The 52,870-nt window shown below is 67.3% G+C and carries 60 protein-coding genes and 1 pseudogene (2 of these 61 running past the window's edge); 29 read left to right on the top strand and 32 right to left on the bottom strand.

The window, feature by feature from the left end; genetic code table 11:
• The 3 genes in view from AC1DF3_RS03855 to AC1DF3_RS03845 are tightly spaced (at most 42 nt apart) and all read left to right on the top strand, a layout consistent with a single transcriptional unit that may run on beyond the window.
• On the top strand, positions 1–683 hold the final stretch of the coding sequence (locus AC1DF3_RS03855) for an alkaline phosphatase D family protein (protein ID WP_478138871.1). It extends 1,084 nt beyond the left edge of the window; 683 of the gene's 1,767 nt are visible here — the last part of the coding sequence; its start codon lies off the left edge, out of view; it ends in the stop codon at positions 681–683.
• 15 nt (positions 684–698) lie between these two features.
• Complete coding sequence (locus AC1DF3_RS03850) at positions 699–1,220, top strand: hypothetical protein (RefSeq protein WP_478138870.1); 522 nt, start codon at positions 699–701, stop codon at positions 1,218–1,220.
• Between the two features lie 42 nt (positions 1,221–1,262).
• On the top strand, positions 1,263–1,616 hold the full coding sequence (locus AC1DF3_RS03845) for a hypothetical protein (RefSeq protein WP_478138869.1): 354 nt from the start codon (positions 1,263–1,265) through the stop codon (positions 1,614–1,616).
• A 23-nt stretch (positions 1,617–1,639) separates the two neighbouring features.
• Here the strand turns inward: AC1DF3_RS03845 and AC1DF3_RS03840 are convergent, their stop codons facing one another.
• Both AC1DF3_RS03840 and AC1DF3_RS03835 read right to left on the bottom strand, forming a co-directional pair.
• The gene (locus tag AC1DF3_RS03840; protein ID WP_478138868.1) at positions 1,640–2,812 is read right to left on the bottom strand and encodes a hypothetical protein; all 1,173 of its coding nucleotides are present in this window, start codon (positions 2,810–2,812) and stop codon (positions 1,640–1,642) included.
• 265 nt (positions 2,813–3,077) lie between these two features.
• On the bottom strand, positions 3,078–3,596 hold the full coding sequence (locus AC1DF3_RS03835; RefSeq protein WP_478138867.1) for a MarR family winged helix-turn-helix transcriptional regulator: 519 nt from the start codon (positions 3,594–3,596) through the stop codon (positions 3,078–3,080).
• Between the two features lie 70 nt (positions 3,597–3,666).
• On the opposite strand from AC1DF3_RS03835, the pseudogene AC1DF3_RS03830 reads away from it, so the two are divergent.
• Positions 3,667–4,577 (top strand): annotated as a pseudogene (locus tag AC1DF3_RS03830) (EamA family transporter).
• On the opposite strand, the gene AC1DF3_RS03825 reads toward AC1DF3_RS03830, so the two are convergent.
• The 4 genes from AC1DF3_RS03825 to AC1DF3_RS03810 form a co-directional block, all read right to left on the bottom strand.
• Entirely contained in the window at positions 4,574–5,935 is a 1,362-nt protein-coding gene (locus AC1DF3_RS03825) for a ComEC/Rec2 family competence protein (protein ID WP_478138866.1), read from the bottom strand. The pseudogene AC1DF3_RS03830 and the gene AC1DF3_RS03825 sit on opposite strands and share 4 nt — an antisense overlap.
• Position 5,936: 1 nt before the next feature.
• A complete protein-coding gene (locus tag AC1DF3_RS03820) occupies positions 5,937–7,838 on the bottom strand; it encodes a hypothetical protein (RefSeq protein WP_478138865.1) in 1,902 nt (633 codons plus the stop codon).
• A gap of 77 nt (positions 7,839–7,915) precedes the next feature.
• Complete coding sequence (locus tag AC1DF3_RS03815; RefSeq protein ID WP_286535081.1) at positions 7,916–8,485, bottom strand: cold shock domain-containing protein; 570 nt, start codon at positions 8,483–8,485, stop codon at positions 7,916–7,918.
• Between the two features lie 91 nt (positions 8,486–8,576).
• A complete protein-coding gene (locus tag AC1DF3_RS03810; RefSeq protein ID WP_478138864.1) occupies positions 8,577–9,482 on the bottom strand; it encodes a LysR family transcriptional regulator in 906 nt (301 codons plus the stop codon).
• Between the two features lie 181 nt (positions 9,483–9,663).
• Between AC1DF3_RS03810 and AC1DF3_RS03805 the strand changes: the two genes are divergently transcribed.
• Both AC1DF3_RS03805 and AC1DF3_RS03800 read left to right on the top strand, forming a co-directional pair.
• Positions 9,664–10,134 carry an Ohr family peroxiredoxin gene (locus AC1DF3_RS03805; protein WP_286535084.1) on the top strand — a complete coding sequence of 157 codons (471 nt, stop codon included), beginning with the start codon at positions 9,664–9,666 and terminating at the stop codon, positions 10,132–10,134.
• 79 nt (positions 10,135–10,213) lie between these two features.
• The gene (locus AC1DF3_RS03800; protein ID WP_478138863.1) at positions 10,214–10,963 is read left to right on the top strand and encodes an SDR family NAD(P)-dependent oxidoreductase; all 750 of its coding nucleotides are present in this window, start codon (positions 10,214–10,216) and stop codon (positions 10,961–10,963) included.
• An 88-nt stretch (positions 10,964–11,051) separates the two neighbouring features.
• Here AC1DF3_RS03800 and AC1DF3_RS03795 read toward each other — a convergent pair whose 3' ends face one another.
• Entirely contained in the window at positions 11,052–11,213 is a 162-nt protein-coding gene (locus tag AC1DF3_RS03795) for a hypothetical protein (RefSeq protein WP_286535086.1), read from the bottom strand.
• Between the two features lie 2 nt (positions 11,214–11,215).
• Positions 11,216–11,428 (bottom strand): hypothetical protein, encoded by a 213-nt coding sequence (locus tag AC1DF3_RS03790; protein WP_286535087.1) that lies wholly within the window; start codon positions 11,426–11,428, stop codon positions 11,216–11,218.
• Between the two features lie 378 nt (positions 11,429–11,806).
• Between AC1DF3_RS03790 and AC1DF3_RS03785 the strand changes: the two genes are divergently transcribed.
• Positions 11,807–12,232 (top strand): hypothetical protein, encoded by a 426-nt coding sequence (locus AC1DF3_RS03785; protein ID WP_286535088.1) that lies wholly within the window; start codon positions 11,807–11,809, stop codon positions 12,230–12,232.
• Between the two features lie 71 nt (positions 12,233–12,303).
• On the opposite strand, the gene AC1DF3_RS03780 is transcribed toward AC1DF3_RS03785, so the two are convergent.
• A complete protein-coding gene (locus tag AC1DF3_RS03780; protein ID WP_478138862.1) occupies positions 12,304–12,942 on the bottom strand; it encodes a DMT family transporter in 639 nt (212 codons plus the stop codon).
• A gap of 44 nt (positions 12,943–12,986) precedes the next feature.
• Here AC1DF3_RS03780 and AC1DF3_RS03775 point away from each other — a divergent pair, with 44 nt between their 5' ends.
• The gene (locus tag AC1DF3_RS03775) at positions 12,987–13,235 is read left to right on the top strand and encodes a hypothetical protein (protein WP_478138861.1); all 249 of its coding nucleotides are present in this window, start codon (positions 12,987–12,989) and stop codon (positions 13,233–13,235) included.
• A 246-nt stretch (positions 13,236–13,481) separates the two neighbouring features.
• On the opposite strand, the gene AC1DF3_RS03770 is transcribed toward AC1DF3_RS03775, so the two are convergent.
• The 7 genes from AC1DF3_RS03770 to AC1DF3_RS03740 all read right to left on the bottom strand — a co-directional run bounded on the left by AC1DF3_RS03770 (position 13,482) and on the right by AC1DF3_RS03740 (position 19,658).
• A complete protein-coding gene (locus AC1DF3_RS03770; protein WP_478138860.1) occupies positions 13,482–13,967 on the bottom strand; it encodes a hypothetical protein in 486 nt (161 codons plus the stop codon).
• Positions 13,968–14,010: 43 nt separating this feature from the next.
• A complete protein-coding gene (locus tag AC1DF3_RS03765; RefSeq protein WP_478138859.1) occupies positions 14,011–14,367 on the bottom strand; it encodes a hypothetical protein in 357 nt (118 codons plus the stop codon).
• A 343-nt stretch (positions 14,368–14,710) separates the two neighbouring features.
• Positions 14,711–15,754 (bottom strand): serine hydrolase domain-containing protein, encoded by a 1,044-nt coding sequence (locus AC1DF3_RS03760; RefSeq protein WP_478138858.1) that lies wholly within the window; start codon positions 15,752–15,754, stop codon positions 14,711–14,713.
• A gap of 97 nt (positions 15,755–15,851) precedes the next feature.
• Positions 15,852–16,142 carry a type II toxin-antitoxin system TacA family antitoxin gene (locus AC1DF3_RS03755; protein ID WP_286535093.1) on the bottom strand — a complete coding sequence of 97 codons (291 nt, stop codon included), beginning with the start codon at positions 16,140–16,142 and terminating at the stop codon, positions 15,852–15,854.
• A gap of 105 nt (positions 16,143–16,247) precedes the next feature.
• Positions 16,248–18,518 (bottom strand): xanthine dehydrogenase family protein molybdopterin-binding subunit, encoded by a 2,271-nt coding sequence (locus tag AC1DF3_RS03750; protein WP_478138857.1) that lies wholly within the window; start codon positions 18,516–18,518, stop codon positions 16,248–16,250.
• A 17-nt stretch (positions 18,519–18,535) separates the two neighbouring features.
• Positions 18,536–19,009: a (2Fe-2S)-binding protein gene (locus AC1DF3_RS03745; protein WP_286535094.1), complete on the bottom strand. Its 474-nt coding sequence runs from the start codon at positions 19,007–19,009 to the stop codon at positions 18,536–18,538.
• 76 nt (positions 19,010–19,085) lie between these two features.
• Positions 19,086–19,658 (bottom strand): TetR/AcrR family transcriptional regulator, encoded by a 573-nt coding sequence (locus AC1DF3_RS03740; protein WP_286535095.1) that lies wholly within the window; start codon positions 19,656–19,658, stop codon positions 19,086–19,088.
• A gap of 131 nt (positions 19,659–19,789) precedes the next feature.
• On the opposite strand from AC1DF3_RS03740, the gene AC1DF3_RS03735 reads away from it, so the two are divergent.
• Both AC1DF3_RS03735 and AC1DF3_RS03730 read left to right on the top strand, forming a co-directional pair.
• On the top strand, positions 19,790–20,194 hold the full coding sequence (locus AC1DF3_RS03735) for an SRPBCC family protein (RefSeq protein WP_478138856.1): 405 nt from the start codon (positions 19,790–19,792) through the stop codon (positions 20,192–20,194).
• Positions 20,191–20,763 carry a GNAT family N-acetyltransferase gene (locus AC1DF3_RS03730; protein ID WP_478138855.1) on the top strand — a complete coding sequence of 191 codons (573 nt, stop codon included), beginning with the start codon at positions 20,191–20,193 and terminating at the stop codon, positions 20,761–20,763. The genes AC1DF3_RS03735 and AC1DF3_RS03730 overlap by 4 nt, the downstream gene beginning before the upstream one ends.
• Before the next feature lie 20 nt (positions 20,764–20,783).
• Here AC1DF3_RS03730 and AC1DF3_RS03725 read toward each other — a convergent pair whose 3' ends face one another.
• Complete coding sequence (locus tag AC1DF3_RS03725; protein WP_478138854.1) at positions 20,784–21,230, bottom strand: SRPBCC family protein; 447 nt, start codon at positions 21,228–21,230, stop codon at positions 20,784–20,786.
• 126 nt (positions 21,231–21,356) lie between these two features.
• On the bottom strand, positions 21,357–21,608 hold the full coding sequence (locus AC1DF3_RS03720; protein ID WP_478138853.1) for a type II toxin-antitoxin system Phd/YefM family antitoxin: 252 nt from the start codon (positions 21,606–21,608) through the stop codon (positions 21,357–21,359).
• A 153-nt stretch (positions 21,609–21,761) separates the two neighbouring features.
• Between AC1DF3_RS03720 and AC1DF3_RS03715 the strand changes: the two genes are divergently transcribed.
• Both AC1DF3_RS03715 and AC1DF3_RS03710 read left to right on the top strand, forming a co-directional pair.
• Positions 21,762–22,526 (top strand): SDR family oxidoreductase, encoded by a 765-nt coding sequence (locus AC1DF3_RS03715; protein ID WP_286521755.1) that lies wholly within the window; start codon positions 21,762–21,764, stop codon positions 22,524–22,526.
• Positions 22,527–22,604: 78 nt separating this feature from the next.
• Positions 22,605–23,510, top strand: a complete 906-nt coding sequence (locus AC1DF3_RS03710; RefSeq protein WP_478138852.1) for a LysR family transcriptional regulator — start codon at positions 22,605–22,607, stop codon at positions 23,508–23,510.
• Between the two features lie 18 nt (positions 23,511–23,528).
• On the opposite strand, the gene radA is transcribed toward AC1DF3_RS03710, so the two are convergent.
• On the bottom strand, positions 23,529–24,920 hold the full coding sequence (radA, locus tag AC1DF3_RS03705) for a DNA repair protein RadA (RefSeq protein ID WP_478138851.1): 1,392 nt from the start codon (positions 24,918–24,920) through the stop codon (positions 23,529–23,531).
• Between the two features lie 73 nt (positions 24,921–24,993).
• Between radA and AC1DF3_RS03700 the strand changes: the two genes are divergently transcribed.
• Positions 24,994–25,389, top strand: a complete 396-nt coding sequence (locus AC1DF3_RS03700) for an MAPEG family protein (RefSeq protein WP_478138850.1) — start codon at positions 24,994–24,996, stop codon at positions 25,387–25,389.
• 22 nt (positions 25,390–25,411) lie between these two features.
• Here AC1DF3_RS03700 and AC1DF3_RS03695 read toward each other — a convergent pair whose 3' ends face one another.
• Positions 25,412–26,650: an MFS transporter gene (locus tag AC1DF3_RS03695; RefSeq protein ID WP_286535104.1), complete on the bottom strand. Its 1,239-nt coding sequence runs from the start codon at positions 26,648–26,650 to the stop codon at positions 25,412–25,414.
• Between the two features lie 184 nt (positions 26,651–26,834).
• On the opposite strand from AC1DF3_RS03695, the gene AC1DF3_RS03690 reads away from it, so the two are divergent.
• Positions 26,835–27,647, top strand: coding sequence for a class I SAM-dependent methyltransferase (locus AC1DF3_RS03690; protein ID WP_478138849.1), 813 nt, complete (start codon positions 26,835–26,837; stop codon positions 27,645–27,647).
• A gap of 7 nt (positions 27,648–27,654) precedes the next feature.
• Here the strand turns inward: AC1DF3_RS03690 and AC1DF3_RS03685 are convergent, their stop codons facing one another.
• Positions 27,655–27,903, bottom strand: a complete 249-nt coding sequence (locus tag AC1DF3_RS03685) for a hypothetical protein (RefSeq protein ID WP_286535106.1) — start codon at positions 27,901–27,903, stop codon at positions 27,655–27,657.
• Between the two features lie 200 nt (positions 27,904–28,103).
• On the opposite strand from AC1DF3_RS03685, the gene hpaR reads away from it, so the two are divergent.
• The 12 genes from hpaR (at position 28,104) to AC1DF3_RS03625 (ending at position 38,487) form a co-directional block, all read left to right on the top strand.
• Positions 28,104–28,538, top strand: a complete 435-nt coding sequence (gene hpaR / locus AC1DF3_RS03680; RefSeq protein WP_478138922.1) for a homoprotocatechuate degradation operon regulator HpaR — start codon at positions 28,104–28,106, stop codon at positions 28,536–28,538.
• Between the two features lie 79 nt (positions 28,539–28,617).
• Positions 28,618–29,241, top strand: coding sequence for a fumarylacetoacetate hydrolase family protein (locus AC1DF3_RS03675; protein WP_478138848.1), 624 nt, complete (start codon positions 28,618–28,620; stop codon positions 29,239–29,241).
• Positions 29,238–29,990 (top strand): fumarylacetoacetate hydrolase family protein, encoded by a 753-nt coding sequence (locus tag AC1DF3_RS03670; protein ID WP_286521744.1) that lies wholly within the window; start codon positions 29,238–29,240, stop codon positions 29,988–29,990. Before AC1DF3_RS03675 ends, AC1DF3_RS03670 begins: the two co-directional genes overlap by 4 nt.
• Positions 29,991–30,013: 23 nt before the next feature.
• Positions 30,014–30,991 (top strand): Bug family tripartite tricarboxylate transporter substrate binding protein, encoded by a 978-nt coding sequence (locus tag AC1DF3_RS03665; protein ID WP_478138847.1) that lies wholly within the window; start codon positions 30,014–30,016, stop codon positions 30,989–30,991.
• 17 nt (positions 30,992–31,008) lie between these two features.
• Entirely contained in the window at positions 31,009–32,466 is a 1,458-nt protein-coding gene (hpaE, locus tag AC1DF3_RS03660) for a 5-carboxymethyl-2-hydroxymuconate semialdehyde dehydrogenase (RefSeq protein WP_478138846.1), read from the top strand.
• 2 nt (positions 32,467–32,468) lie between these two features.
• Positions 32,469–33,392: a 3,4-dihydroxyphenylacetate 2,3-dioxygenase gene (gene hpaD, locus AC1DF3_RS03655; RefSeq protein WP_478138845.1), complete on the top strand. Its 924-nt coding sequence runs from the start codon at positions 32,469–32,471 to the stop codon at positions 33,390–33,392.
• 7 nt (positions 33,393–33,399) lie between these two features.
• Positions 33,400–33,807: a 5-carboxymethyl-2-hydroxymuconate isomerase gene (locus tag AC1DF3_RS03650; RefSeq protein WP_478138844.1), complete on the top strand. Its 408-nt coding sequence runs from the start codon at positions 33,400–33,402 to the stop codon at positions 33,805–33,807.
• Between the two features lie 3 nt (positions 33,808–33,810).
• Positions 33,811–34,614: a 2-oxo-hept-4-ene-1,7-dioate hydratase gene (gene hpaH / locus AC1DF3_RS03645; protein WP_286521739.1), complete on the top strand. Its 804-nt coding sequence runs from the start codon at positions 33,811–33,813 to the stop codon at positions 34,612–34,614.
• A 13-nt stretch (positions 34,615–34,627) separates the two neighbouring features.
• The gene (locus tag AC1DF3_RS03640) at positions 34,628–35,437 is read left to right on the top strand and encodes an aldolase/citrate lyase family protein (protein ID WP_478138843.1); all 810 of its coding nucleotides are present in this window, start codon (positions 34,628–34,630) and stop codon (positions 35,435–35,437) included.
• Between the two features lie 117 nt (positions 35,438–35,554).
• Positions 35,555–36,553: a Bug family tripartite tricarboxylate transporter substrate binding protein gene (locus AC1DF3_RS03635; RefSeq protein WP_286535114.1), complete on the top strand. Its 999-nt coding sequence runs from the start codon at positions 35,555–35,557 to the stop codon at positions 36,551–36,553.
• 19 nt (positions 36,554–36,572) lie between these two features.
• Positions 36,573–37,364 carry a class II aldolase/adducin family protein gene (locus tag AC1DF3_RS03630; RefSeq protein WP_478138842.1) on the top strand — a complete coding sequence of 264 codons (792 nt, stop codon included), beginning with the start codon at positions 36,573–36,575 and terminating at the stop codon, positions 37,362–37,364.
• 145 nt (positions 37,365–37,509) lie between these two features.
• Positions 37,510–38,487 (top strand): 2-dehydropantoate 2-reductase, encoded by a 978-nt coding sequence (locus AC1DF3_RS03625; protein WP_478138841.1) that lies wholly within the window; start codon positions 37,510–37,512, stop codon positions 38,485–38,487.
• Between the two features lie 54 nt (positions 38,488–38,541).
• Here AC1DF3_RS03625 and alr read toward each other — a convergent pair whose 3' ends face one another.
• Positions 38,542–39,630 (bottom strand): alanine racemase, encoded by a 1,089-nt coding sequence (alr, locus tag AC1DF3_RS03620; RefSeq protein WP_286535117.1) that lies wholly within the window; start codon positions 39,628–39,630, stop codon positions 38,542–38,544.
• A gap of 173 nt (positions 39,631–39,803) precedes the next feature.
• On the opposite strand from alr, the gene lplT reads away from it, so the two are divergent.
• Genes lplT through AC1DF3_RS03605 form a run of 3 tightly spaced genes read left to right on the top strand, consistent with a single transcriptional unit; the run spans position 39,804 to position 42,512 of the window.
• A complete protein-coding gene (lplT, locus tag AC1DF3_RS03615; protein ID WP_478138840.1) occupies positions 39,804–41,108 on the top strand; it encodes a lysophospholipid transporter LplT in 1,305 nt (434 codons plus the stop codon).
• A 16-nt stretch (positions 41,109–41,124) separates the two neighbouring features.
• On the top strand, positions 41,125–42,027 hold the full coding sequence (locus AC1DF3_RS03610) for a DMT family transporter (protein WP_478138839.1): 903 nt from the start codon (positions 41,125–41,127) through the stop codon (positions 42,025–42,027).
• Complete coding sequence (locus AC1DF3_RS03605; protein WP_286535120.1) at positions 42,024–42,512, top strand: glutathione peroxidase; 489 nt, start codon at positions 42,024–42,026, stop codon at positions 42,510–42,512. Before AC1DF3_RS03610 ends, AC1DF3_RS03605 begins: the two co-directional genes overlap by 4 nt.
• Here the strand turns inward: AC1DF3_RS03605 and AC1DF3_RS03600 are convergent, their stop codons facing one another.
• The 10 genes from AC1DF3_RS03600 to AC1DF3_RS03555 form a co-directional block, all read right to left on the bottom strand.
• The gene (locus AC1DF3_RS03600) at positions 42,513–42,932 is read right to left on the bottom strand and encodes a peptidase associated/transthyretin-like domain-containing protein (RefSeq protein WP_286535121.1); all 420 of its coding nucleotides are present in this window, start codon (positions 42,930–42,932) and stop codon (positions 42,513–42,515) included.
• An 86-nt stretch (positions 42,933–43,018) separates the two neighbouring features.
• Positions 43,019–44,245 carry a glycolate oxidase subunit GlcF gene (gene glcF / locus AC1DF3_RS03595; RefSeq protein ID WP_478138838.1) on the bottom strand — a complete coding sequence of 409 codons (1,227 nt, stop codon included), beginning with the start codon at positions 44,243–44,245 and terminating at the stop codon, positions 43,019–43,021.
• An 8-nt stretch (positions 44,246–44,253) separates the two neighbouring features.
• The gene (glcE, locus tag AC1DF3_RS03590; RefSeq protein ID WP_286535124.1) at positions 44,254–45,420 is read right to left on the bottom strand and encodes a glycolate oxidase subunit GlcE; all 1,167 of its coding nucleotides are present in this window, start codon (positions 45,418–45,420) and stop codon (positions 44,254–44,256) included.
• Positions 45,421–45,486: 66 nt separating this feature from the next.
• Positions 45,487–46,992, bottom strand: a complete 1,506-nt coding sequence (locus AC1DF3_RS03585; RefSeq protein WP_286535125.1) for an FAD-linked oxidase C-terminal domain-containing protein — start codon at positions 46,990–46,992, stop codon at positions 45,487–45,489.
• Positions 46,993–47,002: 10 nt separating this feature from the next.
• Entirely contained in the window at positions 47,003–48,664 is a 1,662-nt protein-coding gene (locus AC1DF3_RS03580; RefSeq protein ID WP_478138837.1) for an L-lactate permease, read from the bottom strand.
• Between the two features lie 107 nt (positions 48,665–48,771).
• The gene (locus AC1DF3_RS03575) at positions 48,772–49,653 is read right to left on the bottom strand and encodes a LysR substrate-binding domain-containing protein (RefSeq protein WP_286535127.1); all 882 of its coding nucleotides are present in this window, start codon (positions 49,651–49,653) and stop codon (positions 48,772–48,774) included.
• Position 49,654: 1 nt separating this feature from the next.
• On the bottom strand, positions 49,655–50,578 hold the full coding sequence (locus AC1DF3_RS03570; protein ID WP_478138836.1) for an SMP-30/gluconolactonase/LRE family protein: 924 nt from the start codon (positions 50,576–50,578) through the stop codon (positions 49,655–49,657).
• Between the two features lie 147 nt (positions 50,579–50,725).
• The gene (gene amt, locus AC1DF3_RS03565; protein ID WP_286535130.1) at positions 50,726–52,261 is read right to left on the bottom strand and encodes an ammonium transporter; all 1,536 of its coding nucleotides are present in this window, start codon (positions 52,259–52,261) and stop codon (positions 50,726–50,728) included.
• A 28-nt stretch (positions 52,262–52,289) separates the two neighbouring features.
• Positions 52,290–52,628: a P-II family nitrogen regulator gene (gene glnK / locus AC1DF3_RS03560; RefSeq protein WP_162565354.1), complete on the bottom strand. Its 339-nt coding sequence runs from the start codon at positions 52,626–52,628 to the stop codon at positions 52,290–52,292.
• A gap of 56 nt (positions 52,629–52,684) precedes the next feature.
• Positions 52,685–52,870, bottom strand: partial view of a TorF family putative porin gene (locus AC1DF3_RS03555; RefSeq protein ID WP_286535353.1) — the end only. Its footprint extends 678 nt past the window's final position; the window shows 186 of its 864 coding nt (coding positions 679–864); its start codon lies beyond the right edge, outside the window — the gene reads right to left on this strand; it ends in the stop codon at positions 52,685–52,687.

Genomic DNA, 52,870 nt, shown 5'->3' with positions numbered 1-52,870 from the left:
CTTCCGCCCCGACGCGCCAGCTGCTCGGCCCCGACCAGTCCGCCTGGTTGTCGACGCGAATGGCCGCTTCCGGCGCGACCTGGCAGGTGCTGGGCTCGCAGGTCCTGATGGCCCGCATGGAGATCCCGCTGAGCATCGCCAGCGCCTTCAACGCGCAGACCCTCGGCGCCTTCCTGCTGGCGCAGTCGACCCCCGAGCCGCTGCGCAGCGACGAGCAACGCGCACTGCTGGCGCAGCGGCGTGTTCCCTACAACCTGGATGCATGGGACGGCTACCCGGCCGCGCGCGAGAGCGTGCTGGCCGCCGCGCGCTCTATGGGCAAGAACCTCGTCTCGCTCGCCGGCGACACCCACAACGCGTGGGCGAGCAACCTGACCGACGCCAACGGCCAGCGCGTGGGCGTGGAGTTCGCGACCGCCTCCATCTCGTCGCCGGGCTTCGAGCGCGTGCTGCCCGTCATCAGCAGCACGGTGCTGTCCGATGCCTTCCCGAAGATGGTGAAGGACCTGCGCTATGCCGAGACGAGCAAGCGCGGCTATGTCATCATCACGCTGACGCCCGCCGAGGTCCGCGCCGATTTCATGGAAATCAGCACCGTGCTGAGTCACGACTACAGCACTCGGACCGCGATGAGCCTTCATGCCCTGCCGGGCGCCAGCGGCCTTGATGTGCTGCCGGCGTAGCAGGAAAGGAGGTCCATGATCGAACGCATTTTCTGGATTGCCCTGTGGCTGGCCTGCGGAATGTTGGCCGCTTACGAGATCGGACTGCGCAACACAGCGGTCGAGAGCGACCCTGCCTTGGCGGTGTTCTATGCGGCGGTGGGTGCGTTGGGGCTCTGGATGATGGTCCGGCGCGCGGTTCGTGCAAGGCGGCCGTCGCGTCTGGTTCTCCCATTGGCGCTGAGCCTCGCCGGTCCGGCCGGCATCGCCTGGCTCACCCATCAGAGGAAGCCTCCCCCGGAATGGATCGGCACCCTCTTCGGCGCCTCCACATTTCTTGCTTTATCCGGCTGCGTCATCGTGGTCGGGATGATCATTGCGTGGCGGCGGCGCGAGTCGGATCGCGATCGACACCACAGGGCGTTGCGGCAGTCGGTACGACAGCAGTTGGAAGAGCGGCCGTCTTCGGGGCCGATGCAGGAGATCGCCGACGAGCTTGAGCATCCGCCCGCAGTGGATGACGCGGACCTGCTGCCTGCGCGAACAGTGAAGCGCTGAGATGGGTGGCCCAGCCGTGCTCGGCCGCAGCGGGTAACCTCCATGGCGATGAGCCAGCCAGAACCTCGCCCCGCCTCCGTCTGGAACCGCTTCTGGTCTCCGAAGAGCTTCCTCGAGCGGTTTCCGCCCGAGGCCTCCGACGAAGAGGCAGAAGCCATCGCGCAACGCAACGATCTCTGGCTCAAGACCTACATGGACATGTACATCCTCCGCTGGGGTGCGCTATGGGCGGCCTCGGTGGTGGTGGCGCTGCTCCTGCTGGAAGCAGGGGGCCTGCTGTTCGCACTGGCCCTGGCGGTGAACCTCGCGGCGTTGGTGGGGCTGACGGCGATGATCGCGACCTATCGGCGGGCGGCGCGGGCTGTGATTGGGCGGGGTGGGAAGGACGGCAGCTAGCGCCAACAATGGCAGGTCGGCGATCAACCGAGACGGCGAAGTAGCGCGGCCGCATCGTCGCGCGCCGCCCGGTCTTCGACCGGATCAAGAACTTCGAGGCGAACGCCCTCCATGCCGTCAACATACAGGGGCCCGCCTCGGTCATCGTCGTAGAGTTGACCGCCGTAGAGGCCGTCATCGTGGTAGGCCCTCAGATCGCCCTTGGTCAGATCGGTGCCCAACATCTGTGCAAGGTAGACCCATTTCCAGGATGACCGCAGATCGTGATCGTTGAACTGCTCGATCAGCGTGCGCATCGCCCAGTTGTCGCCTGATTCGGCAGCACGCGTCAGCCAATACTCGATATTCGGCTGGTCGAAGCGATAGGCAAGATCGACCAGCCGGCTGGGGTCGCCGTCTGCTTCAGCCGCCCGGTAGAAATAGACTGGGTCCCCTCGCTCCTCAGCCAGATCCATCAGTGCGTCGGTGTTGCCGAGTGCGGCGGCGCGCTCCAGATGCTGCTGGGCCACCCGAGTTGGGCTCTGCGGCGACTCCTTTGTGTGCAAGGCGGCTGCGTAGGCGTCAGCCCATTCTTTCTCGACGCCTTGAAGCGCCGTGCCCTCTTGCTGAACACGGTACCAATGGGCACTTCCCTCCTCCACTTCGCTGTCGTCGAAGTCTTCGCGGTCCGAGTTCGCCAGCAGGGCCAACGCGTAGTGGGCCCGGTGATCGCCCGAGGCGGCGGCGCGCGACAGACTCTCTCGCAGAACGGCCGAATACGCCTCGGCATCCCAAAGCGCCGGATCGAAATCTGCGCGATCGTCCTCGTCGTCGAAATCCTCACCCTCGTGATTCGCGTGGAAATCGTCGACGAAGCCGTGGCCCTCTCGAGCCGACGCCACCACGTCGTCGATTTTGCGCACGCGGATTCCTCTTTCTTCGACCGCACGCCTGATCGTGGCTGCCGCATCAAACGCCACTTCTCGCGTGTGCCCGAGTTCCAGTGCTCGCGCGGCGGCATCACCGAACCTTCGTTTGTCTGCGCGAGCGCGATAGTCGGGGTCTTCGTCGAAGACATGGTCGGCGCACGACGCGGCGTACGAGTTGAACCCGAGCGTCGCGGCAAGGAGTTCGTAGATGTGCCCGAGCTTGAAGGAATAGCCCGACGTGTCCTGGATGGCACGTTGCGCGGTATGAACAAGATTCTTGATGGTCATGGCAATCCTTTCGGGGTGGCGACACCGCGACGAAGCGAACGCACACGTTTAAAGCCTCGAAGCGGCAGCGCCAAAAGGATTTGCTGATGACTGAAGAAAGGGGAGAGCCTTGTTCTACTCGTGTGCAAGTACGGTGGGCACCGCCATAAAGTTTAGCGATTCGGCCGATGGTCGGCACGTCTGCGTTGCAGTTTTGCAACCGATGCGCGGAATGACAACGCCCGCCACGGCCTGCCGCGTCCCCATCACCTCCAGTGCTCGCAAGTCAACCGCAGTCGTTCGGCTCCTCCAGAACACGCAGGAGCTTGATGAGAGAAAGGTCTAGCGCCGCACGATCGGCCTTCTTCAACGGCGCGAGGATTCGGCGTTCGTTCTCGACGTGCGCCTCGACGGCCCGGTCGATCAGCGCCATGCCTTGGGGCGTCAGCTGAACCAGGATGCTGCGCGCATCGTCTGCGTTGGGCATGCGGCTGATGAGGCCGCTGCCTTCGAGCCGTTGTAGTCGATGCGTCATCGTGCCGGACGTGACCATCAGAGACGAGAACAAGGCCGTCGGTGCCAGGCAGTAAGGCGCCCCGGCGCGCCGCAAGGTCGCCAGCACGTCGAACTCCCACAAGGTAATGCCGAACTCGGCAAAGGTCTCTTCCAATCGCCGCCGCAACAGCTCTGTGCATCGCTTCATGCGTCCGATGGTCGCCATCGCTGCGACATCGAGGTCGGGACGTTCAGCACGCCATTGGGAAATGATGAGATCGATGGCGTCCGTGGGGCTTTCGGCATCCATGAGGGGTCGTACAGTTATCTTGACATCAAGATTCTATGTTAGGCTTTTATCTTGATATCAAGACAAATCCATGAGCATTTCTTCGCGCCACAACACCATCGCAGACATATGCATCACGGCCCTGGCTCCGGCGATCTGGGGGTCCACGTACATCGTGACCACGGAGCTGCTACCGCCTGACCGCCCCTTCACAGCGGCCCTCATACGAGCCCTGCCAGCAGGTGTGCTGCTCCTGCTGTTCAGCCGCCATTTGCCCCAGCGATCCCACCTGCCGCGCCTGGTGGTGCTTTCGCTGCTGAACATCGGACTGTTTCAGGCCTTGCTGTTTACGGCTGCCTATCGCCTGCCAGGGGGTGTGGCGGCCGTGGTGGGCGCTGTCCAGCCTTTGGTCGTGATGGGCCTGGCGTGGCTGCTCGATCAGAGGCGTCCCGGACTCCTCGCGGCCTGGTCCGGTGTGATGGGCGTGGCGGGCACGGCGGCGCTGCTGCTTTCCCCGCAGGCTTCCTGGGATCCGGTGGGCGTCGCTGCCGCATTGGGCGGTGCCGTGAGCATGGCGTGCGGCACGTTCCTGGCACGTCACTGGCAAACGGACTTGCCCGTGCTCGCGTTCACTGGCTGGCAGCTGCTGATAGGTGGCCTGTTGCTCGTCCCGTTTGCTTGGCTGGTGGACTTGCCTCTGCCCCGACTCGATCGCACGCAATTGTTCGCGTATGCCTACCTCTCACTCGCCGGTGCCCTGCTCGCCTACGTTCTATGGTTCCGCGGACTCTCGCGGTTGCCTTCGGTCGCCGTCTCATCGCTCAGCCTGCTGAGTCCGCTGGTTGCGGTGGTCATTGGATGGGTGTTGCTCGGGCAGTCCATGAGAGGCTTGCGCTGATCGGCGCGGTGATGGTGCTTGTCAGCATCGCGACCGTGCAATGGGCGAGCAGCTCGCGTTCCTCGCCCAAAAGATCAGCATCTCGCATTCGGATGCTCGGCTAGAAGGGGATCGTCGCTTCGATGACCCCCGGTGCGACTTTGAACGTGCTGCCCGTAGTCCTATCCGGGTCATCGCTGCGTGCGATGCTCGCGTTCTTGTCGAGCAAACCAGTGAGGAGTTGCTGTTTGGGAATGTTCGGCCATATCGCTCGCGTCAGAGTGGAGGCCATCGCGCAGCAGCCGTTGGGCATCAGATCTCGCACGAACGTCCTTGGCGTCGCATTGTGGCTGCCATGATGGCCGATCTTGTAGAAGCTCACGCGTTGGAGCAGTTCACGCCACTGAGGGTCCTCGAGGACCGCCATCCAAGTCCCCCACTGGGCATCACCGGGAAAAAGCAAAAGCGTGCCTGCCACCTCCAGAATCAGCATCAGGCTGGTTCCGTTGACGGCCTTGTCGAGCGCCACCGCAACTGCCAAGTCCGAGAGGTTGCCCGCCCCCTGGATGGCCGCCGCATCTTGCTGGGTAAACGTCCACATGCCATGGCTTTGGTCCATCCTGAACTCTGACGCGAATGGAGCCGGCGCTACGCCACTCGGGCTGGCTGCAACGCCTCGCAATCGGAGGTAGCTCTCCCCTTTGGGAGGGTCCATGTCGCTGATAACGTCGGGATCCCGCGACGGACCCAAGACATGCACTCGCACTCCCGGCAGAACCTCCGTCTCCACGCTTCGGCTGCCGTCGCCCTTCAACGGCAAGAACCTGCGATCCAGCGTGCCGCTGAAGCCGCTGTGCAAGGTCTTCATCGCGTCGGCGTTGCTGAGCACGAGTGCGTTCGTGACAATGTCGGTCGCAACGCTTCGCTCCCTTTGGGCGGTGGCGCCAATTGCAGGCGGAGCGGCCGCCAGTCCCATGCTCAGGGCCAGAGCCAGCTTGCTTTGGGCTTCTCGAATTCGCCGAGCATCCTTGTCGGTCGGATGCTCAGTCCATGGCATCCAGACTTCTTTGACTGCGACATCGCTCCAGGCATCGTCGGCAAAGCCGGAGACGTGATCCTTGTGCCGGTGCGTGGCGACGACAACATCAATGCGTGCGACACCGTCGGAATCGGTCACATCCGAGATGATTTTCTGCACGATGTTCGACATCTTCCCGCCCTTCTTGGACGCTTCTATGGAGCCGCAGTCGAACAAGATCCGGAGCTCGCCTTTGCCTCGTGGAATCTTGACGAGGAAGGCATCGCCGAACCCGACGTTGTACATGCGCACCGAGATCTCACGGGCTCTTGATGATGCGATCTTCTTGCCACGCACTGCTTTCACAGCTTTCTTTGTCGCTGCCTTGGCGGGCGCCTTGGCCGCAACGGTCTTCTTCGCTGGAGGCCTCTTGGCCGGATCGGCAGTCTTCTTCGCAGCAGCCATCTCAGCCTCCGTGCAGGTTGGCAAAGTCCATCAGCTCTCGCATTCTCTGTTCGGCACCATCTGGCGTGTAGTAAGGCGTCATGGCGTTGGCGAGATCGCACATCTGCACGTAGTGTTCCTGCCGCTTGAATCTGGCCTCTGCGAGTTCGCGGTGCTGAGGATCCTTGGCGCTGAGCATGGGCTTCGACACCAGATATCTGCAATGGCCATTCGATGACGCAACCAATGTGCAGCCGCCTCGGAATGGGATGCCGCCAAGTTGCGTATCTCGGCCACGATCGACTTGAGCGAACTGGGCCACAAGCTCAATCTGCAGCCGCCCATTGGGCGCAACCCGGAAGACTGGATGAAAGCCGCGCACCTGGATTTTGAGTTCTGGAGATAGGCCCAGCGCTTCCGCGTTCTTGACGGCATAGGCATGCAGTTCCATGGCCAACTCCCGATTGACGTCGACTTCATAGTCGTCGCCCGCCTCCTCGATTTGAAATTCTGTCGGACTGAGATCAGGGTCATATGAGGGTTGCTGCCACGTTGCGTCAAAGGCGTGCATCGCCTGGATGAACGCACGACCGACCAGACTGGTTGCGTCGCTCGTCAACGGTGGGAGCTTGCTTTCCACGTTGTCCCAGAGCAGGGACTCCTCCGCCAGTGATCCAACGCCCGCTGGGTAGATGCCGCGCAGGCGGAACGCTTCGATCATGGCTGAGCGGCAGTCGAACTCGTCCGCCGGGATGAGTTCGAAATCGGCCGTGATCATGGCTCGCAGGAAGTCGCCAAAGGTGACATCGACGGGTGGCAAGTAGTCGAACGCTCGAATGCACATATCGAGTACCCGTTGCGCTGTCCTCGAGGCTTCCGTGGCGATACGATTTACCAGATCTGGATGGAGGTCGCCTTGAGGCAACGTCCCCGTTCCACCGGTCGCGATGCGCACCAGATCAGCGATGCGGCGCTGGTAGGTCTTGAAGAAGCCATCGAAGACGGCCGCGACCAGAATTGACCCTCGCTTGTGCGGCTCGATGATGGAGTCACTGAGCTTGGTGCCAGGTGCATCCAGTGCCGAGCGAAGCGCCTTGCCGCTGCCTGTGGCGTAGCCAAACTGCTGAGCCAGCTGAACCAGCGACGTCGGTGTGCGAATGTCCAGGCGCGTGCGCTGGATCTGCTCGCGCAGGATGTCCTGGAAGGAGAAATGCTGAAAGAGGGCGACGATGTCAGCAAAGCCCTCGTGGAAAGCGAGCACGTCCACGTTGGACGGCTCAAGAAACATCGGGCGCAATCGATCGACGATGGCATGCGTCATTTCGTGGGCGATGACGTCGTGCGACAGGCAAGTGAACACCGTTTGTCCCGGCAGGTTCGGTCCCACATCGTCCGCCTCTGCCCGGAAATATCCAAACAAGATTGCGTTGAGCGTTGGTTGATAGAACGCGTTCGCGCCGTAGAAGGCATGCGGAAAAATGCGAAGGCGCGGGAACGAGCCTGTTTGCTTGCGGCTGGTGCCCAAGCGGATCACTCGGCCCAGCGCCCGGTCGAAGTTCTCGATCGTCTTCATGGCCACGGCGTACACCATCTGCTGATGAAACCGCGGGTCGGCTTCCGTGGGGTCGAGTCCACCCTGAAGGAGGATCGCGGGGAGGTTGAGATCCACGGGGCGGTAAAAGCACTTTTGTGCGCCGTCGTAGTCGATGACCTCTATTCGCAAGCCGACAGGACCCGCTTCCAGAGGTTCGTTGATGACGTCGATTCGGACTCGGTTGCCAAAGGTGCGTCCGGCCAGCGGATCAGAGGCAAAGATCTTTAGCGGTCGGCGCGCGGCTTGAACGATTCCGTCCGTGGATGTTGGCGGTCTTAGCATGGTGCCCTCCGACCCCACTTTCGAGAAAAAGCCATCGACTGGCATCATCAATTTGGCGGAGGCAACCCCTCTCGTGCGATCTGCACGCTGTCCCACCGCCTTCGACCTCTGGCGCCAGTGGTTGCCTACCTGGACAAGAAACCGGTGCACCACTGCTGCTCGCAGGGCACGCCGTCGTGGTTTCCGTCCATTTGAGTACCGGGACAGTTCTTCAGGAAGAACTTGGCCTCGCTGCAGGATGTCATCTGCGAGCAATGGGTCCGACCGTCGCATCTATAGCCGCCCACCACCGGCTCGGCGATGACGGCCTCCGCAGACGGCAGCGCGGCAGCCGGCGCAAGCCGCGCCGAATGACGTTGGTATTGCGAATAGCCGTAGGCCCCGATGACGACCACGATCACGAAGCCGACGAGGGCGCCGATCGGCGAGCGTCTCCCGTCAGCCGCAGATCGCGAAGGCGAACGCGGATACGTGGACGGCTTGCCAAGTGCTTCCCGATAGACGTTCACCGCTTGCGGCCTCCCGTCCTTGCCGCGACCCAGTTCGTAAATGACCGTCTCGCCCACAGTGGGCCGGGATCCGTCCCTTGGGAGCGCGCTGATGTGGACGAACAGTTCGCGGCCGCCGTCTCGCGGCGCGATGAAGCCGAAGCCACGCTCGTCGTTCCAGCTTCTGAGTTTTCCGGTGAGTGCCATGTTCGACCAAGCGTTGTTGCAGGAGATGCCAGCGCCGCAAAACTATACCGACAGTTTTCGGCGTGCTGCTCGGCCGGGAGGTGAGCGTACGTCAACGGACGCCGTACGGCGCGAACACTTCCACGGTCCAGTCGACAAAGGCGCGCAGCTTGGCGCTCGGGTGCCGACTGGACGGGTAGGCTATCGACACGGGCATCGGCGGCGGTTCCCAGTCGGCCAGCAACTCGACCAGTGCCCCACTCTCGACGTGCGGATGCGCCATGAACGCAAAGGTCTGCGCCACGCCAAGCCCACTCAGTAGCGCCGTCAGGTGGGCCGTGCTCTCGTTGACCGCAATGACCGCATGCCCGTTGATCTCGATGCGCTCGTCGCCGCGCTCGTAGTGCGGAGGAATGTAGCGCCCCGTACGCGACGAGAAATAGCTCACCACCCGGTGTCCGTCGAGCAGGTCGGCCGGCGTCGCGGGCACGCCGTGGCGCTTCAGGTAGTCGGGCGTCGCGCAGGTCATGTAGGGCATCCGAGCGACGCGGCGTGCCACCAGCGACGGGTCGCTCAACACCCCGCCGCGGAGCACGCAATCCACCCCTTCGCCGATCAGGTGGACCGGCCGGTCACCCACGCCGAGTTCGAGCAGGATGTCCGGGTAGCGCGCGTGAAACGCCGGCAGCCTGGGGATCAGGATCCGGTTGGCCAGCGAGGAGCCGATGTCCACACGCAGCCGGCCTCGGGGACGGGTCTGTGCATTCGTGACATCGGCCTCGATGTCGTCGATCTCGTCCAGCACCCGCAAGATGCGCTCGTAGTAGGCCGCGCCCTCGGGCGTCACCGTGACACGCCGCGTCGTGCGCTGCAGCAGCTTCACACGCAAGTGGCTCTCCAGTTGCTGAACGAGCTTGGTCACGCTGGGCTTCGGCAGCTGCAGCAGATCGGCCGCCCGCGTGAAGGTGCCGGCTTCGACGACCCGGGCGAAAACGCGCATGGCTGCGATCTGGTCCACCGCCAGATTATTGGCGATCTGGAAATAAACATGTCCGGTTCACCGTCTTGGTCGCCTCAGGCTCGAAGCCGACACTTGCCGGCAAGCGATCCAAGCCCTATCGCGATGCCACCCGCGCAGGACGCACGCAAGCGTCAGCGTTCCAAGCACAGGGCCAACCAGCCGAAAAGGAAATATCGAAATGACCACCAAGATCCAACAAGTTCTGATGACGGGCAAGACCCATACGACGGCCAGCCGCCGCGAAGGCGGCCCGCGCGACGATGCGCACGTCGACATCCGGATGTCGACGCCCGGAAAGACCGGCAATGAAATCGTGCTCGAGGCGGTCGAGTTGCATCCCACCGCAGAACAGTTGTTCGCCGGAGCCTGGTCGGCCTGCTACACCGGCGCGCTGGGCGTCGCAGCCAAGGCGAAGAAGGTGGCGCTGCCCGCCGACATGGCCGTCGACATCGAAGTCGACCTCGGCCAGACCGGCGGTGCGTACTTTCTCCAGGCCCGGATCGATGTGCGCATGCCCGGCGTCGCACATGACGTGGCCGAGGCCATCGCGCATGCAGCGCATCAGATGTGCCCTTATTCGAAGGCCGTCCACGGCAACATCGACGTCGCCACGAACGTGATCGCCGCGGAAGCCCTGGCTGCGCAATAACTCGGCCTCATCAGAGACCGAAGCTCGCTGTCGACTCGACAGCGAGCGCGACGAATCACTCATCCTCCTGGAGAAAACAATGTCCAAGCCCCTCTCTGGCAAAGTAGCCCTCGTCACCGGCGGTTCACGCGGCATCGGGGCCGCCATCGCGCGCCGACTGGCGCACGACGGCGCCGATGTCGCCATCAGCTATTCGGCCTCTCCCGACCGCGCTGAAGCGCTGGTCAAGGAACTGCAGGATCTGGGCGTGCGCGCCGCAGCCTTTCAGGCCGACCAAGCCGATCCGCTGCAGGTCGAGGCGCTGGTCAACGACACCGCTCGCCGTTTCGGCAAGCTCGACATCCTCGTCAACAACGCCGGCGTGTTCGTGGTCGGCCAGGTCGGCGCGCCAGACAGCGACGTCGCCGCCCTGGAACGCCAGTTCGCCATCAACGTCGGCGGCGTGGCCGCTGCCGTGCGCGCCGCAGTCCCACTGATCAGCGACCATGGCCGCATCATCTCGATTGGCTCCGGCGCCGCCGATCGCACGCCCTGGCCTGGTGTGGCCGACTATTCGGCGACGAAGGCAGCTGTGTCCGCCTACACCCGCGGCTGGGCGCGCGACCTCGCCCCGCGCGGCATCACCGTCAACACCGTGCAGCCAGGCTCGATCGACACAGAGATGAACCCGCAGGACGGCGACTTCGCCGCCGTGCAGAAGGCAGCCATTCCGCTCGGCCGCTATGGCCGGCCCGAAGAGATCGCGGCGGCGGTCGCCTTCCTCGCAAGCCCCGACGCCGGGTTCATCACGGGCATTTCACTCGATGTTGATGGAGGCGCTGCGGCGTGATCTTCAAACCCGGCCGGCGGGGGCGCAGCGGGAGCGGTCCTCCGGCTAGGCGGAGGCGGACGACTGCAAGCCGCCGCTCTTTCCTGCCTCAGTCGGGCGTCTGGGCGACGTTGGGGTTGTGGACGGTGGCACCACCATCGAGTGGCGAGCACTGGGCTTGCACAGTGCTCTTGTTGCATTTCGACTCGCGAACCTGCGCCCACAGGGGAGTGCAGGCCACGACCAGCACGATCACGGCCAGGCGTTTCATGCTCAGTATTGGCGCGAACGCGTGCCGTACGCGCCGGTGTACGGGTTCACATTGCCCTGGGTGCTGTAGTTGTCGTTGACCGTACCGTTCGGGCTCGACTGGTAGTGCGGCTGCACGTAGGTGCCGTTGCTCGTGGTGTAGCCTCGGTGGTAGACCTGCGCGGATGCAGCGAACGATGCGGCGATGACGGCCGCGGCGATGATGATCTTCTTCATTTCAGTTTCCTGTTGGTGATCCGGGCCCGGGCTTCGGGTCGGGGGAGAACTTCCCGCGATGCGCGCTGTGACGTGCATCAGGTGAGGCTCGCTTGGGCGATTGGCGAAGGCAGCTTGAAAGCTGGGTCGGAATCGCTGAAGCCGAGTCTCGGTTTCCGACTGCGGAGGGCGCCCCTCCCTTTCGGAGGGGGACGTGGATCGCCGACGATTGAACCTGCGATCGCGTGACAAAGTTCCGGTTCGCAGCAGCCAGCTGATCGGCATCGCGCCCACAGAATTGGGGATTCGGGCACCGGCGCTTGTGCCTAGGCTACTCGGCGCTGCAACAACCGGCCCAGGCGCGCCCGCGGGCCCGAATTTCCAACGAGGAGGAAGTCGATGTCCGCAAATCCGAACGCGAGCTGGAATGCCTTCGATGTCTGGCGCCAGTGGATGCAGCAGCCACCTGGTGCCTTCGTTCAGCCCATACTGCCCGGCTGGTCGCTGAACATCAACAGCAACAATTCCACGGCACCCGAGACCGAGGTCGACATCGTTGCCAAGCACAGCTACGGTCGCCAGATCGGCCGGATCTCGGATGCTCTTCGGGTATTGATCCAGGATGCGCACCCCGAGCCGCCCGAGACCGGACCACTGAAGGACTTCTTGACGATGTGGAACGACATCGAGAAAGTGAAGCTCGAAGGTGCGTCGGAACGACTCGGGCGGATTGCCTCCGACCTGGCGTTGCTAAAGGACAAGGACCGCGACCGATACCGGAAGCTGCGCGATGCCTTGGGGCGGGCGCTGAAGCAAACCGAATAAACGGCTTCGGCGATGGCCTTGACCACCCTCGTCCGAATCATCCGGTCTTGTTCGTGCGTGCCGGATTTCGATCAGTAACGCTGGGCCTTCCGTCGTCCTCCCATCACCACAAGCGCGACGCCACCCATCACCAGCGCAATGCCAACCAGGGTTACCGGCGCTGGTACCTCCTTCAAGAAGAGCATGCCGATCAACACGGCAAAGCCCGGTGCGAGAGCGCCGAAGATCGCAGCCCTGGGCGCACCCAGCCGGCGCACGGCCTCCGTGTAGAAGTACATCCCCAGGATGGCCACCGCGATCCCCTGCGCGACCACCTGGAACGCCACGGCCGCAGGTGGTGCCGAGAAGAGGTTGGGCTTCAGCCAGATGAAATAGACGGGCGCGAACAAGACGGCGGAACACACGTTCACCAAAGCGGTCGCATGCCAAGGGCTGACGCCGGAACGCCGCTGGGCGATCGTGAAGCTGGCAAAGCACAGGCCGGCCAGCAGAAACAACAAGTCACCCCGCCACTCGCCCGCCGCCCGGTTCGCGAACAATGCATAGCCGCCGATGCAGAACACGCCCGCCACGACCACCACCATGCCTGCCAACTGCGGCTTTGCGAACCGCTCTCCGAAGAAGAGACCGGACAGCACCGCGACCCAGATCGGCATGGACGCCCGGACCAGTCTCACGCTATGCCGACTATCTTGACAACAACACTGCATATAGCACCCAGCACGGAGTCAAGGGGGAGGAATATGAAAAGGTGATGGTGGTCTATGACGATGTTGAGGCCGCATGGAGCCAGTACAGCTTTAGTAAGACCCTTACACCGCAGACTTCCGGCGAGCCCACCGACCGGCAGCGCACAGTAACGCAGAAACTCGCGTATGTCTCGTTCTCGCGCGCGAAAGAGGATCTGCGTGTCTTGCTGTTCACCGCCGATCCAGAAGGGGCAAGAGCGGAGCTCATTGGCAGCAAGCTGCTGGCGCCAGATCAAATCCGCATCGTGACGTGACTGATCCTTGTGCCTTGGTTCTTGATTCTGGAAAAAATTGCGATGAGAGTGGTGGGCTGCCGGCACGTCTCTGGGAAGGCCACCGCGAAACTCAATGAGCGGTTTTCGCCGTCGATTCGGCTTGCGCCCATATCGCTTACGGGGCCAACGGCGCCGGTCGCGCTTCGTCCGTGAAGGACAGCAACCAGCCTTCAGCAATCTATCGCAGCCGCCCTCTCCCGCAGCCCCACCCACCTCACATCCAACCTACCGCCCCGCCTTCATCCTCTCCCGCACCCCTCTGATCGTCCCCCTCACCGCCAGGATCTGCCGCGTCATATCCGCGTTGAGAACGGTCACCAGCCCCCGCAGTTCATCCGGCTCGATGTGAAACTCCTCAAGCCCCTCCAACGGAGGGAAGCGGGGCGACAGAAAGCTCTGCAGGCATTCGTACGCCCGGTGTGATTCGACGAGGTTGTAGAACGCGTCCTCGACGTCCGAGAAATGCACGAGTGCCGACTCGTTCGGGTCTGAAGGCGGTGGCGCCGTTGGCGCTGCCTTCTTGGCGACTGGCACACGAGGCCGCTTCGCAGCGACCGTTGCGGGCTTGACGGACTTCGAGACTTTTGTGGATTGCGCAATTGCGCGAGCAGACTTAGCCATTTTTTTGGCCTCCCAGTGAATGCAACTTGCCTCACCCGCCGCTCCGCGATCAGACGGACACGGCGGCTCGAACGGGTTCGAAGGCTTCATGCGGCCGAGGCGGTCGCATGAAGCGTTCAAGCCTCACCACATGTCAGTGAATCAACTCCCGCGCCGCGTGAATCGCCTTTTCCAACGTGCGGATGCGCCGTCCCATCTCGGCATTGATCAACTCCATCAAGGCCGTCAGCTCCCGGGGCTCGCCGAGATACTCCTCGACGTTCATCATGTCGAGTGGCTTCAGGAAGGTATGTACGCAGCCGTAGGCGCCTTGCGCCCAGCGCAAGTTGTTGAACTCGTCCTCGACGAGCAGCGCCGCCGAGCTGATTGCCTTGTTCCTTGCTTGCTTCTTGGTTTCGGCGCTTGTTGCCGGGTCGTCACCAGCGACCTTGCGCTTGGCGGTTTTTGATTTGGCGGATGTCGTCCCCGCCGATTGAACGGTCTTTGCCATTTTTGGCCTCCCCACTTGCGGTTGATGCGACCGCCGCATCCGTTGTCAAACGAAGGCGGCGGCTCGAACGGGTTGGAAGACCGGAAAAGTTCTACAAAAAACCGGCAGGGCTTGCACCCTCCCGCCCGAGCCGCCAAAAAGGGGCCGAGCGGCGAGAAGCCGCAGGCCCAAAAGGCAACTGCGGCTTCCGCCATAAAACTTTATCTGCGGGCTTCCAAACCCGATCGCGCCGTTTCCGACACGACGTGGGCAGTATGCGGCGCCGTTGCGGCGGGCGCACGCTATCGAGCGCCGACGCGATCTGATTCGTCGCCCGAAATTTCGGCACTCGCCTTTCGCTCCATCAACTCCCAGGCATCGCCCGAACCAGCAGCCGCCAAAGCTGCTCATCGAAGTCCCGGTCCACCGCCGCCTGCCCCGTGCGCACGACGACCAGCTTGCGGCTCGGCACGACGAACAGCTTGCGATCCAGCGCGCCCATCGCAGCCACCATGTCGGCTGGAGCAGCCGCGACCAACGGACCAGGCCGACGCCGCGCATTGACGCCAACGCCCACGGTCTCGGCGCCACCGTTGAGCCACCACAGCCGCCCATAGGATGGATTCGTCTTCGTCCGCACGAAGAGCGCGTTGAGCTGCGCCTTCGAGATCACGCGCACGCCCGCGTCCGTCACTCCCCCATTCAACACGACCTGCCCTATGCGGGCGATGTCCCCCGGCGTCGTGACCAAGCCAGTCGGGTTGCCGACATCCGCCACCAGCGCCGGCCGCTTGCGCCAGCCCGTGTCGTTCATGCCGGCGGGGCGCGCGAGCCAGGCTTGAGTGATCTCGGCCAGCGGCTGCTTCGCCGCCGCTTCGAGCACCGGCTTCATCACCGCGTAGCCCGGCGTGTTGTAGAAGAACTTCGTGTCCGGCGCCGCGTCGAAGCTCAGGTCTTCCTTCAACCCCGAATTCATCTCCATCAGATTGCGCACGGCAATCGCGGCCTCCTGCTGCGGCGTCGCCTTCGACCAGCCAGCGCCGATGTACGACGACACCGGCCGCGAGACATCCAGCAACCCCTTGTCGACCGCAATGCCCGCGAGGATCGCGACGAAGCTCTTCTGCTGCGAGGCGACGTCCTCCAGCGTTGCGCCGTCCGCCGCCGTGCCGTGCACGAAGGCGGCGCGGAATCCCCTGGCATCCGAGGCCAGCGGCCAGAGTTTCTCGGCGATGAGCTTGTCGTCCTGGACGATGACCAGGCCGGTCGACTTCTGGCGGGCGACATAGTCGATCACCGCATCGAGCGCAGCGGCGTTCCAGCCCGCGGCCACCGGGTCGACGCGGGCCGGCTCGCCGCGTGGCGCGCCGGCCGGCATCGCGATGGCGCACAGCGTGGCCAGCGCCACCGCGCAGAAAGTTGCCAGGGATCTGCGCACAGGCCCGCTCACCGCGTGAGCGCATGGACCAATGGCCTCTGCTGCCTGGATCGCGCGCAGGCCTGCGTCATGCCGGGTCCCAAGGGGTCTTCGTTCGCATCGTCTTGCGCAGCCGCTCATTCGACTGGAGCGGCATGTCCAACCGCGCTAGGAACGCGGCATAGGCTTGCGGACTGGCGGCGACGAGAACCTGGTCGAGCAAGGTTTCCTCCGCGGCTGCACGGGCGGCGTCCAGCATGAAGTCGGTGCGGTTCTTGCCGCGTGCCCTGGCGGCCCGATCGATCAGGTCACGCTCCTCGGGCTTGATGCGGATGTTGAGAGTTTCTCGCTTGCTGGGCGCGGTGGGCGACGTGGGCATGTGCTTGCCTCCTGCAGTTCTGAGCAGCATTGTCACTACATTGGCTTCATCGCCACGCAAGCCTTGCGCTCCCGACAGCGCAAGGCTCACCTGTATGCCCCCCCCTCAAGCCAGCTTGAAAGGCAACTCCCGCACCGGCTTGCCCGTGATCGCCGCCACCGCATTCGCAAACGCCGGCGCCAGCGGCGGCAAGCCCGGCTCGCCCATCCCCGTAGGCGCATCCGCACTCGGCACCGTGAACACGGCGATCTGCGGCATGTCCGTCATCCGCGGCACCACGAAGTCGCCGAAGTTGCTCTGCTGCACCACGCCGTCCTTCAGTGTGATCGCCGCGCCCGGCAGGCACATCGACAGCGCCATCACCGCACCGCCCTGCACCTGCGCTTCCACGCTCTTCGGGTTGACCACCAGGTTGCAGTGCACGCCCGCCGTCACTTGGTGCAATGTGGGCGTGCCGTCCTTCACCGAGGCTTCGACCACATAGGCCACCACCGAGTCGAAAGACTCGTGCACCGCCACGCCCCACGCCCGGCCGGCTTCGAGCTTCTTCTTGCCGTAGCCGGACTTGTCGACCGCCAGTTGCAGCGCCGCCTTGTGGCGCGGATGCTTGTCGCCGATGAGCTTCATGCGGTAGGCGACCGGGTCCTGCCTGGTGGTGCGCGCGATCTCGTCGAGCAGCGTCTCCATGACGAAGGCCGTGTGGGTCGAGCCCACGCTGCGCCACCACAGCACCGGCACGTTGAGCTTGGGGTGGTGCACCGTGAGCCGCATCGGCAGCGCATACGGCTCCTTCATGCCCTCGACCGCGGTGGCGTCGATGCCGTCCTTGACCATCATCGGCTCGAACATGCTGCCCATCAGCAGCGACTGGCCGACGATGACGTGGTCCCAGCCCGTGACATTGCCCTGCGCGTCGAAGCCGATCTTGGCGGTGTGCAGGTGCATCGGGCGGTAGTAGCCGCCCTTGATGTCGTCCTCGCGGCTCCACAAGGTGCGGATCGGCGCCTTGATGCCCGCCGCCTGCGCAGCCTTGACCACGCCGCAGGCCTCGACCACGAAGTCGCTGGTCAAGAGGCCGCGACGGCCGAAGCCGCCGCCCGCCATCTGCACGTTGACCTTGACGTTCTCGGGCGGCACGCCCAGCACCTTGGCCGCCGCCATGCCGTCGATGCCCGGCATCTGCGTGCCGGTCCACACGACCGCCTTGCCGCCGACCAGGTGGACGGTGCAGTTGAGCGGCTCCATCGGCGCATGCGCCAAGTACGGGAAGACGAACTCGGCATCGATCTTGTGCGGCGCGCCGGCGATCTTCGAGACGTCGGCGTCGTACTTGCGCGCGCCGGGCTTGGTGGCGAGCTCGCGGTACTGCACCAGCTGCTTCTCGCTGTCGACCTTCTCGACGGCGCTCGCGTCCCATTCGATCTTGAGCGCGTCGCGGCCCTGCTTGGCGGGCCAGTAGCCATCGGCAACCACGGCCACGCCTTCGGCACCGCGATCGAGCGGCACGCGCAGCACGGCCTTGACGCCCTTGATCGCCTTCGCGGCGCTGTCGTCGACCGACTTGATCCTGGAGCCGAACACCGGCGGATGCGCCACCACGGCAGTCAGCATGCCGGGCAGTTTCATGTCGATGCCGTAGTCCTGGTGGCCGCTGGACTTGGCCTTGGCATCGAGCCGGCCGGTGGGCTTGCCGATGAGGCGGAAGTCCTTCGGGTCCTTGAGCTTGACCGTCTCGGGCACCGGCTGCTTCATCGCGGCTTCGGCCAGTTCGCCGTAGCCGAGCTTCTTGCCCAAGGGGCTGATGACGAAGCCGTCGCGCGTCTGCAGCGAGGAGGGGGCGAGCTTCCACTGGGCCGCCGCCGCGCCGACCAGCATGGCGCGCATGCGGGCGCCGAGTTCGCGGTACTGGGTGTACGAGTTCTTGATCGAGCCCGAGCCGCCCGTGATGTGCATGCCGAAGGCGGGGTCGACGTAGGCCGGGTCGTTGCTGCCGTGCACGCTCTTGACCTTCGACCAGTCGGCGTCGAGCTCTTCGGCCAGGATCATCGGCAGGCCGGTCTGCACGCCCTGGCCGAAGTCGAGCCGGTTGATGGTGATGGTGGTGGTGCCGTCGCGGTCGATGTGCACGAAGGCAGCCGGCTGTTGCAGCGGCTTCAGGCCTGCGGCCTTGGCGGGTGCCGCTGCGGCTGCGTTCTTGCCGTCTTCCTGCGCCAGCACGGCCGCCGGGAAGACGCCGAGCGCGAAGCCGCCCGCCGCCGTGAGCTTGAGGAAGCTGCGGCGCGGGAGGCCCTGGGGTTCGGCTTGTTCATCGTCGCGCGTGGTCATCAGCGCGCGAAGGTTGGCGGGCAACTCGAAGGTGGTCGGGTCGAAGTTCATGGTGATCCCCTTGTCCTTCAAGCCAATGCCTTGGCGGCGTCGGCCACCGCGGCGCGGATGCGGGCGTAAGTGCCGCAGCGGCAGATGTTGCCGGCCATCGCCGAATCGATGTCGGCATCGCTGGGCAGCTTGCCGGGCGCGATCGTCTTGAGGAAGGCCGTGGCCGACATGATCTGCCCGCTCTGACAGTAGCCGCACTGCGCCACGTCATGCTTGACCCAGGCGGCGCTCACGGCCTTGCCGACCTTGTCGCTGCCGTCGGTGACGGCCTCGATGGTGGTGATCTTCTGGCCCGCCGCGGCCGAGATCGGCGTGATGCACGAGCGGATCGCCTGGCCGTTGAGGTGCACCGTGCAGGCCCCGCACAGCGCCGCGCCGCAGCCGAACTTGGTGCCGGTCATGCCGAGCGTGTCACGCAAGGCCCAGAGGATGGGGGTGGAGGGGTCGGCGTCGACCTGCCGGTCCTTGCCGTTGATGCTGAGGGTGGTCATGGTGGGTTCTCTTCTTTTGGGTGAACAAAAATTCGGCTAAACAATAGACCTGTGGCTTCGGCGGGTCAAGGGGTTTTCAGGCTTTGATGCCGTCCCAGCAGAGGCCGAAGGCCATGGCCAGGTTGGCGTCGGTGCGCTGGAGGGCGCCCGAGCGAAGCAGGTTGGCGGTCTCGCGCACCGAGCCGCCGAAGCTGTTGATGAGCAGCACGGTGGGCACATCCTTCAGGATCTGCTGCGACTTGGCGGTCTCGATCAGGTCGATCCAGCCCTTGATGAGCCGGGCCGAGAGGTTGCGGCTCTCTTCGCTGAACCAGGGGGAGTTGTAGTACTGCTCGATGAAGACGACCTGCGCATAGTGCGTGAGTCGGTGGTCGAGCCAGTTCATCCACATGTGCTGGAAGCGGCTGCGAAACGGCGCCTTGGGGTCGTCGCCGTGCATGAGGCTGGCCGTGGTCGAGGTCTTGGCCTGCTCGTAGAGCGCGACCATCAGCTCTTCCTTCGACTTGAAGTAGACGTACAGCGTGCCCGTGGCCAGGCCCGCCTCGCGCGCGATGGCCGCCATGGTGAGGCCGCTCAGGCCGGTCTGCTCGACCAGCGTGAAGGTGGCCTCGGCGATGGCGCGGAGCTTTTCGTCGTCCTTGGGTTTCACGGGGGCGATCTTAGTACTTTCTGGCGCTTTGGCGAACGATTATTCGCTCAACGGGCAACAATGGGCGGTGCATCGCATCGCCAGTCAGGGCCACAATCGACGCCGAATTCGTCGAAAGGAACAGCATGGCGATGTCGAACGAAGCAGTGGTCGTCACCCAGGCCGTCGACGTCCCGGCCGACGTGGTCTACGCCTTCGCCCGCCAGATGGACAAGCTGCCGCTGTGGGCATCCGGCCTGGCCAAGGGCATCACGCAGCGCGATGGCGAATGGTTCGCAGACTCGCCGATGGGCGAGGTCAAGGTGGCGATGGCGCCCGCCAATGCCTTCGGCGTGCTCGACCACGACGTCACGCTGCCGAACGGGGTCAGCGTCCACAACGCGTTCCGGGTCACGCCCTGCGGCGACGGCAGCCTGCTGAGTTTCGTGGTCATTCGGCCGGCGGACGCCAGCCTGCAGAGCTTCGAGGCGGACGTCGCCCATGTGCGCCGGGACCTGGCGGCGTTGAAGCAGCTGGTCGAGCGGCAGCACCCATGACCACCCCGATCCGGATCACCACCCAGCGGCTGCAGCTTCGCGATTGGAAGGAATCCGATCGCGAGCCGTACGCCGAGATGAACGCGGATCCGATGGTCATGCGCTTCTTCGCTGGCCTGATGACCCGCGAGGCCAGCGATCGCGAGTTGGACGGCTGGCAGGTCGGCTTCGACGCCCGGGGCTGGGGCAACTGGGCGGTGGAGACGCGCGAGTCCCCGGGGTTCATAGGCTTCATCGGACTTTCGATCCCGCGCCGGGCCCTGCCCTTCATGCCGTGCGTGGAACTCGGCTACCGCCTGGCCCGGGCGCATTGGGGCAAGGGCTACGCCACCGAGGGCGCCAGGGCGGCGCTGCACGTGGCCTTCGAGCAGCTTCGGCTCGAAGAAATCGTGTCGTTCACGCCGCTGGTCAACCTGCCTTCGCGCGCGGTGATGGCGCGCGTCGGCATGACCACCAACCCCGACGAGGATTTCGACCACCCCAATCCGGCCTTGCCGGAGGGCGAGTTGAAGCGGATGTGCCTGTACCGGCTCGGCCGCGAGACCTGGCTGCGCAATCAGCCAGCTTGAGGCTGCCGGATGCCGGCGCTTCAATTCGGAATGTTCGGCTCGACCAATTGGGCCAGCGACACGAGCGACTCCTGCCAGCCCAGGTAGCACATCTCGACGGGAATCATCTCGGGGATGCCTTCCTGCACGATCGCCACGTCGGTGCCGCAGGACACGGCGGTGAGGGTCACGGTGGTCTTCATGGTGCCCGGCAGGTTGGGGTCGTCGAAGCTCGCGTCGTAGGCGATGCGCTGGCCGGGCACGAGTTCGAGGTACTTGCCGCCGAAGGAGTGGCTGTGGCCGCTGCTGAAGGTGGTGAAGGACATGCGCCAGGCGCCGCCGACCACGGGCTCCATGCTGTGGACTTCGCCGGTGAAGCCGAAGGGCGGCAGCCAGCGCTCGAATGCCTTGGGTTCGACGAAGGCGCGGTAGATCCGCTCGGGCGGGGCGCGCAGCACGCGGTGCAGACGGACGGTGTTGGTAGCCATGGTTGCGTTCTCCTGGATGTGAAGAGGATGACCCTCGATGGGTACGTCGGACGAGCCTGCGGAAAATCGACATGGCGCAGGACCCGGGGAAACCCGGAGGTTCGCACGCGTGCTTTGGCCCAGCCTTTAGAGGTCGGCGACGTCCACCGCGAGGGCGCGCGCCTTCTCGGCCAAGCGGCCCATCGCCTTGAGGTACAGATCCTGGTCCGCGAGCTCCTCGATCATCGCCTCGAAGAGGCGGGGTTCAACGGCGTAGAACGCGGCGCGATTGCGGTGGAGGACCGCCACAGGCCGGTGGTTCGACTCCCTCAGAACTGCAGCCGGGTTCTTCTTGAACGCGGACATGCTCACGGCGATGTCGGTGAGGATGACTTCCATGGCGGGCTCCCTGTTTGGCGCCATTCTCTCGGATAGCCCATCGTTCGGTTTTTCCGAAAGCCAGCATCGCCATTCGACGGCTACCCCAAACGACCCGCCAACCCCACACTTCGTACATCTCTTCAATCCACCTCGCCATTCAAAGGATCCACCATGAACCGCCTCGAAGGAAAAGTCGCCCTCATCACCGGCGCCAGCGCCGGCATCGGCCATGCCACCGCCAAGCTCTTCGCGGCCGAAGGCGCCAGGCTGGTCGTCGGCGCACGCCGCGCTGCCGAGCTCGACCAGCTGGTCGCCGAGATCCGCGCCGCCGGCGGACAGGCCGTCGCGCTCGCCGGCGACGTGCGCTCTGAAGACTACGCACGCGCCCTGGTCGCGCTGGCCGTTTCGACCTACGGCCGCCTCGACGTCGCCTTCAACAACGCCGGCACCCTGGGTGAAGGCGGTCCCAGCACCGGCGTCAGCGAAGCCGGCTGGACCGACACCCTGGCGATCAACCTGACCGGTGCCTTCCTGGGCGCCAAGCACCAGGTCGCGCAGATGCTGGAGAACGGCGGCGGCTCGGTGATCTTCACCTCGACCTTCGTCGGCCACAGCTTCGCCTTCCCCGGCGTGGCCGCCTATGCGGCGAGCAAGGCGGGCCTGATCGGCCTCACCCAGGCGCTGGCCGCCGAGTACGGCCCGCAAGGCGTTCGCGTCAATGCGATCCTGCCGGGCGCGGTCGACACCGACATGTACCGCACGATGAACGACACCAAGGAGTCGCAGTCCTTCATCACCAACCTGCACGCGCTCAAGCGCGTCGCGCGGCCCGAGGAGCTGGCGCGCTCGGTGCTGTACCTGGCCTCGGACGACTCTTCCTTCGTCACCGGCACCGCATCGCTGGTCGACGGCGGTGCCTCCATCACCCGCACCTGATGCAACGAGGGGCCCTTGGCGCGCCGCAGGCAAGAGAGACTAAAGTGCTTGCCGTGCGTGACAACAAGGACCCTGGGCATGGTGAAGCTGGATGGCATGGCCACCTTCGTGGCGGTCGCGGAGTCTGGGTCCATCAGTGAGGCATCGCGGCGACTGAACTTCTCCAAGTCGGTCGTCAGCGAGCGCCTGGCCGACCTTGAGAAAGAGCTCGGCGTCCGGCTGCTGCATCGCTCGACCCGCAAGCTCACGCTCACCGAAGACGGCGCCACTTTCCTGGCGCGGGCCTCGGCCATCATGCGCGAGATCGAGGAGGCCACAGCCGAGCTGGCGCAGCGGCGCGGCACGCTGGTCGGGCCCCTCCGGATTTCCGCGCCGGTCACCTTCGGGCGCATGCATCTCGGTCCGGCGCTCTATCCCTTCATCGCTGCCCATCCGGGTGTCGAGCTGACGCTCGAACTCGACGACCGGAGAGTCGATGCCGCATCGGACGGCTACGACGGCGTGGTCCGCAACGGGCCCCTCACCGATTCGCGCCTGGTGGCCTGGACGCTGGCCCGCAGCCGCCGCGCACTGGTCGCCTCGCCGGACTACCTGGTGCAGCACGGCCGGCCAGCGAGCGCCGAGGACCTGCAGCGACATCGCGGGGTCTTCTATACGAACCGCGGCGTGGCCGACTGGCAGTTCCGCCGCGATGGCGAGCTGGTGTCGGTGCGCGCCACGCGCGCCCTGCGCGTGAACAACGGCGACATGATGCGCGACGCCTGCGAGGCCGGCCTGGGCATCGCGCTGCTGCCCACCTTCATCGTCGGCGAGTCGCTTCGTGCCGGCTGGCTGGCGGCTATCGACATCGGGCTGCCTTCGGAAGAAGAGTTCCTGTATGTGGCGCATCCGGAAGGGCGCTCGCCCTCGGCCAAGCTGCGGGCGATGACGGATGCGCTCAAGGCGGCGTTCGGGGATCCGCCGTATTGGGATTCGCACGGCTGACGGCCGCCAGGGCGGCGCCTACTGCATCTCCCGCACGATATCCAGCGCCTCTTCGATCCGCTCCACCGCGTGGATCGTCAGGCCCTCGATCTCCTTCGTGCCCTTGCGCGGCGCATTGGCCTTGGGCACCACCGCCACGCTGAAACCCAGCTTGGCCGCCTCGCGCAGGCGCTCCTGGCCGCGCGGCGCCGGCCGCACCTCGCCGGCCAGGCCCACTTCGCCGAAGGCGATGAAGCCCTTGGGCAGCGGCTTGCCGCGCAGGCTGGACGTGATCGCGAGCATCACGGCCAGGTCGGCCGCCGGCTCGCTGATGCGAACCCCGCCGACCGCGTTGACGAACACGTCCTGGTCCATGCAGGCCACGCCCGCATGGCGGTGCAGCACCGCCAGCAGCATCGCCAGGCGGTCGCGGTCCAGGCCGACCGACAGCCGCCGCGGACTCGGGCCGCCGTTGTCGACCAGCGCCTGGATCTCGACCAGCATCGGCCGCGTGCCCTCCAAGGTGACCAGCACGACGCTGCCGGGCACCGGCTCGGCGTGCTGGCTCAGGAAGATCGCGCTCGGGTTGGCCACGCCCTTCAGGCCGCGCTCGGTCATCGCGAAGACGCCGATCTCGTTGACCGCGCCGAAGCGGTTCTTGATGGCGCGCACCAGCCGGAAGCTCGAATGCGTGTCGCCTTCGAAGTACAGCACCGTGTCGACCATGTGCTCGAGCACGCGCGGGCCGGCCAGCGCGCCCTCCTTCGTGACGTGGCCCACCAGCACGATGGCGGTGCCGCTGGCCTTGGCGAAGCGCGTGAGGTGCGCGGCGCATTCGCGCACCTGCGCCACCGAGCCCGGGGCCGAGGTGAGCTGGTCGGAGTAGACGGTCTGGATCGAGTCGATCACCGCGATCGCCGGGCGGTGCACGTCCAGCGTGGCGATGATCTTCTCCAGCTGGATCTCGGCCAGCACCTGCACCTGCGAATGGTCGAGGCCGAGCCGGCGCGAGCGCAGCGCCACCTGCGCGCCGCTCTCCTCGCCCGTGACGTAGAGCGCGTTGCGCCCGGCGTGCTGCAGCGCGTCGACCGCCTGCAGCAGCAGGGTCGACTTGCCGATGCCGGGGTCGCCGCCGATCAGGGTCACGCCGCCGTCGACGATGCCGCCGCCCAGCACGCGGTCGAGTTCGTCGATGCCGGTGGGCGTGCGGGCGATGTCGGTGGCCTCGATTTCCGAGAGCGTCGCCAGTTCGGCCGAGCCGGCCAGCGAGGAGAACTGGGTGCCGAAGCGGTTGTTGGCCGGCGCGCCCGGGGCGGGGCCGACCTGTTCGATCAATGTGTTCCAGGCGCCGCAGCTCGGGCATTTGCCGAGCCACTTGGGGCTGGTGCCGCCGCATTCGCTGCAGACGAAGAGGGTTTTTTCCTTGGCCATGGGGGGTGAGTGTAGGGATGCATGCGGGCCGCTCCGGGCAGACAATGCGGGCGGACTTGCAAGGAGCCCCGAGATGACCCCCACCCTGATGCTCGTGATCTACATGGCCATCCTGACCTGGCTCGCCCTGCTCGTGGCCAGCCTCATCCGGGTCAAGGGCTGGACCCCTTCGGGCACCCTGCTCGCGCTGGGCAACCGCGAGAACCTGCCCACGGCCACGCCCTTCGCGGGGCGCGCCGAGCGCGCGGCCCGCAACACGCTCGAGAACTTCGTGCTGTTCGCCGCCATCGCGCTGGTTGCGCATGCGGCCGGCGCGACCAGTCCGAAGGTGGCGACGGGCGCGCAGATCTTTTTCTGGGCGCGGGTGCTGTACCTGCCGGTCTACTGCGCCGGCATCACCTATCTGCGAACGGCGATCTGGGTGGTCAGCATCGTGGGGCTGGCGATGATGGTCCTGGGCATGCTTTGACCCGCAGCCGCCCGGCAGCGGCTCAGCCCTGCCTTCGCCGCCCGCCGCGGTCCCCGTGGCGCGGAATCCAGTAGCCCAGCGTCGCCGCCGCGGCCAGGGCCATCAGCCCGACCACCGCGATCCCCGAAGCCAGCGACAGGCTGGCGGCCAGGAAGGACAGCAGCGCTGGGCCGCACGATGACCCGATGTCGGACATCAGCCGCCACACGCCCAGGAAGTGCGCGCGCCCGTGGCGCGGCGAGTGGTCGGCGCCGACGGTCATGATGATCCCCGAGCCGATGCCGTTGCCGAAGCCGATGGCCAGCGCCGCGCACAGCAGCGTCAAGGTACCGGTGGTCAGGGGCATCAGCAGCATCGCCAGCCCCATGATCAGCATCGACGGCACCGCGACCCAGACCCGGCCCTTCAGGTCCATCACCTTGCCGGCCGGGTAGAACACCAGCATGTCGATGCCGCCGGCCAGCCCGTAGATCAGCGAGGCCACCGAGGGCGCCAGCGCCAGGTGGTCGGCCCACAACGGGATCACGGCCTGGCGCGATGCGCGCACGGCGCTGATCAGCACCACGCCGATGCCCAGGGTCAGGAAGACGTGCTTGTGATCGCGCAGGGTCGAGGCGATGGTCGGCGCGGCCGCCGGCGCATGCCCGGGCGGCAGCGGCGGCGCCTCGAGATCGGGAATGCGCGCACCGACGATCGCCGCCCCCATGGCGCCGACGATGCCGACGACATAGGCCGCCTGCAGGCCGAAGCCATGCACCGCGGCCGCCGCCAGGAAGGGGCCGATGAACATGCCGATGCGCATCACGCCACCCAGGGTCGACAGCGCGCGCGCACGGTAGGCGATGGGCACGGCCTCGGTCATGTAGCTCTGGCGCGCCAGGTTGTAGATTGCCTGCGACATGCCGACCATGAAGCAGCCGGCCCCGAACAGGACCAGGTGCGAGGTGCCGACGCACAGCGCCATGCCGAGCGCGCTCCAGACGCCAGCCGCGACGATGGCCCAGCGCTCGCCCCAGCGCATCGTGATGAACGAGGCCGGGATGTTGTTGAGCAGCGAGCCGATGCCGATCAGCGCGACCATCAGCGCCGCCATCGGGACGGAGGCGCCCAGGTCGCGCGCCGTGAGCGGCACGATCGGCAGGATGGCGCCCTCGCCGATGCCGAACAGCAGCGACGGCCCGAAGGCCGGGACGGCGATGCGGCGCAGGGAGAACGAGGACGACGACGGAGAGGCAGGCGAAACGGCGGACGGGGATGGCATGCGCGGAGGGGTTCGGGTGGGTGGCCGCGGCCCGCGCGGGCGGACAAAGGCGCGGCCATTGTCTCGCCGATGGCGGAAGTCTGCAGGGCCGGAGGCACTGCCGTGCCGGCCACGTTGACGTCGCGGTCCACGGCAACCTAGCATCGGCCAGCAACGCCCACGGCGGTGCGAAAGGGGACCGCCGATGACCTCCGCCTCATCCACCTTCGTCGCCAATGACGCCGATGCCTACGAAAAGCTCATGGGCCGCTGGAGCCGCCAGTTGGCACTGCCCTTCCTGGATTTCGTCGGCAGCGCCGATGGCGAGCGCGTGCTCGACGTCGGCTGCGGCACCGGGCACCTGGCCTTCGCGGTGACGCGCCGCACCGGGGCCGGCGAGGTGCGGGGCATCGACCTCGCCGAGCCCTACATCGCCCATGCCCGGCGCCACAACCAGGACCCGCGCATCGTCTTCGAGGTGGGCGACGCCTGCGCGCTGCCCTACCCGGACCGGCACTTCGACCGCGTGCTGTCGCTGCTGGTGCTGCACTTCGTTCCGGACACGGGCAAGGCGATCGCCGAGATGCGGCGGGTCGCCAAGCCGGGGGCGGTGGTCGGCGCGGCGGTGTGGGACGCGCGCGGCGGCTTCGTCTCGAACCGCATGTTCTTCGACACCGCGGCCGCGCTGGACCCGTCAGGAAGGGAGCGCCGCGCCAGCAGCTACACGCGGCCGATGACGCGGCCCGGCGAACTGGCCAAGGCATGGCGCGAGGCCGGGCTGAAATCGGTCGCCGAGACATCGCTCGCGATTCGCATGGAGTTCGCGTCCTTCGCGGATTACTGGACGCCCTTCGAAGGCAAGGACGGCCCGGTCGCCGAGTACTTGTCGACGCTGGACCCGGAGCAACGCGCCCGGCTGAGAGAGGCGGTCGAGTCGGCCTACCTCGACGGCGAGGCCGACGGGCCGCGCTCCTATGCGGCGCTGGCGTGGGCGGTCAAGGGACAGGCGCCAGCCTGAGGGCCGGTCAGCCCGCGTTCTTCAGCGATTGCTTGGCCTTGTCGGCCGAGGCCTTCGAACGGTTCTTGTGATAGCCCGACTTGACGTTGTTGACCGTCTTGCCGACCGGGCCGCTCTTCTCGGCTTCGCTGTCCGCGCGCTTCTCGTCGATCTTGTGCTTGGCCGCATCGGTGGCCTCCGAGGCAGCCTTGCCAACTTGGGCGCCAGCGGTCAGGACGGTGAGGGAGGCGGCGAGTGCGAACAGCATCTTCTTCATTGGATCTTCCGGGGTTGTGTGGTGAAGACCGATGGTTCCATGCGGCCGGCGCAGGGGCGCGTCAGCCGTTGCCTCGAACGGCTTCGCCTCGGGGGCTACGGCGCGTGTCAGGTTTTAGCGCGTGAGCCAAGGGTTTTCCCGAAGCCTCCACCGCTTGACCCAACTATTTAATATATTAAATAATCCACTCCGACATGGACATGCGCAGCACCGCCTTCTCCCACCGCAACCTGCCGCGCCTGCTGCTGCAGGCGCGCGAGGCCGTGATGGGCCACACGCGGCCGAGCCTGCGCGAGCACGCGCTGTCCGACCAGCAGTGGCGCGTGCTGCGGGTGCTGGGCGAGCATGGCGCGGTCGAGACCGGCCGGGTGGCGCGCGAGGCCTTCATCCTCGGGCCGAGCCTGACCGGCGTGCTGGCGCGCATGGAGCGCGACGGCCTCATCGCGCGCAGCCGCGACCCAGAAGACCAACGCCGCACCGTGGTCGAGGCCACGGCCCGCGGCCACCAGCTGGTGACGCAGCTCTCGACCAGCATCGAGGCGCACTACGCGTGGATGGAAGAAGCGATGGGCAAGGAGAAGCTGGCCCAGTTGTACGAGCTGCTCGACGAATTGATTGCATTGGAACAACCATGACCCCCACGTTCGGCACTTCGTGTCCTCTCTGCCCCCCAAGGGGGCGCGTTTCGCCTTGGGGCGGCCCGGCGGCGAAACCATGAGCTACCTACCATCCGGCACCGTCTACGGCGTGCTGCTGAACTTCCGCGCGGAGTTCGACGCACTCGCGCCGCTGATGAACCAGCCGCCCTACAAGGCGCCACCGAAGGCCCCAGTGCTCTACGTCAAGACCGCCAACACCTGGAGCCCGCACGGCAGTGCGATCACCGTGCCGGCGCAGGTCGATGCGGTCGAGGTCGGTGCCACGGTCGCGATGGTGATCGGCGTCGACAACGACGTCGAGGGCTTCGTGCTGATGAACGACCTGTCGATCCCGCATGCGAGCTTCTTCCGCCCGCCGGTCAAGTTCAAGTGCGTCGACGGCTTCCTCGGCATCGGCGCGGCGATGCGCGATGCGCAGGAGGTGGCCGACCCGGCGCAGTTCCGGCTCGAGGTGCGCATCAACGGCGAGCTGAAGCAGTCGATCGACTTCTCGCAGACGGTGCGCAGCGCCGAGCAGCTGCTGGCCGATGTCGGCGAGTTCATGACGCTCGCCCACGGCGAGGTGCTGATGCTCGGCTGCGACGCCGGCCGCCCGCTGGCACGCCCCGGCGACCGCATCGAGATCAGCGCGCCCGGCTTCGAGACCCTGGTCAACACCCTCGTGAAGGAGCAGGCATGAAGCACGCGCGCATCCTGTTCGAGAACGCGGTGCATGACGCCGTGGAAGACGGCGGCCGCCTGCGGCTGGCCGATGGCCGCCAGGTCGAGGCCGATGCGGTCTCGTGGCTGCCGCCGCTCAAGCCCGTGCCGCGCCCGCGCACCATCCTCGCGCTGGGCCTCAACTACGCCGACCACGCCAAGGAGCTGGAGTTCAAGGCGCCCGAGGAGCCGCTGGTCTTCGTCAAGGGAGAGAGCACGCTTACCGGCCACCGCCAGCTGACCTACCGGCCGTCGGAGGTGCAGTTCATGCACTACGAATGCGAGCTGGTGATCGTGGTCGGCAAGACCGCGAAGAAGGTCCGGCGCGACGACGCCTACGACTTCATCGGCGGCTACACGGTGGCCAACGACTACGCGATCCGCGACTACCTCGAGAACTGGTACCGCCCCAACCTGCGCGTGAAGAACCGCGACACCTGCACGCCGATCGGCCCCTGGCTGGTCGACGCCAAAGACGTGGCCGACCCCATGGCGCTGGCGCTCAGCACCACGGTCAACGGCAAGCTCACGCAGTCGGGCAACACGAAGGACATGATCTTCGACGCGCCCTTCCTGATCGAGTACTTCAGCGCCTTCATGACCCTGCAGCCCGGCGACCTGATCCTGACCGGCACGCCCGACGGCGTGGTCGATTGCCGCCCGGGCGACGTCATCGTGACCGAGATCGCGCAGATCGGCGCGCTGGTCAACACCATCGCCGCGGCCTGAGCGGCGCAGCAAACGGAGACAAGATGAAGAAGATGATCAAGCTCGCGACCGCGATGGTCGCGCTGGCCGCATCGGTGGTGGCGCTCGACGCACCGGCGCAAGGCTATCCGGCCAAGCCGGTGCGCTGGGTGGTCGGCTATCCGGCCGGCGGCGGCACCGACTTCCTGGCGCGCACCGCCGGCGCCCAGCTGTCGCAGCAGATCGGCCAGCCGGTGCTGGTCGACAACCGCCCCGGCGCCGCCGCCATCATCGCCTCCGAGAACGTGGCGCGCTCGCCCGGCGATGGCTACACCGTGTTCTCGGCCGACAACGGCGTGCTGGTCTACAACCCGGTGCTCTACAAGAAGCTGCCCTACGACAGCGAGAAGGACTTCGTCGCGCTCGGCATGATGGGGCGCTCGCCGCTCATCATCACGGCCGCGCCGGGCGCGGGCTTCGCCGACGCCAAGGCGCTGATCGCCGCGCTCAAGAAGGCGCCCGGCAAGTACAGCATCGCGACCCCTGGCGCGGGCAGCCCGCACCATCTCGCGCTCGAGCTGTTCCAGCGCGAGGCGGGCGTCTCGCTGCTGCACGTGCCCTACAAGGGCGGCGCCCCGGCGCTGCAGGATCTCATGGGCGGCCAGGTGCCGTTGATGATGCTCGACCTGCCGAGCGGCATCAGCGCCGTCAAGGCCGGCAAGGTGGTGCCGCTGCTCGCGATGTCGGGCGAGCGGGTGCCGCAGCTGCCGCAGGTGCCGACCGCGAAGGAACTCGGCTTCGCCGAGGTCGAGGCCTACACCTGGCAAGGCCTGGTGGCACCGGCTGCGACACCGAAGGACATCCAGCTGAAGCTCGGCACCGACCTGCTGAAGGCCATGAACGACCCCGCCGTGCGCCAGAAGCTGTTCGACGCCGGCTGGGAAGCCCGCCCCACCGACGCCGCCGACATGAACCGCTACGTGCAATCGGAGCGCAAGAAGTGGCAGGCGCTGATCGCTTCGCGCGAGATCCGAATCGACTGACCCTGAAAGACATCCCCATGCAGATCGACCACCTCATCAACGGCAAGCCGGTCGCCGGCCGCGACTATTTCCAGACCGTCAACCCGGCTACGCAAGAAGTGCTGGCCGAGGTCGCCTCGGGCGGCGAGGCCGAAGTGAACGCGGCCGTGGCCGCCGCCAAGGAGGCCTTCCCGAAGTGGGCCGGCCTGCCCGCTCCCGAGCGCGCCAAGCTGATCCGCAAGCTCGGCGACCTGGTCGCCAAGAACGTGCCCGAGATCGCGCAGACCGAGACCAACGACTGCGGCCAGGTCATCGCCCAGACCGGCAAGCAGCTGGTGCCGCGCGCGGCCGACAACTTCTATTACTTCGCCGAGATGTGCACCCGGGTCGACGGCCACACCTACCCGACGCCCACGCACCTGAACTACACGCTGTTCCATCCGGTCGGCGTGTGCGCGCTGATCTCGCCCTGGAACGTGCCCTTCATGACCGCCACCTGGAAGGTCGCGCCGTGCCTGGCCTTCGGCAACACCGCGGTGCTGAAGATGAGCGAGCTGTCGCCGCTGACCGCCGCGCGCCTGGGCGAGCTGGCGCTCGAGGCCGGCATCCCGGCCGGCGTGCTGAACCTGGTGCACGGCTACGGCAAGGAAGCCGGCGAGCCGCTGGTGGCGCACCCCGACGTGCGCGCGATCTCGTTCACCGGATCGACCGCCACCGGCAACCGCATCGTGAAGAGCGCGGGCCTGAAGAAGTTCAGCATGGAGCTGGGCGGCAAGAGCCCGTTCGTGATCTTCGACGACGCCGACCTCGACCGCGCGCTCGATGCCGCCATCTTCATGATCTTCAGCAACAACGGCGAGCGCTGCACCGCGGGCTCGCGCATCCTGGTGCAGCAGTCGATCTATGCCGACTTCGCGGCCAGGTTCGCCGAGCGGGCGAAGCGCATCACGGTCGGCGATCCGCTCGACGAGAAGACCATCGTCGGGCCGATGATCTCGCAGGCGCACCTGGCCAAGGTGCGCAGCTACATCGAGCTGGGCCCGAAGGAAGGCGCGACCCTGCTGTGCGGCGGCCTCGGCGCGCCGGAGCTTCCCGATCGCGTGAAGAAGGGCAACTACGTGCTGCCCACCGTCTTCGCCGATGTCGACAACCGCATGAAGATCGCCCAGGACGAGATCTTCGGGCCGGTCGCCTGCCTGATCCCGTTCAAGGACGAGGCGGATGCGATCCGGCTGGCCAACGACATCGCCTACGGCCTGTCGAGCTACGTGTGGACCGAGAACATCGGCAAGGCGCACCGGGTCGCCGCCGCGGTCGAGGCCGGCATGTGCTTCGTCAACAGCCAGAACGTGCGCGACCTGCGCCAGCCCTTCGGCGGCACCAAGGCCTCGGGCACCGGGCGCGAGGGCGGCACCTGGAGCTACGAAGTGTTCTGCGAGCCGAAGAACATCGCGGTCTCGCTTGGATCGCACCACATCCCCCATTGGGGCGTCTGACCATGGGCAAGCTCGCACTCGCCGCCAAGATCACGCACGTGCCCTCGCTGTACCTGAGCGAGCTCGACGGCCCGCGCAAGGGCAGCCGGCAGGCCGCCATCGACGGCCTGAAGGAAATCGGCCGCCGCTGCCGCGAACTGGGCGTGGACACCATCGTGGTGTTCGACACCCACTGGCTGGTCAACGCCAGCTACCACCTGAACTGCGCGCCGCATTTCAAGGGCGTCTACACCAGCAACGAGCTGCCGCACTTCATCAGCAACATGCCCTACGAGGTTCCGGGCAACCCGACGCTCGGCAAGCTGCTGGCGCAGGCCTGCAACCAATGGGGCGTGGAGACGCTGGCGCACGACGCCACCACGCTCGGGCCCGAATACGGCACGCTGGTCCCGATGCGCTACATGAACGAGGACCTGCACTTCAAGGCGATCTGCGTCTCGGCGCTGTGCACCAGCCACTACCTGAACGACAGCGCCCGCCTGGGCTGGGCCATGCGGCGCGCGGTGGAGGACCACTACGACGGCACGGTCGCCTTCTTCGCCAGCGGATCGATGTCGCACCGCTTCGCGCAGAACGGGCTGGCGCCGCAGTTCGCCGACCGCATCTGGAGCCCGCTGCTCGAACGCATGGACCACGACGTGGTGCGGATGTGGGAGAACGGCGAATGGAATGACTTCTGCAGCATGCTGCCCGAGTACGCCGTCAAGGGCCATGGCGAGGGCTTCATGCACGACACGGCGATGGTGCTCGGCGCCCTGGGCTGGTCGGCCTACGACGGCAAGGCGGAGGTCGTGACGCCCTACTTCGGCTCCTCGGGCACCGGCCAGATCAACGTGGTGCTACCGGTCACGCCGCAGGACGGCCGCGCCATTCCTAAGGCCCAGGCGTCCAGCGCCGAGGGCTTCCAGGCCGTCTCTCGCCTCTGAGGCCTCCATGCCGCACCTGGTCATTCTCTACACCCCCAACATCGAGCGCGAGACCGACATGTCGGCGCTCTGCCGCGCGCTCGCCGACTGCATGCTCGAACAGCGCGACGACGAGGGCCGGCAGGTCTATCCGACCGGCGGCACCCGCGTGCTGGCCTATCCGGCGGCGCACCACGCGGTGGCCGATGGCAAGGCCGACTACGCCTTCGTCTACCTCAACCTGCGGATGGGCGCGGGCCGAAGCGCCGCGGTACACAAGCGCGTCGGCGACGCCCTTCTGGGCGCGACGAAGGCGCACTTCGCGCCGGTCTTCGACCAACGCCACATCGGCATCACGCTGCAGATCGACGAGAGCCCCGGCCAGGTCTACGACGGCAAGCACAGCAACCTGCATCCCCTCTTCAACAAGTCCTGAACCATGCTCGCACCCGAACTCATCCGGCAACTGGCCGCCGAACTCCACGAAAGCGAGAAGACGCGCGTGCAGGTCGAGCATTTCTCGAAGCGCCATCCGGAGATGACGATCGAGGACGGCTACGCGATCTCGCGCGAATGGGTCAAGGCCAAGATCGCCGAGGGCCGCACCGTCAAGGGCCACAAGATCGGCCTGACCTCGCGCGCCATGCAGCTGTCGAGCCAGATCGACGAGCCCGACTACGGCACGCTGCTCGACGACATGTTCTTCGAGCAGGGCGGCGACATCCCGTTCTCGCGCTTCATCGCGCCGCGGGTCGAGGTCGAGCTGGCCTTCAAGCTCGGCAAGCGGCTCAAGGGGCCGAACGTAACGATCTTCGACGTGCTGGACGCCACCGACTACGTGGTGCCGGCGATCGAGATCATCGATGCGCGCATCGAGCAGTTCGATCGCCACACCAAGCAGATGCGCAAGGTGTTCGACACCATCGCCGACAACGCGGCCAACGCCGGCATCGTGACCGGCGGGCGGCCGGTGAAGCCGGACGCGGTCGACCTGCGCTGGGTCAGCGCGCTGCTCTACAAGAACGGCGTCATCGAAGAGTCCGGGGTCGCGGCCGCGGTGCTGAACCATCCCGCCACCGGCGTCGCCTGGCTCGCCAACAAGCTGGCGCCCTGGGACGAATGCCTGGAGGCCGGCGAGATCGTGCTCGGCGGCTCGTTCACGCGGCCGACCACCGCGCTGCCGGGCGATACATTCCATGCGGACTACGGCCCCCTGGGCGCGATCTCCTTCCGCTTCGTCTGAAAGTCACGAAACCATGACCACACCCACCAACCCCTTCAAGCAAGCCCTGGCCGACAAGCGCGCCCAGATCGGCCTCTGGCTCGGCCTGGCCGATGCCTACAGCGCCGAGATCTGCGCCGGCGCCGGCTTCGACTGGCTGCTGATCGACGGCGAGCATTCGCCCAACGGGCTGGCCAGCATCCTGCAGCAGGCACAGGCGATCGCCGGCTATCCGGGCGTCAACGCGATCGCCCGCGTGCCGCTGGGTCATGGCGACGCGGGTGCGGCGCTGATCAAGCAGTACCTCGACCTCGGCCTGCAGACCCTGCTGGTGCCGATGGTCGACACGCCCGAGCAGGCGCGCGCGATCGTGCGCGCGATGCGCTACCCGCCCGAGGGCATCCGCGGCATGGGCGGCGCGCGCGCCTCGCGCTGGGGCCGCTATCCCGCCTATGCCAAGGAAGCCAACGACCGTGTCTGCCTGCTGGTGCAGGCCGAGTCGCGCGAGGCGCTGGCCAACCTGGAAGCCATCGCGGCGATCGACGGCGTCGACGGCGTCTTCATCGGACCGGCCGACCTGTCGGCCTCGATGGGCCACGTGGGCGACTCCGACCACCCCGAGGTGCAGGCCGCGATCGAGGACGCGATCGCCCGCATCCAGCGCGCCGGCAAGGCCGCGGGCATCCTCACGCCCAACGAGACGCTGGCGCGCAAGTACCTGGCGCTGGGCGCGACCTTCGTCGCCGTCGGGCTGGACACCAACCTGCTGGTGCGCAGCACCAGCGCGCTGGCGGCGAGCTTCAAGAACACGGCCAGGCCGGCAGCCAGCGGCGGCACCTACTGATCCCCGGCGTGATGACTTCAGTACTCGATACGTGAGGTAAACGCGGGTGTGCGGCGCACCGAGTTGCGGGAAAAATACGCCCTTTCCAACGCATCGACCACCCGAGGAGACATCTCAATGACCATCACCCGCCGCCACCTGCTGCAGACCACCAGCGCCTCCGCGCTGCTGGCCAGCCTGGGCCAGAGCGTCTTTGCCCAGTCGCAGGGCTTTCCCTTCGAGACGGCGCGCCTGATCACCGGCTTCGCGGCCGGCGGCACCTCCGACACCACTTGCCGGCGTGTCGCGACCCGGCTGCAGCCCGACTACGGAAAGGCCGTGGTGGTCGAGAACCGCACCGGCGCGGGCGGCCAGATCGCGGTCACCTATGTCAAGAGCCAGCCGGCCGACGGCGCCACGATCCTGCAGACGCCGACCTCGATCCTCACGATCTATCCGCACATCTACAAGAAGCTGCCGTACGACCCGCTGGTCGACCTGTCGCCGGTGACGATCGCCTGCGTGTTCGACTTCGGCTTCGCGGTCGGGCCGGCGGTGCCGCTCACGATCAAGACCGTGCCGGAGTTCCTGGCCTGGGCCAAGACCCATCCCGAAGGCGCCAACTTCGGCTCGCCGGCCGCCGGCTCGACGCCCCACTTCATCGGCGCGCTGCTGGGCAAGAGCGCGGGCGTCGAGCTCAAGCACGCGGCCTACCGCGGCACCCAGCCGGCGATGCTCGACTTGCTGGGCGGCAACATCGCGGCGGTGTCGGGCCCGATCGGCGACATCACGCAGCACCTGCCCACAGGCAAGGTGCGCATCCTCGGCGTCTCGGGCGCCAAGCGCAGCCGCTTCGCGCCCGACGTGCCGACCTTCGAGGAGCAGGGCATCAAGGACATGACGCACAGCGAATGGTTCGCCTTCCTGCTGCCGGCCAAGGCCTCGCCCGAAGTGGTGGCGCGCGCCAATGCCGCCTTCAAGCAGGCGCTGGCCCAGAAGGACGTGATCGACGGCCTGGCGGGCTTCGGCCTGGAGGCGATGTCCTCGACGCCGGGCGAACTCACGGAGCTGATCAAGAAAGACACGGCCAAGTGGGCCCCCATCGTGAAACAGGTCGGCTTCACCGCAGAGGGCTGACCATGAAAAGGAACTGCAGATGAACACACTCGCCACCCCGTCGCCTTCGGCGCTGGTGCATCCCGCCCTCCACCCCGACGAGCGCGCCGCCCGGCTGCAGCTTGCCGCCTGCTACCGCGTGTTCGCGATGCTGGGCTGGACCGAGATGATCTACAACCACATCACGGTGCGGCTGCCCGACAGCGTGACCGGTGGCGAGAAGCAGTTCCTGATCAATCCCTTCGGCCTGCACTACAGCGAGGTCACGGCCAGCAACCTGGTCAAGATCGACCTGGAGGGCCGGGTGCTCGACGGCTCCACCCATGCGGTGAACCCGGCCGGCTTCACGGTGCATGCCGCGATCCACGACGGCCTGCCCGACGCGCATTGCGTGATGCACGTGCACACCACCGCGGGCGTGGCGGTGGCCTGCCTGCAGGGGGGGCTGCAGCAGACCAACTTCTATACCGCGCAATTGCACGGCATGGTCGCGTACCACGAGTTCGAGGGCATCACGATCCATGCCGACGAAGGTCCGCGGCTGCTGAAGAGCATCGGCGAGCGCAAGGCCGTGATCCTGCGCAACCACGGCTTGCTGGCCTGGGGCGAGACGCTGCCCCAGACCTTCGCGATCCTCTGGACCTTGCAGCGTGCCTGCGAGATCCAGCTGGCGACCTTGTCGATGGGCGCGCCGATCCCGGTCTCCGAGGCCATCGCCGAGCGCTGCACGCGCGACGCACTGCAGTTCAATCCGGCGCACGGCGCCGGCCAGGATGTGTTCGACGCCCTGGTGCGCCAGGTCGACCGCATCGACGACAGCTACAAGCTATAGAGCTCCCCCCCCAGGTTGGCTCACTTCGTGTAGCCGCCCACCCCCTGCCGGGGGCAACACCAGCGGCCCGGCAAAGCCGGTTCCGCGGTGTTCCTGGAAGGGGCCAGGGCGAGCCTCAAGCCAAGAGCAAAGGAATCTTCCGAAAATGAAAATTTGCATCTACGGCGCCGGCGCCATCGGCGGCTGGATCGGCGCCAAGCTCGCGCGGGCCGGATCGGCGATCAACGTGGTGGCGCGCGGCGCCACGCTGGACGCCCTGAAGCGCGACGGGCTCACGCTGGCCAGCGGCGACTCGCGCGTGAGCGTGCCGGTCAACGCCAGCGACGACCCTTCGGCGCTCGGCGTCCAGGACCTGGTCATCGTCGCCGTGAAGGCGCCCTCGCTGCCGGCCGTGGCGCAGCGGATCGCGCCGCTGCTGGGCCCCGGCACCATCGTGCTGACGGCCATGAACGGCGTTCCGTGGTGGTTCCTGCAGGGCGGCTTCGGCGGCCCGCTGGCCGGTGCGCAGCTCGAGGCGGTCGACCCGGGCGGCAAGATCGATGCGGCGATTCCCGCCCGGCACGTGATCGGCTGCGTGGTGCACGCCAGCTGCGCGCTCGACGCGCCGGGCGTGGTGCGGCATCACTTCGGCAACGGCCTGATCATCGGCGAGCCCTCGGGCGAGGCGACCCCGCGGGCCAGGGCGCTGCTGGACCTGCTGGCCGGCGCGGGCCTCGATGCCAAGCTCTCGCCGCAGATCCAGAAGGACGTCTGGTACAAGCTCTGGGGCAACATGACGGTCAACCCGATCAGCCTGCTGACCGGCGCCACCACCGACCTGATCCTGGGCGACGACCTGGTGCGCGGCTTCATCTCGACCATCATGCTGGAGGCCAAGGAAGTCGGCGCCCGGATCGGCGTGCCGATCGCCGACACGCCGGAGGATCGCCACGCGGTCACGCGCAAGCTCGGCGCCTTCAAGACCTCGATGCTGCAGGACGTGGAGGCCGGTCGCGCGGTCGAGCTCGACGCGCTGGTGTCCTCGGTGCGCGAACTCGGCGAACGCGCCGGCGTGGCGACGCCGTTCACCGATGCGCTGCTGGGGCTGGCGCGGCTGCGGGCTCGGCAGCTCGGGTTGTACTGAGCGGCCTCGGCGCCCCATGTTGCGGCGCACCAATCGGCCCGCCGGCGCGGATCTTCAATCCAGGACGACGGGTACGCGCGGCGCGACGGCGCACATGAGCTCGTAGCCGACGGTGCCGCCGGCCCGCGCCACCTCGTCGATCGGCAGCACTGCGCCTGCCGACGAGCGGCCCCACAGCGTGACCTCGGAGCCGAAACCGGCGTCGGGCACCGGCGTCAGGTCGACCGTGATCATGTCCATGCTGACCCGCCCGACCATGCGCGTGCGCACGCCGTCGACCAGCACCGGCGTGCCCGTGCTGCAGTGCCGCGGATAGCCATCGGCATAGCCGACCGCGGCGACGCCGATGCGCAGCGGGCCCTCGGCGCGGAAGCTGGAGCCGTAGCCGATGGTGTCGCCGGCCTGGAGCGTCTGCACGGCGATCAGCCGGGTGGCGAGCGTCATGGCCGGCTGCAGCTGCCAGTGGGCCGCGTCGTGCTCGGGGAAATCGGGCGCGCTGCCGTACAGCACGATGCCGGGGCGCACCCAGTCGGCCCGGGTCTGGGCCGGGTGGCGCAAGGTCGCGGCGCTGTTGGCCACCGTGCGCTCGCCGGGCAGGTCCTGGGCGGCACGGTCGAAGACCTCGATCTGGTGGGCGATGCCGCGCTCGCCGTCGGCGTCGCTGAAGTGCGTCATCAGCGAGATTTCATCGACCTGGGGCAGGGCATTGAGCCGCGTCCAGGCCGAACGGAAGCGCTCGGGCGTGAAGCCCAGGCGGTTCATGCCGGAGTTCATCTTGAGAAAGACGCGCTGCGGCACCTGGGTCTTGTGGGCGGCCAGCATGTCGATCTGGGCGTCGCAGTGGACCGTGTGCCAGAGGTCGAGGCGGGAGCACAGCTCGAGGTCGCGCGGCTCGAAGACACCCTCGAGCAGCAGGATCGGCCCGCGCCAGCCCAGGGCGCGCACCCGCTCGGCCTCCGCCAGGTCGAGCAGCGCAAAGCCGTCGGCCGCGCGGAAGGCGTCGAAAACCCGCTCGATCCCGTGCCCGTAGGCGTTCGCCTTGACCACCGCCCAGACCCGGGAATCGAGTGCGGAACGGCGGGCCCGGTCGAGGTTGTGGCGCAGGGCGGCGGCATGGACAGTGGCAAGGATCGGACGCGGCACTTCAAAAACCCGGTGAAAAGCTGAAAACACTCACACAACAAAGCCCGGCGTTGAGGCCGGAAAGCGCCATTCTGACATCGCGCACCCCATGCTATAACCGCGCACCCGCCTCTGATGCGGGCCCTTTTCTTCACTACCGCCAGCCCTCCCCCATCTGGCCAGCCAGCTCATCGATGAAGCGCGGTTTCTACACCATCATGTCGGCCCAGTTCTTTTCGTCACTGGCCGACAACGCGCTTTTCGTTGCTGCTGTGGAGCTGATGCGAACCAGCGGCGCGCCGGAGTGGCAGCGCGCCGCGCTGGTGCCGATCTTCACCGTCTTCTACGTGGCGCTGGCGCCGCTGGTCGGCGCCTTCGCCGACGCCTTGCCCAAGGGCAAGGTGATGTTCATCAGCAATGCGATCAAGGTGGTCGGCTGCGTGATGATGCTGTTCGGCTCGCATCCGCTGATGGCCTACGCCATCGTCGGGCTCGGCGCCGCGGCCTATTCCCCGGCCAAGTACGGCATCCTGACCGAACTGCTGCCGGCCTCCCAGCTGGTCAAGGCCAACGGCTGGATCGAGGGGCTGACCATCGCCTCGATCATCCTGGGCATCGTGCTCGGCGGGCAGCTGGTCGGGCATGCGCTCTCCAGCCACCTGCTGGCGCTCGACTTTCCGTTCATCGACACCGGCGTCAACACCGCGCCCGAGGCCGCGATCTCGGCGCTGATCCTGGTCTACATGGTTGCCGCCTGGTTCAACACCCGCATCCCGCTGACCGGCGTCGAGATGCGGCCGCTGCGCTCCAACCCGCAGCACGGCATCGTGCGCAACGTGTTCGCCCTGCTGCCCGACTTCTGGCAATGCAACTCGCGCCTGTGGCGCGACAAGCTGGGCCAGATCTCGCTCGCCACCACCACCCTGTTCTGGGGCGCCGGCGGCAACCTCAAGTACATCGTGCTGGCCTGGGCCTCGCTGGCGCTGGGCTACAACACGGCGCAGGCCTCGTCGCTGACCGGCGTCGTGGCGATCGGCACCGCGGTCGGCGCGATCGTGGCCTCGATGAAGATGCGGCTGGACATGGCCACGCGGGTGATCCCGATGGGCATCGGCATGGGCCTGCTGGTGATCGGCATGAACTTCATCGGCAGCATCTGGCTCGCCGTGCCCTTCCTGATCCTGCTCGGCGGCCTGGGCGGCTTCCTGGTGGTGCCGATGAACGCGCTGCTGCAGCACCGCGGCCACAACTTGATGGGCGCCGGCCGCTCGATCGCGGTGCAGAACTTCAACGAGCAATCGTGCATCCTGGTGCTGGGCGCGTTCTACAGCGCATGCACCGGCATCGGCCTGTCGGCCTACTCGGCCATCACCGCCTTCGGCGTCGTGGTGGCCGGCTTCATGTGGCTCATCAAGCGCTGGCACCAGCACAACCTGAAGCGCCATCCGGAAGAGGTCGAGCATCTGCTCGCCATCGCGCGCAGCGACAAGCACCACTGACCGGTTTCCGTTTCCATTGCCCGCTCTCGCGCTGATCTTCAACGCCTTCGTCTGGGGCGTCTCCTGGTTTCCCTTCCGCCAACTCGAAGGGCATGGCCTGCACCCGGTGTGGGCGACCTGCCTGATCTATGCCGCCGTCACGCTCGCCATGGCGCTGCTGCGGCGGCGCGTCTGGGGGCTGTTCGCCCGGCAGCCGGCGCTGCTGGCGCTGGGGCTGGCGGCGGGCCTGACCAATGTCGGCTTCAACTGGGCCGTGACGCAGGGCGACGTGGTGCGGGTGGTGCTGCTGTTCTACCTGATGCCATTGTGGAGCGTGCTGCTGGCCTGGGCTTTCCTGGGCGAGCGACCGAGCCTCGCGGCGCTCGCCCGGGTCGCGCTGGCGCTGGTCGGCGTCGCGGTGGTGCTGAAGTCGCCTGAAACCGATTGGCCGGTGCCGGCCAGCCTGCCGGACTGGCTGGGCGTGGCCGCCGGCTTCGGTTTCGCAGTGACCAACATCCTGCTGCGCCGGCTGCGCAGCGCCCCCGGCGAGGCCCGGGCGCTGGCGATGTTCGGCGGCTGCGCCGTGATGGCCGGCGCCACCGCCCTGATCGGCACGGCGCTCGGCGCGATGGCGCCGCCGCCGTTGGCCGACCCGGGCTGGTGGGGCTGGGCCCTGCTGCTGGGCACCGGCTTCGTCTTCGCCAACGTCTGCCTGCAGTACGGCGCGGCGCGGCTGGCGGCCAGCGCGACCTCGGTGATCATGCTGTCGGAAGTGCTGTTCGCGAGCGTCTCGTCGGTGGCGCTGGGCGCGGCCACGATGGAAACGCGGATCTGGCTCGGCGGCGCGCTGATCGTGGCGGCGGCGGTGTGGTCGTCGTTTGCACGCGCCCCGGCGGGCGACGATGATCGGCGCACACTTTCCCCCCAGGACTTGCCATGACCAGCGTCTACGACTTCGAGGCCCGCCGCATCGACGGCCGGCCGGCCCCGCTTTCCGAGTACCGCGGCCGGGTGCTGCTGATCGTCAACACCGCCAGCCAGTGCGGCTTCACGCCGCAGTTCGAGGGGCTGGAGGCGCTGTACCGGAAGTACGCCGGACAGGGCCTCGAGGTGCTGGGCTTTCCGTCCAACCAGTTCATGCACCAGGACCCGGGAACCAACGCCGAGATTGGCGCCTTCTGCACCGAGAAGTACGGCGTGAGCTTCCCGATGATGGAGAAGATCGACGTCAACGGCGCCGCCGCCGCGCCGCTCTACAAGTGGCTGGTCAAGGAGGCGCCAGGCCTGCTGGGCAGCACCGCGATCAAGTGGAACTTCACCAAGTTCCTGGTCGGCAGGGACGGCCGGGTTGTCAAGCGCTATGCGCCGCTCGACAAGCCCGAGTCGATCGCCCGCGACATCGAGGCGGCGCTGCAGGCCGCCTGATCAGAACCTGAAATCGGCGGTCTTGGAGCCGGAGCCCAAGGTCACGGCCTGGCTCTTGGTCACGCCCTCGCTCGCGGCCTCGACCGTGTAGCGGCCGGCCGGCAGGTCGACCAGGCAGACCGGGCCGCTGGCGCGCATGGCCAGCGCGGTGCCACCCTTGTCGTCCTTCACCATGACGTCGACATCGGCCAGGTAGGCGCCGCTGGCGCGGGCGAACAGCAGCGACAGCGGGTGGTCCTTCATGGCGGCGCGCATCGCCACCGACTCGTCGGAGCCGACGCCGCCGCAGACGTAGCGACCGGCATCCTGGACCTTCATGGCCGGCGCCACGACCGGGGTCTGGGCCTGGGCCATCCAGGGCGCGGTTGCGCAGGCGCACAGCGCAGCGGCGCGCAACAGGGTTCTTGAAAGGGCATGCATGGAAATTCTCCCGGTAGGAACACGCCTGCATGCTGGCGCGGCGCCGTCGCGCCGGGCGTCGGACCAGAACCCCGGATGCTGTACGTTCAGGCCGCCAGCGCGGCGTCGAGCAGCTCGATCCAGTGCCGCACGGGCGTCTGCGTGCCGCTTTGCAGATGCGTGATGCAGCCGATGTTGGCCGACGCGATGGCGCTGGGCTGCAGCTGGTTCAGGTGGCCCAGCTTGCGGTCGCGCAGCGGGTAGGCCAGCTCGGGCTGCAGCACCGAATAGGTGCCGGCGGAGCCGCAGCACAGGTGCGATTCGCTGGCCGCCACCCGGATGTCGAAGCCGAGCGCGCGCAGATTGACCTCGACCCCGTTGCGCAGCTTCTGGCCGTGCTGCAGCGTGCACGGCGGGTGGTAGGCGACGACGCCGGCCGGCGCCGCGACCCGGCCTTTCAGCGCCGGCACCAGTTCGGGCAGCAGCTCGCTCAGGTCGCGGGTCAGTGCGCTGATGCGCTCGGCCTTGGCGGCATAGGCCGGGTCGTCCTTCAGGATGTGGCCGTACTCGCGCACCGTGACGCCGCAGCCCGAGGCATTCATGACGATCGCCTCGACCGCGCCGCCCTCGACCAGCGGCCACCAGGCATCGATGTTGGCGCGCATCTGCATCCGGCCGCCGTCCTGGTCGTTGAGATGGAACCGGACGGCGCCGCAGCAGCCGGCGGCCGGCGCGACCACGGCCTGGATGCCGGCGGCGTCGAGCACCCGCGCGGTCGCGCTGTTGATGTTGGGCGCCATCGACGGCTGCACGCAGCCGGCCAGCATCAGCACCTTGCGCTCATGCGTGCGCGTGGGCCAGGCACCCGCGGGCCGCGGCGCCGGCACCTTGGCCTTGAGCGCGGCCGGCAGCAGGCCGCGGACCGACTGGCCCAGCTTCATCGCCGGACCGAAGAGCGGCGAAGGCAGGGCCTCCTTGAGCGTCCATCGCACGGCGCTCTCGCCCATCGGCCGCGGCACCTTCTGGTCCACGATCTTGCGGCCGATGTCGACCAGGTGGCCGTATTGCACGCCGCTCGGGCAGGTGCTCTCGCAGTTGCGGCAGGTCAGGCAGCGGTCGAGGTGCAGCTGCGTGCTGCGGGTCGGCGCCTTGCCTTCGAGCACCTGCTTGATGAGGTAGATGCGCCCGCGCGGTCCGTCGAGTTCGTCGCCGAGCAGCTGGTAGGTCGGGCAGGTGGCGGTACAGAAGCCGCAGTGCACGCACTTGCGCAGGATCGCCTCGGCCTCGCGGCCGTCGGCGGTGCCCTGGAATTCGGGAGCGAGTTCGGTTTGCATGCGGGACTTCAGTGCGAGGTGGTTCTTGCGGGAAGGAGCCGGCCGCGGTCGAACACGGCATCGGGATCGAATTCGTTCATGAGCGCGCGGTGGATGCGCTCGATCGGCGCGCTCAGGGCGTCGAAGCGGGCCTCGTGACGCGCCCCGGGCGCGGGCCTGAAGAGCGTCGCATGGCCACCGGCGGCGCGGGCCGCGGCTCGCACCCGCTGCGACTCGCCGGGGCTGGCATGGACCCAGCGCTGGCCGCCGTGCCACTCGACCAGCGGCGCGCCGTCGAGGTCGAGCACCGCCGCGGTCTGCGGCACCGAGAGCCGCCACAAGGCGCCCGCACCGGCGCTGAACCAGGGGTGCTGCTGGTCGCGCAGCGACTGCCAGCCGGCCGCCGCGCGCTCGGCATCCTGGCGCTCGCCGCCGAGCTGCGCGCAGGCCGCCTCGACCGCCGCCACCGCGCCGCGCAGGCGCAGCGACAGCACGCCGACGCCGTCGCGCTCGCGCCAGACGCTGGCGTTGAGCGGCAGCGGCCGGCCGCCCCATTCGTTGAGCAGGCGCAGCGCATCGGCCTGGCTGCAGGCGAAGTCGAGCGTGGCCTCGGCCGGCGCCACCGGCAGCACCTTGAGGCTGGCCTGCGCGACCAGCCCGAGGGCACCCATCGAACCGGCCAGCACCCGCGACACGTCATAGCCGGCGACGTTCTTCATGACCTGGCCGCCGAAGACCAGCACCTCGCCGCGGCCGTTGACGAGCGTGATGCCGAGCAGGTAGTCGCGCACCGCGCCGACGCTGGCGCGCGCGGGGCCGCTGAGCCCGGCCGCGATCATGCCACCTACGGTCGCTGCGCTCCCTGCGGCGGAGCCGCCGTCCAGGACGCGCTCGCCCAAGGGCTCGACGCGGGTCCCGCCGGCCGCGAAGCGCGGCGGCTCGAACGGCAGGCACTGGCCCTGCCCGGCCAGCAGCGCCTCGAGTTCGGCCAGCGGCGTGCCGGCCCCGACGGTGACGACCAGCTCGCTGGGTTCATAGCTGATGACGCCGGCGAGCGCGGCGGTTTCGAGGGGCTCGCCGTGCGCGGCTTCGCCGTAGAAGGCCTTGGTGTTGCCGCCGCGGATGCTCAGCGTCGTGCGGTCGGCGGCGGCGGCGCGGATGCGGTCGGCGATATTGGTGATTGCTGTGGAATCCATCGTCTTGATCAGTTGAGGACAGAGCAAAAACTGCTACGCAGTTTCTTGGTCTGTCCCGCAAGGTATTCAGAATCTCGGCAGGTCCGCAAAGGGCATCGCCTGCCCCGCGCGGAACACTTGCTTGCCGTACTCGGCGCAGCGCGACAGCGTGGGGATCACCTTGCCCGGGTTCAGCAGCCCCGCAGGATCGAAGGCCCGCTTGACGCCGAACATCTGTTCGTTCTCGGCCGCGGTGAACTGCACGCACATGCTGTTGAGCTTCTCGACGCCGACCCCATGCTCGCCCGACACCGTGCCGCCCATCGCGACGCTGGTCTCGAGGATGTCGGCGCCGAACAGCTCGCAGCGGTGCAGCTCGTCGGGGTCGTTGGCGTCGAACAGCACCAGCGGATGCAGGTTGCCGTCGCCGGCGTGGAACACGTTGCAGCAGCGCAGGCCGTACTTGATCTCCATCTGCTGGATAGCGAGCAGGATGTCGGCCAGCCGCTTGCGCGGGATGGTCGAGTCGAGGCACATGTAGTCGGGGCTGATGCGGCCCGAGGCCGGGAAGGCGTTCTTCCGGCCGCTCCAGAAGCGCAGCCGCTCGTCCTCGTTCTCGCTGCAGGCGATCGCGGTGGCGCCGCACTGGCGCAGCACTTCGGTCATGCGGCCGATCTCTTCCTCGACCTCCTCGGGCGTGCCGTCCGATTCGCACAGCAGGATGGCGGCCGCGTCGAGGTCGTAGCCGGCGCGCACGAAGTCCTCGACCGCGGCGGTCATGGGCTTGTCCATCATTTCGAGGCCGGCCGGGATGATGCCGGCCGCAATGACCGCGGCCACCGCATCGCCTGCCTTCCGGACATCGTCGAAGCTGGCCATGATGCAGCGCGCCAGCTGCGGCTTGGGCACCAGCTTGACAGTGACCTCGGTGGTGACGGCCAGCATGCCCTCGCTGCCGATCACCAGCGCCAGCAGGTCGAGGCCGGCGCAGTCGAGCGCCTCGCCGCCGAATTCGATCGCCTCCCCCTCGGCCGTGAAGCCGCGCACCCGCAGCACGTTGTGCAGGGTGAGGCCGTACTTGAGGCAGTGCACGCCGCCCGAGTTCTCGGCCACGTTGCCGCCGATGGTGCAGGCGATCTGGCTCGAGGGGTCGGGCGCGTAGTAGAGGTTGAAGGGCGCCGCCGCCTCGCTGATCGCGAGGTTGCGCACGCCGCACTGGACCACCGCGGTGCGGCTGACCGGATCGATCCTGACGATCCGGTTGAACTTGGCGAGCGACATCGTCACGCCCAGCGCATGCGGCATCGCACCGCCCGAGAGCCCGGTGCCGGCACCGCGCGCCACGACCGGAACGCCGAGCCCGTGGCAGGTCTTGAGCACGGCCGCGACCTGGGCCTCGGTCTCGGGCAGGGCCACCACCAGCGGCCGCTGGCGGTAGGCCGTGAGGCCGTCGCACTCGTAGGGCACGGTGTCCTCGTCGTGCCAGATCAGCGCGTGGGCGGGCAGGTGCGGCTGCAGCGCCTGCACCACCTGGGCCTGGCGGGCGGAGGCCGACAGCGATCCCTGTTCGGCGGGAGTGAGCGGGGCATTCATGACAAGGCTTTCATCGGACCACCATCAGCGTGAAGGGCCAGACGTAGGCCTGCATCGTGACGAACAGGCCGACCAGGCAGGCCAGCGCGATCGAGTGGAAGAACACAAAGCGCAGGATATCGCCTTCGTGGTTGAACCAGCGGGTGGCGGTGGAGGCGACCACGATCGACTGGGCGTCGATCATCTTGCCCATCACGCCGCCCGAGCTGTTGGCCGCGCCCATCAGGTTGGCCGACAGGCCGAGCTGCTCGGCCGCCACCTTCTGCATGCCGCCGAACAGCACGTTCGAGGCGGTGTCGGAGCCGGTCATCGCGACGCCGATCCAGCCCATCAAGGTGCCGAAGAAGGGATAGAACGCGCCGGTGTTGGCGAAGGCCAGGCCCAGCGTGGTGTCGGTGCCCGAGAAGCGCGTGAGCGTGCCGAGCGCCAGCATGAGCACGATGGTCAGCAGCGAATAGCGCACCAGCCACAGCGTGCGAAAGAAGATGCGCACGATCTCGACCGGGCCGTAGCGCATGAAGAAGGCGCTGACGACGGCCGACAGCAGAATCCCGGTGCCGGTCGCCGACAGGATGTTCAGCACGTAGACCGCGCCTTCCTTGGTCGGCGTGGCCACCACCGGCGGCATCTTCTCGATCATGTTGTGCAGCCCGGCCATCGGGAACGAAGGCGCGAAGAGGCCGTTGAGCGCGGTCTTGACCGAAGGCAGCCCCCAGACGAAGACGAACACCGACAGGATCAGCCACGGGGTCCAGGCGCGAATCAGCGCCGCCCGCTCGTGCACCACCACCGGCGCCGGCGGCTTGGCTTCGTGGGCGCTGACGTCGCGGCCCTTGAGCGAGGGCGAATGCCAGATCTTGCGCGGCTGCCAGACGCGCAGGAACAGCACCAGGCAGACCATCGAGACGATGGCCGCGATGATGTCGACCAGTTCCGGGCCGATGAAGTTCGACACCAGGTACTGCGGGATCGCGAAGCTCAGGCCGGTGACCAGGATCGCCGGCCAGATCTCCCACATCGCCTTGCGGCCGGCAAAGGCCCAGATCAGCCAGAACGGCACCAGCAGCGAGAAGAAGGGCAGCTGGCGGCCGATCATCGCCGTGACCTCCATCAGGTCGTAGCCATGCACCTTGGCCAGCGTGATGACCGGTGTGCCGAGCGCGCCGAAGGCGACCGGGGCGGTGTTGGCGATCAGGCTCAGGCCCGAGGCCGCGAGCGGCGAGAAGCCCAGTCCGATCAGGATGCCCGCGGTGACCGCGACCGGCGTGCCGAAGCCGGCCGCACCCTCGAAGAAGGCGCCGAAGCAGAAGGCGATCAGCAGCAGCTGGATGCGCCGGTCTTCGGTGATTCCCGAGAGCGAATCCTGCAGCACCTTGAAGCTGCCGTTCTGCTCCGCCAACTGCTGCAGGAAGATGATGTTGAGCACGATCCAGCCGATCGGCAGCAGCCCGGTGAAGCCGCCGAACAGCGCCGCGCGGCCCGCCATGCCGGCCGGCATGCCGTAGGCGAAGACGGCCACGGCGATCGCCGCCAGCAGCCCGAGGCCGGCCGCGATGTGGGCCTTGATGTGGAAGAAGCCGAGGCAGGCCAGCATCACCACCACCGGAATCGCGGCCAGCGCGGTGGAGACGATCATGTTGCCGAAGGGGTCGTAGATTTGCTGCCAGGTCATGGGCTGTCTCCCGAAAAGTGGTGTCTCGCTTGTGCGATCCGAACTTTATGGAACCCGGCGGCCGCCGAATTGAAGGTTTTTTGCGGCAGCCTTGAAATCTGCTCGATCTATCTCAGGGTTTGTACGAGCCACTCGGCGAAGGCCTCGCATTCCCAGCGCTCCAGCGTGCCGGGCTGCCAGCAGATGTAGTGGCGCAGCGGCGAGGGCACGGGCCGGTCCGACAGCGGCACCAGCCGCCCCGACTCGAGCCATTGCGCGCCCAGTTTCTGCCGCACCAGCGCCACGCCGAAGCCGCTGGCGGCGGCGTCGTAGACCAGGCCCAGGTCGTTGAACTGGGCGCCGACCTGCGGCTCGGGATGGTCCAGCCCGCAGCTCGCGAACCAGGTGCTCCAGGGCTCCAGGGGGCTGCGGATCAGCCGCGCGGCGGCGATCTCGGCCTCGGTGCGAAAGCCGGTGAAGGGCCCGAACTCGTTGAGGTAGCTCGGGCTGCAGGCCGGCACCACCGATTCCTCGAGTACCAGCCGGCTCTCGCAGTCGGCGTAGTTGCCGCTGCCGTAGCGCACTTCGAGGTCGGCCTGCTCGGCGGTCACGTCCAGCAGCGGGATCGAGACCTGCATCACCAGCTCGACGTCGGGGTAGATGTTGCGGAACAGCTCCAGGTGCGGCATCAGCATCTGGCGGCTGAAGGTCGGCGTGACCGCCAGCCGCAGCTGCGTCGTGCGCCGCGTGGCGTCGCGGTTCGGCACCGCCTGCAGGGCCGCCAGCCCGGTACGCACGTTGGCGAGGTAGACCGCGCCGTCGGCCGTCAGGTTGAAGTCGCTGCGGCCGAAGAGCTTGATGCCCAGATGCGATTCGAGCTGGCGGATGCGATGGCTCACCGCGCTCGGGGTGACGCACAGCTCATCGGCCGCGCGGCCCGCGTGGCGCAGCCGCGCCACCGCCTCGAAGGTCAGCAGGCACTGGATCGGCGGGATGTGCTGGAGAGCCAATTCAGTCCTCGAAGAAGGCGACCGGCCGGCCGGGCGTATCGACGCGCATGCGGATCACGCAGCCCGAGGCCGGCCGCTCCTCGAGTTCGGCCGCCGGACGGCCGCGGCGGGCGCTGGTGACGAAGAGCGTGCGCAGGTCGTCGCCGCCGAAGCAGGGCATGGTCGGGCACTGGACCGGGGTCGCCAGCGCCGCGACCCGCTCGCCCGAGGGCGCGAAGCGCAACAGCTGGCCGCCCTCGAACATCGCCGCCCAGTAGTGGCCCCGCGCATCGACGGTGGCGCCGTCGGGCCGGCCTTCGTAGCGCAGCGGCGAGGCCGGCGTCCAGCCGGCGGGCTTGTCCTCGAATTGCTGGAAGACGCGCTCGTGCGACAAGGTGTTGACACGCGCGGCCCAGTTCCAGGCGCGCACCCGGTGGGCCGCGGTGTCGGCCCAGTAGACGGTGGCATCGTCGGGTGCGAAGGCCAGGCCGTTGGCGGTGGTGGCCTGGTTGGCCATCGGCCGCAGCGCCGGTGCCCGGCCGCCGCGCGCGTCCAGGCAGTAGAGCGTGGCGTTGGCGCGGTCCTTGGCTTCGTTGATGGTGCCGGCCCAGAACCGGCCCAGCGCATCGCACTTGCCGTCGTTGAAGCGCATGGTGCGGATGTCATGGTCGACCCGCGCCAGCGGCCGCAGTTCAGCGCCCCACTCGGCCGCGCGGTAGACCCCGTCGCGCAGCGCGATCACCAGCCCGCCGCGGCGCGCCGGTGCCATGCAGCCGGGCTCGGTCGGCAGGTCCCAACGCTCGACGGTCGGCCTGCCGTCGATGTCGCCGCGGGTGCGCAGCACCGCGCGGCCGGGAATGTCGAGCCAGTAGAGCGAGCGTTCGCCGGGATGCCAGAACGGCGATTCGCCGAGCTGGCTCAGACTGTCGTCGAGGGTGGTCCACATGCGCGAGAGCTTAGGCCAATTCGCCCGCTTGGCGACCCACAAAAAAAACAGCCCGCAAGCCGAAGCGTGCGGGCTGAACTTCCAGAGGAGACTCTCGCAGACAAATTCTTGCCGCGGAAGCGGGCCGCACGCGGCGGCCCGGAGGCTTCAGCGGTTGTAGGCGGTTTCGCCGTGGGAGGTGATGTCGAGGCCTTCGCGCTCTTCTTCTTCCGACACCCGCAGACCGATGGTCAGGTCGGCGATCTTGAAGGAGATGAAGGCCACCACGCCCGACCAGACGATGGTCAGCACCACGGCCTTGAGCTGGATCCAGACCTGGGCACCGATGCCGTTGGAGATCACGCCTGCCGTGACCCAGTCGCCGACGAGGCCAGGGCCGCCGAGGGCCTGGGTGTTGAACACGCCGGTGAGCAGCGCGCCGACGATACCGCCGACACCGTGCACGCCGAAGACGTCCAGCGAGTCGTCCGCCTTGAGCATCTTCTTGAGGCCATGGACGCCCCAGAGGCAGGCGAAGCCGGCGACGAAGCCGATGATGATCGCGCCCATCAGGCCGACGTTGCCGGCGGCCGGGGTGATCGCCACCAGGCCGGCGACGGCGCCGGAAGCGGCACCCAGCATCGAGGCCTTGCCGCGCATCAGCGCTTCACCGATGGACCATGCGAGCACGGCGGCGGCGGTGGCCGAGAAGGTGTTCATGAAGGCCAGCACGGCGCTGGTGCCGGCTTCGAGGGCAGAGCCGGCATTGAAGCCGAACCAGCCGACCCACAGCAGCGAGGCACCGACCATCGTCAAGGTCAGCGAGTGTGGCGTGAACGATTCCTTGCCGTAGCCGATGCGCTTGCCGACCAGGTAGGCACCGACCAGGCCGGCGACGGCGGCGTTGATGTGCACCACGGTGCCGCCCGCGAAGTCGAGCGCGCCCCACTGCCAGATCAGGCCGGCCTTGTCGTTCATCTGATCGACCACTTCCTTGCTGGCATACGCGTCCGGACCCATCCAGAACCAGACCATGTGGGCGATCGGCGCATAGCTGAAGGTGAACCAGAGCACCATGAACAGCAGCACGGCCGAGAACTTGATGCGCTCGGCGAAGGCGCCGACGATCAGGCAGCAGGTGATGCCGGCGAAGGTGGCCTGGAAGGCGGCGAACAGCAGCTCGGGGATGTAGACGCCCTTGCTGAAGGTCGCGCCGGGTGCGAACACGCCGGTGGCCGGATCGAAGATGCCCTTCATGAAGAGCCGGTCGAAGCCGCCTATGAAGGCATTGCCTTCGGTGAAAGCGAGGCTGTAGCCGTAGATCATCCACAGCACCACGATCATCGAGAACGTGACCATGACCTGCATCAGCACCGACAGCATGTTCTTGCTGCGGACCAGGCCGCCGTAGAACAGCGCCAGGCCGGGCACGGTCATCATGATCACGAGCAGGGTCGAGACCATCATCCAGGCGGTGTCGCCCTTGTTGAACGACGGCGCCGGCGCGGCGGCGGCGGGTGCCGCGGCTGCATCGGCGGCCGGTGCTGCCGCGGCCGGCGCAGCGGCGGCCGGTGCAGCCGGTGCGGCCGCCGCGGGCGCGGACGCTTCAGCCGCGGGTGCCGCTGCCGGCGCCTGGGCGAAGCCGGACGTGCCGGCGCCGAGCAGGCTCAGGCCCAGCGCGAGTGAGACAAGGAATTTTTTCATTTCGGTTTGTTCTTTCGTGCCTTGCGTGTCAGAGGGCTTCGCGGCCCGTTTCACCGGTGCGGATGCGCACGACCTGCTCCAGGTCGTAGACGAAGACCTTGCCATCGCCGATCTTGCCGGTGCGCGCCGCGCTCTCGACCGCCTCGATCACGCGCTCCACCAGTTCGTCGGCCACGGCCGCTTCGATCTTGACCTTCGGCAGGAAGTCGACGACGTACTCGGCGCCGCGATAGAGCTCGGTGTGGCCCTTCTGGCGTCCGAAGCCCTTGACCTCGGTGACCGTGATGCCCTGCACGCCGATGGCGGACAGCGCCTCGCGCACTTCGTCGAGCTTGAAGGGTTTGATGATGGCTGTGACCAGCTTCATGATGTTTCTCCTGCGGATGAAAGGGACGGCGCAGCCCCGGGCCACGCCTTCTATGACTAGAGCGTCTTGGTCAACGTGACGATGAAACGCGTCACATTCGGCGAGAAGGTGGTCTGGCCGATCGGTCCGAAGACCGTGCCCGTGGGGATGCCCGGCGAGGCGACCAGGTTGAAGGCGCTTTGGTTGTTGCCCCCCTGCACGGAGCCGGCCAGGGCCAGGCCGCTGCCGAAGTCGTAGGACAC

The organism is Variovorax sp. 10N432 (assembly GCF_056394465.1).
Note: the sequence above shows the minus strand (reverse complement) of the source record. Positions and strands in the feature narration are given on the sequence as shown.

What these genes read in the sequence shown, in the direction of transcription:
- AC1DF3_RS03850 (WP_478138870.1), top strand. Translation starts at nt 699, where the DNA reads ATGATCGAACGCATTTTCTGGATTGCCCTGTGGCTGGCCTGCGGAATG.
- AC1DF3_RS03845 (WP_478138869.1), top strand. Translation starts at nt 1,263, where the DNA reads ATGGCGATGAGCCAGCCAGAACCTCGCCCCGCCTCCGTCTGGAACCGC.
- AC1DF3_RS03840 (WP_478138868.1), bottom strand. Translation starts at nt 2,812, where the DNA reads ATGACCATCAAGAATCTTGTTCATACCGCGCAACGTGCCATCCAGGAC.
- AC1DF3_RS03835 (WP_478138867.1), bottom strand. Translation starts at nt 3,596, where the DNA reads ATGGATGCCGAAAGCCCCACGGACGCCATCGATCTCATCATTTCCCAA.
- AC1DF3_RS03825 (WP_478138866.1), bottom strand. Translation starts at nt 5,935, where the DNA reads ATGGCTGCTGCGAAGAAGACTGCCGATCCGGCCAAGAGGCCTCCAGCG.
- AC1DF3_RS03820 (WP_478138865.1), bottom strand. Translation starts at nt 7,838, where the DNA reads ATGATGCCAGTCGATGGCTTTTTCTCGAAAGTGGGGTCGGAGGGCACC.
- AC1DF3_RS03815 (WP_286535081.1), bottom strand. Translation starts at nt 8,485, where the DNA reads ATGGCACTCACCGGAAAACTCAGAAGCTGGAACGACGAGCGTGGCTTC.
- AC1DF3_RS03805 (WP_286535084.1), top strand. Translation starts at nt 9,664, where the DNA reads ATGACCACCAAGATCCAACAAGTTCTGATGACGGGCAAGACCCATACG.
- AC1DF3_RS03800 (WP_478138863.1), top strand. Translation starts at nt 10,214, where the DNA reads ATGTCCAAGCCCCTCTCTGGCAAAGTAGCCCTCGTCACCGGCGGTTCA.
- AC1DF3_RS03795 (WP_286535086.1), bottom strand. Translation starts at nt 11,213, where the DNA reads ATGAAACGCCTGGCCGTGATCGTGCTGGTCGTGGCCTGCACTCCCCTG.
- AC1DF3_RS03790 (WP_286535087.1), bottom strand. Translation starts at nt 11,428, where the DNA reads ATGAAGAAGATCATCATCGCCGCGGCCGTCATCGCCGCATCGTTCGCT.
- AC1DF3_RS03785 (WP_286535088.1), top strand. Translation starts at nt 11,807, where the DNA reads ATGTCCGCAAATCCGAACGCGAGCTGGAATGCCTTCGATGTCTGGCGC.
- AC1DF3_RS03780 (WP_478138862.1), bottom strand. Translation starts at nt 12,942, where the DNA reads ATGCAGTGTTGTTGTCAAGATAGTCGGCATAGCGTGAGACTGGTCCGG.
- AC1DF3_RS03775 (WP_478138861.1), top strand. Translation starts at nt 12,987, where the DNA reads ATGGTGGTCTATGACGATGTTGAGGCCGCATGGAGCCAGTACAGCTTT.
- AC1DF3_RS03770 (WP_478138860.1), bottom strand. Translation starts at nt 13,967, where the DNA reads ATGAAGCCTTCGAACCCGTTCGAGCCGCCGTGTCCGTCTGATCGCGGA.
- AC1DF3_RS03765 (WP_478138859.1), bottom strand. Translation starts at nt 14,367, where the DNA reads ATGGCAAAGACCGTTCAATCGGCGGGGACGACATCCGCCAAATCAAAA.
- AC1DF3_RS03755 (WP_286535093.1), bottom strand. Translation starts at nt 16,142, where the DNA reads ATGCCCACGTCGCCCACCGCGCCCAGCAAGCGAGAAACTCTCAACATC.
- AC1DF3_RS03750 (WP_478138857.1), bottom strand. Translation starts at nt 18,518, where the DNA reads ATGAACTTCGACCCGACCACCTTCGAGTTGCCCGCCAACCTTCGCGCG.
- AC1DF3_RS03745 (WP_286535094.1), bottom strand. Translation starts at nt 19,009, where the DNA reads ATGACCACCCTCAGCATCAACGGCAAGGACCGGCAGGTCGACGCCGAC.
- AC1DF3_RS03735 (WP_478138856.1), top strand. Translation starts at nt 19,790, where the DNA reads ATGTCGAACGAAGCAGTGGTCGTCACCCAGGCCGTCGACGTCCCGGCC.
- AC1DF3_RS03730 (WP_478138855.1), top strand. Translation starts at nt 20,191, where the DNA reads ATGACCACCCCGATCCGGATCACCACCCAGCGGCTGCAGCTTCGCGAT.
- AC1DF3_RS03725 (WP_478138854.1), bottom strand. Translation starts at nt 21,230, where the DNA reads ATGGCTACCAACACCGTCCGTCTGCACCGCGTGCTGCGCGCCCCGCCC.
- AC1DF3_RS03720 (WP_478138853.1), bottom strand. Translation starts at nt 21,608, where the DNA reads ATGGAAGTCATCCTCACCGACATCGCCGTGAGCATGTCCGCGTTCAAG.
- AC1DF3_RS03715 (WP_286521755.1), top strand. Translation starts at nt 21,762, where the DNA reads ATGAACCGCCTCGAAGGAAAAGTCGCCCTCATCACCGGCGCCAGCGCC.
- AC1DF3_RS03710 (WP_478138852.1), top strand. Translation starts at nt 22,605, where the DNA reads ATGGTGAAGCTGGATGGCATGGCCACCTTCGTGGCGGTCGCGGAGTCT.
- radA (WP_478138851.1), bottom strand. Translation starts at nt 24,920, where the DNA reads ATGGCCAAGGAAAAAACCCTCTTCGTCTGCAGCGAATGCGGCGGCACC.
- AC1DF3_RS03700 (WP_478138850.1), top strand. Translation starts at nt 24,994, where the DNA reads ATGACCCCCACCCTGATGCTCGTGATCTACATGGCCATCCTGACCTGG.
- AC1DF3_RS03695 (WP_286535104.1), bottom strand. Translation starts at nt 26,650, where the DNA reads ATGCCATCCCCGTCCGCCGTTTCGCCTGCCTCTCCGTCGTCGTCCTCG.
- AC1DF3_RS03690 (WP_478138849.1), top strand. Translation starts at nt 26,835, where the DNA reads ATGACCTCCGCCTCATCCACCTTCGTCGCCAATGACGCCGATGCCTAC.
- AC1DF3_RS03685 (WP_286535106.1), bottom strand. Translation starts at nt 27,903, where the DNA reads ATGAAGAAGATGCTGTTCGCACTCGCCGCCTCCCTCACCGTCCTGACC.
- hpaR (WP_478138922.1), top strand. Translation starts at nt 28,104, where the DNA reads ATGCGCAGCACCGCCTTCTCCCACCGCAACCTGCCGCGCCTGCTGCTG.
- AC1DF3_RS03675 (WP_478138848.1), top strand. Translation starts at nt 28,618, where the DNA reads ATGAGCTACCTACCATCCGGCACCGTCTACGGCGTGCTGCTGAACTTC.
- AC1DF3_RS03670 (WP_286521744.1), top strand. Translation starts at nt 29,238, where the DNA reads ATGAAGCACGCGCGCATCCTGTTCGAGAACGCGGTGCATGACGCCGTG.
- AC1DF3_RS03665 (WP_478138847.1), top strand. Translation starts at nt 30,014, where the DNA reads ATGAAGAAGATGATCAAGCTCGCGACCGCGATGGTCGCGCTGGCCGCA.
- hpaE (WP_478138846.1), top strand. Translation starts at nt 31,009, where the DNA reads ATGCAGATCGACCACCTCATCAACGGCAAGCCGGTCGCCGGCCGCGAC.
- hpaD (WP_478138845.1), top strand. Translation starts at nt 32,469, where the DNA reads ATGGGCAAGCTCGCACTCGCCGCCAAGATCACGCACGTGCCCTCGCTG.
- AC1DF3_RS03650 (WP_478138844.1), top strand. Translation starts at nt 33,400, where the DNA reads ATGCCGCACCTGGTCATTCTCTACACCCCCAACATCGAGCGCGAGACC.
- hpaH (WP_286521739.1), top strand. Translation starts at nt 33,811, where the DNA reads ATGCTCGCACCCGAACTCATCCGGCAACTGGCCGCCGAACTCCACGAA.
- AC1DF3_RS03640 (WP_478138843.1), top strand. Translation starts at nt 34,628, where the DNA reads ATGACCACACCCACCAACCCCTTCAAGCAAGCCCTGGCCGACAAGCGC.
- AC1DF3_RS03635 (WP_286535114.1), top strand. Translation starts at nt 35,555, where the DNA reads ATGACCATCACCCGCCGCCACCTGCTGCAGACCACCAGCGCCTCCGCG.
- AC1DF3_RS03630 (WP_478138842.1), top strand. Translation starts at nt 36,573, where the DNA reads ATGAACACACTCGCCACCCCGTCGCCTTCGGCGCTGGTGCATCCCGCC.
- AC1DF3_RS03625 (WP_478138841.1), top strand. Translation starts at nt 37,510, where the DNA reads ATGAAAATTTGCATCTACGGCGCCGGCGCCATCGGCGGCTGGATCGGC.
- lplT (WP_478138840.1), top strand. Translation starts at nt 39,804, where the DNA reads ATGAAGCGCGGTTTCTACACCATCATGTCGGCCCAGTTCTTTTCGTCA.
- AC1DF3_RS03605 (WP_286535120.1), top strand. Translation starts at nt 42,024, where the DNA reads ATGACCAGCGTCTACGACTTCGAGGCCCGCCGCATCGACGGCCGGCCG.
- AC1DF3_RS03600 (WP_286535121.1), bottom strand. Translation starts at nt 42,932, where the DNA reads ATGCATGCCCTTTCAAGAACCCTGTTGCGCGCCGCTGCGCTGTGCGCC.
- glcF (WP_478138838.1), bottom strand. Translation starts at nt 44,245, where the DNA reads ATGCAAACCGAACTCGCTCCCGAATTCCAGGGCACCGCCGACGGCCGC.
- glcE (WP_286535124.1), bottom strand. Translation starts at nt 45,420, where the DNA reads ATGGATTCCACAGCAATCACCAATATCGCCGACCGCATCCGCGCCGCC.
- AC1DF3_RS03585 (WP_286535125.1), bottom strand. Translation starts at nt 46,992, where the DNA reads ATGAATGCCCCGCTCACTCCCGCCGAACAGGGATCGCTGTCGGCCTCC.
- AC1DF3_RS03580 (WP_478138837.1), bottom strand. Translation starts at nt 48,664, where the DNA reads ATGACCTGGCAGCAAATCTACGACCCCTTCGGCAACATGATCGTCTCC.
- AC1DF3_RS03570 (WP_478138836.1), bottom strand. Translation starts at nt 50,578, where the DNA reads ATGTGGACCACCCTCGACGACAGTCTGAGCCAGCTCGGCGAATCGCCG.
- amt (WP_286535130.1), bottom strand. Translation starts at nt 52,261, where the DNA reads ATGAAAAAATTCCTTGTCTCACTCGCGCTGGGCCTGAGCCTGCTCGGC.
- glnK (WP_162565354.1), bottom strand. Translation starts at nt 52,628, where the DNA reads ATGAAGCTGGTCACAGCCATCATCAAACCCTTCAAGCTCGACGAAGTG.